This is a genomic window from Rathayibacter sp. AY1C1 (assembly GCF_002932105.1).
Lineage (GTDB): Bacteria > Actinomycetota > Actinomycetes > Actinomycetales > Microbacteriaceae > Rathayibacter.
Genome location: NZ_PSWH01000017.1, coordinates 1 through 56,574 on the forward strand (window position 1 = coordinate 1; position 56,574 = coordinate 56,574).

Genomic DNA, 56,574 nt, shown 5'->3' on the forward strand with positions numbered 1-56,574 from the left:
GGCGCGGTGCGGAGCCGGTGCACCCCGCCCCGGAGGGATCGTTCTCGTCCCGCCGCGACCGCCGCGAAGCGGAGGGGCACCGGCTCCGCACCGCGCCCGCCCGCCGCGGCGCCTCCTTCTTCCGCCCGTCCCCGCGCACGCTGGCGCTCGCCGTCTCCGGCGGGCTCGTCGTCGTGGCCGTCGCGTCGAGCCTGAGCCTCACCGTCGGCACCGGCTCCTCGGCCGAGTCGGCCACCGCGACGCCGTCCGCTGCTCCGACCTCGACCAGCGTCGCCGTGCTCCCCGCGACCACCGCCTCCGCCCGGGTCGTCCTCAGCTCCGTCTCCACCACCTCCGGCACCGTCGCCGGCGGCACGAGCGTGACGCTCGAGGGATCGAACCTGGACTCGGTCGCCACCGTGCGCTTCGGCGAGGCCGAGGGCAGCGTCGCGGTCGACAACCCCGACCAGATCACGGTCACCGCCCCTCCGGCCGACGGAGAGGCAGCGGGCGAGGTCCCGGTCGCCTTCTTCGACGCCGACGGTCAGGCCATCACGTTCGACGCGGTCACCGACTCCGCCGCGGCGGTCACCGTCGACGGGACCCCGGCCGACGCGGTGCAGCCGGCCGTCGACACGTCGGGCGCCGCGGAGGGCACGACGGCCGAGGCCTCGACCGACCTCGCCGCCCCGACCGCGGCCGCCACTCCCAGCTTCGCCGCGACCGGCGTGCTCGCCAGCACGAAGGTCGTCGCCTCGGCGATCACCTTCGCCTACACGCCCGACCCGGCGATCGAGGCCGCGAAGGCCCAGGCCGCGCTGGACGCGAGCCGCCTGGCCTCGCAGCTCGACTACCTCTCCACCTACTGGAACGACTACAACTCGGCCCAGTACGGCGTGATCTCGGGCAACGACTGCGTCAACTTCACCTCGCAGTCGCTGATCGCCCGCGGCTGGGAGATGGACGGCGAGTGGAGCTACTCCTCCTCCGGCGGGTACAGCTCCGCCTGGGCGTCGTCGACCGCGTTCAACGCCTACCTCGCCGCGCACCCCGAGCGCGCGACCGCGATCCCCGACTCCGAGCGGAGCCGGGTGAAGCCGGGCGACATCGTCCAGTTCGACTGGGACGGCTCGGGCGACTGGGACCACACGGGCGTCGTGACCAGCGTCGACGGCGACAGGATCCTCTACTCCTCGCACACCGCCGACAACCACGACCAGAGCATCGACGCGGCCTCCGCCGGCCGGATCATGTTCTGGGGCGTCTGACGCTCGACGCACCCGCTCCACGCACGACGACGGGGCCGCCACCGCTGATGCGGTGACGGCCCCGTCGAGGTTCCGGTCAGATCACTTCTTGAAGACGTCCTTGACGTCCTCGCCGACCTTCTTGGTGTGGGCCTTGGTCTGGTCGGCCTGGCCCTCGGCCTCGAGGCGCTCGTTGTCCGTCAGCTTGCCGACGGCCTCCTTGGCCTTGCCGACCAGGTTCTCGGCTGCGTTGCGGATCTTGTCGTCTGCACCCATGAGGGGCTCCTTCTGTTCGGTGTGACCATCCGCCGGCGGGTGCCGGGGAAGCTGCGGGACCGGAGTCAGGCGACCCGGTCCTCCTTGGAGAAGCCGGCCCGGGCGCTCGAGGCGACCTCGAGCAGGACCGGCAGGCGGGCGCCGAGCAGGGCGTCGAGCGCGTCGACCTCCTGGTGCACGGCGTCGACCACGGTGCGGGGCGAGACGCCGCCGCGGGGGAGGACGCGCACCTTCAGCGCGGTCTCGGAGCCGTGGCGGTAGGCCGCGACCGTGACGTCGAGGAGCTCCGTCCGCCCGGCGAGAGCCGTCTCGAGGACGTCCTCCGCGAAGCCGGTCGCGATCTCGATCCCTCCGGCGGGCGCGCCCTCGGCCTCGTCGCGGAGGACGGTGCCGGTGCGGCCGTGACCGTGGGCGAAGGCCATCACCAGCGCGAGGACGATGCCGAGGAGGCAGATCCCGACGACGGCGTAGAGCGGCCAGAGGACGGCGGCATCGCTCCAGGCGGTGCCCTCCTCGGGGGAGAGGCGCGAGACCAGGGCCGCGCCCTCGCCGTCGGCGAAGGAGAGGACGGAGTCGCGGACCGGCTGCGAGACGGCGATCAGGACGGCTCCGGCGCTGACCAGCGCGAGCACGAGGCCCACGACGAGCAGGACGAGCCGGTTGACGAAGCGGTTGCTCGTGGTCATCAGATCCTCCCGGAGGTCGAGACGCGGACGGTGGAGCGCGGGGCGGGCTTCGCGCCGATGCGGGCGAGCTCCTCGTCGACGGCGCTCTGCACGGCGTCGCGGTCGACCGCGATGCCGGAGGCGGGGGTCACCTCGACCAGTGCGGTGCGCCGCCCGAGCGAGGCGCGGGTGTCCTCGCGGCGGGAGTGGGCGGCCGTGCGGGCTGCGCGGGCCAGGGAGGAGGCGATCACGCCGTCGTCCACGACCACGGCGAGGCGGTCGTCGTCCACGGTGTGGCGGGCCCGGGCCCCGGGCGCCAGTGCGAGCACCAGCAGGACCAGGGCGAGGACGCCCGCGCCGACGGCCACGCCGATGAGGGCGGGGTTCGCCAGCGACGCGACTCCGACGATCGCGCCCAGCAGGGCGGACGGTGCGGCGAGCAGGGGCGCGGCGCCGAGGATCGCGAGCACCGCCTCCGTGCCGACATAGGCCGCGACCAGGGCGATGAGCACCAGGACGACGATCTGCGCGGCGGAGCGGGACTTGTGGGTCTCGCGACGGAGGTAGCGGCTGTAGCGGGTGTCGGGCGCCGACGGTGCGGGGCTCATGCGACTCTCCTCGTGCTTCGGGTGCGGGTGCCCGTGACCCGGATGTCGATCCGGCTGACGGTGCGCCCGGTCAGCGCCTCCATGCGGGAGGCGATGCGGGTGCGATCGCCGTGCAGGCGCTCGAGCAGGGAGCCGCCGGCCGGGGCGGTGCCCGGCTCGACGACGACCGGCGCGGTCACCGCGAGGGCGAGGCCGCCCCGGTCATCGGAGAGGCGGACGCGGATCGCGGAGACCTCCACGCCCAGCTCCTCGTGGACGATCGCCACGGCGGCGCGCTCGATGGAGCGGACGGTGATGGTGACGGTGCCCGCCACCGGCGATGCGGGACGCGTGTCGAGAGCGGTCACGGTGGGCTCCTAGCGGGAGGTGGTGCGGCCGCGGAACACGTCCACGAGGCTGCGCACGTCGAGGGTGCCGTCGGCGATGCGGGCGATCACGACGCCGAGGGCCATGAAGAGGGCGGTGAGGACGAAGCCCCAGAAGCCGAACATCAGGGCCGCGAAGGCGAGGATCGCGCCGACCACGACACCGAGGACGGTGCTGCGGCCGCCGGGGGCGGTGGGCGCGGGGCGCTGGAAGTCGCTCATCGGACGCGGCTCTCGGTGGCCTCGTCGTCCTTGTCGTCGCCGGGGATGTGCACGTCGACGACGGCGACGTTGATCTCGGAGACGGCCATGCCGACCAGCTCGGTGATGGCCTCGGAGACGGCGGCGCGGACGGAGTCGGCGACCTTCTGCATCGGCACGGGGTACTCGACGACGATGGTGACGTCGGCCGCGACCTGGGTCTCGCCGACCTCGACGCTCACGCCCTGGGCGTGGTCGGCGCCGCCGACGGCCTGGCGGATCGCGCCGAAGGCACGGGCGGCGTTGTTGCCGAGGGCGAAGACGCCGGGCACCTGGCGGGCCGCGATGCCGGCGACCTTGGCCACGACGCTGTCGTCGATGACCGTGGTGCCCTGGGCGGTGCCGGAGGTCCGGGAGCCGCCGAGGCTCGTGACCGTGTCGACGGAGGTCTTGTCGACGCGGGTGGTGGAGGGGGTGCGCGTGGTGTCGCTCATGAGGTCTCCTGGACGTCTCATCGGCTGCCGTTGCTGAGCAGACCGGGGTCGAAGGCCCGGCGGGAATCCGGTCGGGCTGTGCTTTCATGAGTGAGACGGAGCCCGGACGGCGTTCGTCACGGTGCTCGGTGGACTTTTTCCTGAGCGTAACCTGAGAGGCGGCCCGAGGCCGCGTGAGCGGAGAGGGAGGAGGCGCCGTGCCCGGACTGGAAGCGGCGAGCGACGCGCTGCTCGCCGAGCGCTCCGCCGAGGGCGACGTGCGCGCCTTCGAGGTGCTCGTCAAGCGGCACCAGTCGATCCTCCGCGCCTACGCCTGGCGCCTCACCGGCTCGCAGGCCGACGCCTCCGACGCCGTGCAGAACGCGCTGATCACGGTCTGGGCGCAGCTCCCGCAGCTCAAGGAGCCGGCGAGCGTGCGCAGCTGGATGATGCGGATCGTCAGCCGCTCCAGCGTCGACCTGCTGCGCCAGCGCCGCCCGACCGACGACGTCGACGCCGTGGAGCATCCCCCGGCCCGAGAGCCCGGCCCGTTCGAGGCCGCCGAGCAGAGCGACGCCATGCGGGCTCTCGCGCACGCCCTGTCCGAGCTGCCGGAGTCGCAGCGGCAGTGCTGGGTGCTGCGCGAGGTCGGCGGGGAGTCGTACAACGAGATCGCCGATCACCTCGGTCTCACAGTGACCGCCGTGCGGGGCAAGCTGGCCCGAGCGCGCGAGTCGCTGGTCGTGGCGATGGAGGACTGGCGATGAGGGAGCAGACGCGATGAACGCGGACCAGGGTCCCGGCGACGGGCCGGAGCGCGCGGGGGAGCACGACGTCGTGCTGCCGCCCGCGCTCGAGCAGGAGGCGGACGCTACGGAGCAGGAGGGCGACGGCATCGGCATCGACGAGCTGAGCGACTACCTCGACCGCGGGCGCACTCCGTACGACCCCGCCATCGAGGAGTCGCCGGAGCACCGGCGCACTCTGCGCGCCCTCGAGCGCGTGCGCGCCCTCTCCGGCGCGCTCATCGACGACGACGCCGCACGCCTGCCCGCGCCGGAGGAGAGCTGGTTCGGCTCGATCCTCACCCAGGTCCGCCGCGAGTCGCGGGCCGGACGCGACATCCCGCTGGCGAGCGTCCAGCCCGACGTGGCGCTCACGATCACCGAGGGAGCGGTCCGCGGACTCGTGCGCGAGGCGGGGGACAGCGTCGCCGGCGTGCTGGTCGGCCGCTGCCGCCTGGTCGGCGACATCGCCGAGCCGGGCGCGGAGGTCGTGGTGGAGCTGACGATCTCGGTCTTCTGGGGGGTGCCGATCGCCGAGGCGGCCCAGCAGGTGCGCGAGCGCGTGCACTCGCGGCTGCTGACCCAGACCGAGCTGCGGGTGTCGAGGATCGACGTCCGCGTGGAGGACGTCTACGTCCCCGGGACGGAGGAGTCGTGAGCGGCCTCGAGGCGGCGGCCCCGGTCGATCCGGTGTCCGCGCTCGCTGCGGAGCTGCGCGCCCTGGACGGTGTCGCGACCCTGATGCCGGCCAGGCCCGAGGTGCGCGACGTGCTCGCGCATGCGGCGACGGCGCTGAGCGCGACCGGGATCGTGGTCGAGCCGCTGGGCACCGCGAGCGGCGGCACGTTCGCCGATCCGGTCCTGGTCCGCGTCGCGGGGGACGAGGTGTCCGTGGCCGTCGACCTCTGCGTGACCGCTGAGGCGTCCGCGCCGGACGTGGCGCGCGCGATCGGAGCCGCGGTGCGCGAGTGGTGCGTCCGGGTGCATCCGGAGCTGCGGCCGCGAGTGACCGTCCGGGTCGCCGCGATCGACTAGCCGGATCGGGGAGCGGGCGCGGCTGTCCGCAGGGCGGGACGCCTCGCCGTGAGGAGCGGAGCCGGGCCGGGCGGTCCCGTGCTTCTTCGGAGTGCACCGTGCCGACCGGAGCGACGGTGCTGCGGGCCGCCCGAGGTCGGTGTCCGCGCCGTCTCCCCCTGAGGAGCTTCCCGCTCAGGCGAGCCTCCCCGAAGAGCTTCCCGCTCAGGCGCGCTCGGCGAGGAACGCGTCCGTCTCGGCCGCCGTCGGCGCGGACACCGCCGCTCCGGCGCGGGTGACCGAGATCGCCGCGGCCGCGCTCGCCCAGCGGGTGAGGGCGACCAGCTGCTCCGGATCGTCGAGCCGTGCTCCCGTGGCGGCGAGCCGGGCCGAGAAGGCGCCGCAGAAGGTGTCGCCGGCGCCGGTGGTGTCCACGGCCTCCACCCGGAAGGCCGGGGTGCGCTCCGGCTCGCGGTCGCGGACCGCCACGACGACGCCGTCGGAGCCGAGGGTGACCAGCACGAGCGGCACCAGCGCGGTGAGGGCAGCGGCGAGCGCGTCGTCGTCGGCGGCGGTGATGCCGCGATCGGCGGCGAGCTCGCGGGCCTCGTGCTCGTTGACGATCAGCACGTCGAGCACCGCGAGGAGCTCCTCCGGCAGCGGGCCGATCGGGGCGGCGTTCAGGATCGACACCGTGCCGCCGGCGCGCGCGGCGCGGGCCGCCTCCGTCACCGTCGCCGTCGGGATCTCGAGCTGGAGGAGCAGGGCGTCGGCCGCCGCCACCAGGGCCGACTCCTCGGCGGTCAACCCGACCAGGGCGGCGTTCGCTCCGGAGTCGACGACGATCGCGTTCTCCCCGCGCTCGTCCACGGTGATCTGCGCGGTGCCGGTGCGGACGTCGCCGCGGCGGGCGCGCAGCTCCAGCGGCTCCTCGCCGAGGACCGCGGCGAGCCGGTCTCCCGCCGAGTCGCGTCCGAGGCTCGTGACGAAGACGGTGCCGGGCGCGGTCCGTGCGGCCGCGACGGCCTGGTTGAGGCCCTTGCCGCCCGGGAACGTGCTCGCGTCGAGGGCGAGCACCGTCTCTCCGGGAGCGGGGATCCGGGCGACCCGGTGGACGTGATCGAGGTTGGCGCTTCCGAGCACGAGGAGGGGCATGCCCTCGACGTTAGAGCACGCGCAAGGGGGTCCGCCGCGGGCTCGGCCGCACCTACGGTGGAGGCATGGAAACTCGAATCCTCGGACGCACCGGCGCCCCCGTCTCCGTCGTCGGCCTCGGAACCTGGCAGCTCGGTGCCGACTGGGGGGTCGTCGCCGAGACCGACGCCCTCGCCGTGCTCGACGCCGCAGTGGAGTCGGGGGTGACCCTCTTCGACACCGCCGACGTCTACGGCGACGGCCGCAGCGAGCGGACGATCGGCGCCTACCGCGCGGCGCACCCCGACGCGCAGGTCTTCGTCGCCACCAAGATGGGCCGTCGCGCGGAGCAGATCCCCGCCAACTACGTGCTCGACAACTTCCGCGTCTGGACCGACCGCTCGCGCGCCAACCTCGGCGTCGACACTCTCGATCTGGTGCAGCTGCACTGCCCGCCCACCTCCGTCTACTCCGAGGACGCCGTCTACGACGCCCTCGACACCCTCGTCGCCGAGGGCGCGATCGCCGCCTACGGCGTCTCGGTCGAGCGCACGGAGGAGGCGCTGACCGCCATCGCCCGACCGAACGTCGCGAGCGTCCAGATCATCCTGAACGCGTTCCGCCTCAAGCCGCTCGACGAGGTGCTGCCCGCCGCCCGCGAGGCCGGCGTCGGCATCCTCGCGCGCGTCCCGCTCGCCTCGGGCCTGCTCAGCGGCCGCTACACGACCGAGACCGTGTTCGCGCCGGAGGACCACCGCAGCTACAACCGCGACGGCTCCGCCTTCGACGTCGGCGAGACCTTCTCGGGCGTCGACTTCGCGACCGGCGTGGAGGCCGCGCAGGAGTTCGCCCGCCTCGCCGACGACCACGGCCTCGCCCCCGCGGCGGCCGCGCTCGCCTGGATCATCCAGCAGGAGGGCGTCACCTCGGTGATCCCCGGCGCCCGCTCGCCCGAGCAGGCCCGCGCCAACGCGGCCGCCGCCTCCGCCGCGCCCCTCGGCCCCGCCTTCATGGAGGCCGTGAACGCCCTCTACGACACCCACTTCCGCCCCACCGTCCACCCGCGCTGGTAGCCCGCCCCCGCTTCACCGCCGCTCAGTCTCCCGAGAAGGCTCGTTCTCCTGGTCGGGAACGAGCCTTCTCGGGCGACTGAGCGCAGCGCTTAGGAGTTCAGCGCCGCGTCCACGATCGTGCGCGCCTCGGCCTGGACCTCGTGCAGGTGGTCGAGGCCGCGGAAGCTCTCGGCGTAGATCTTGTAGACGTCCTCGGTGCCGGAGGGGCGCGCGGCGAACCAGGCGTCCTCGGTGACGACCTTGACGCCTCCGACGGCCGCGCCGTTGCCGGGCGCCTTCGAGAGCTTCGCGGTGATCTCGGACCCGGCGAGGGTCGTCGCCGCGATCGCGTCGCCGTCCAGCTTGCCGAGGGCCGCCTTCTGCGCCTTCGTCGCCACCGCGTCCACGCGCTCGTAGACCGGGTCGCCGAAGCGCTCGGTCAGCTCGCGGTAGAGCGCCGACGGGCTCTTCCCGGTGACCGCCACGATCTCGGAGGCGAGCAGCGCGAGGAGGATGCCGTCCTTGTCGGTGGTCCAGACGGTGCCGTCGAAGCGGAGGAACGAGGCGCCCGCGGACTCCTCGCCGCCGAAGCCGACCGAGCCGTCGACCAGCCCGGGGACGAACCACTTGAAGCCCACCGGGACCTCCCAGAGGCGCCGGCCCAGCGACTCCGCGACCCGGTCGATGATCGAGGAGGAGACCAGCGTCTTGCCGATCGCCGCGTCCTCGCGCCAGCCGGTGCGGTGGCGGTAGAGGTAGTCGATCGCGACGGCCAGGTAGTGGTTGGGGTTCATCAGCCCGCCGTCGGGGGTGACGATGCCGTGCCGGTCCGCGTCGGCGTCGTTGCCGGTGAGGATGTCGAAGTCGCCGGCGCGCGCGACCACCGAGGCCATCGCGCTGGGGGAGGACGGGTCCATCCGGATCTTGCCGTCCCAGTCGAGGGTCATGAAGCCCCAGGCCGGGTCGACCTCCCCGTTCACCACGGTCAGGTCGAGGCCGTGCATCTCGGCGATCAGCTGCCAGTAGTGCACGGAGGCGCCGCCGAGGGGGTCGGCCCCGATCCGCACGCCGGCCTTCCGGATCGCGTCGAGGTCGATGATGTTCGCCAGGTCCGCGACGTAGTGCGTGCGGTAGTCGTAGGTCTCGACCGCGGAGGGCTCGGCCGAGGTCACGCCGCGGTTGCCGTCGGCGATGAGCTCGTTGGCCCGGTCGGCGATCCAGGTCGTCGCGTCGGAGTCGGCGGGGCCGCCGTGCGGCGGGTTGTACTTGAAGCCGCCGTCGCGGGGCGGGTTGTGCGAGGGGGTGACCACGATGCCGTCGGCCCGGTCGGTGTGCGCGGGGTCGTTGTTGTAGCGGAGGATCGCGTGGCTGAGCGCCGGGGTCGGCACGAAGTCGTCGAACTCGTCCACGAGCACGCGGACCTGGTTGCCCACCAGGACCTCGAGGGCGGTGGTGAGGGCCGGGCGGGAGAGCCCGTGCGTGTCGGCGCCGATGAACAGCGGGCCGGTGATGCCCTGCTCCGTCCGGTACTCGACGATCGCCTGGGTGACGGCGGCGATGTGGTCCTCGTTGAAGGCCGTGTCGAACGAGGATCCGCGGTGGCCCGAGGTGCCGAACACCACCTTCTGAGCCGGGTCGGAGACGTCCGGCTTCTTCTCGTAGTACGCCCTCACGAGGGCCTCGACGTCGATGAGATCGGAGGCCTGTGCCGGCTTCCCTGCGCGATCGGTCATGCGGTCCATAGTGGCAGTCCGGCCCCCTCCAGGGGTACCGCGGCTGGCTAGGCTTGCGCCATGCCCGACAGCGCCCCCGAGACCCGTGCCTACAGCTATCTCGGGCCCAGCGGCACGTTCACGGAGGCGGCCCTCGCGCAGGTCCCGGAGGCGCGCGGACAGCTGTGGCGCAGCGTCGCGAACGTGGGGGAGGCGCTGAGCGATCTGGTCACCGGACGCAGCGACGGCGCGGTGATCGCGATCGAGAACTCGGTCGAGGGCGGAGTGACGGCCGCGCAGGACGCGCTGGCGCGGATCCCGGGGCTGCGCATCGTCGGCGAGTACCTGGTGCCGGTGTCGTTCATCCTGGTCGGCCGCCCGGGGACGAGCCTCGAGGAGGTGCGCACCGTCGCCGCGCACCCCGTGGCCTACGGACAGTGCCGGGTGTGGCTCGACCGCGAGATCCCCAGCCACGAGCACCTGCCCGCCTCCAGCAACGTCCAGGCCACCGTCGACCTGCTGGGCGGATCGCCCGCGGACGCGGCCATCGCCCCTCCCGGGATCGTCGCCCACCACGACGTCGTGGTGCTGGCGGAGCGGATCGGCGACAACCCGAACGCCGTCACGCGCTTCGTGCACGTCTCGCGCTCGCACGCGCTGCCCGAGCCGACCGGCGCCGACAAGACCAGCGTGATCGCCGAGCTCCCGGCCGACCAGCCGGGCGCCCTGCTCGACATGCTCGAGCAGTTCGCGACCCGCGGGGTGAACCTGAGCATGATCCAGTCGCGGCCGATCGGCGATGCCCTCGGCCGGTACCGGTTCGTCATCGACCTCGACGGGCACGTCCAGGACGAGCGGGTCGCCGACGCGCTGATGGGGCTGCGGCGCTTCAGCCCGAAGGTGATCTTCCTCGGCTCGTATCCGCGCGCTGACCGCCGCCCGGTCACCTCCGTGCGACGCTACGACGACGAGGTGTTCCTCGAGGCCCGCGACTGGCTGCGCGGGATCCTCTCCCACGAGCCGGAGGTCGACGATGACCGGGGACGACGATGACGGGTCGCGACGATGACTGACGACGACGACCGGGTCGACCCGCGCTACGACCCGGCCTTCCAGCGCGGGTTCTCGGGACCGGTGGAGCGTCTGAGAGGCGACGAGCGGGCGTTCGCCAGGCCCGGCACGGGTGCCGCCCCCGGCGCTCCCGCCGCCACGTCCGGAGCCGCCGCTCGTCCCGCGCCCCCGGAGTCGCGCGTGGTCCGCCCCGGCTCCTCGTCCGCGCCGGGACCGCGCCGCATCATGGCACTGCCCGACATCGCCGGAGCCGCCGAGGGCCGGCGGTCGCACCGCCTCGGCGCCGAGACCGCGCCCGCACCCCTCCCGGAGCCGGCCGCCGACCCCGCTCCCGCAGCTCCCGCTGAGCCCGTGCCCGAGGTGCCCCTGCTGAGGAACCCGTGGCTCCTCGTGCTCCTGCTCGCCGGCCTCGCGGGGACCCTGATCGGCCTCGCGCTCCTCTACACCGGCTACTCCTCGCCGCCTCCGCCCTACTACGGCGACTCCGACGTGCCCTCGCCCGCGTGGATCCGGCGGCAGCTCCTCTACTACTCCTGCATCCCCCTGCTGGGCTGCCTGCCGGCGTCGCTGCTGCTGGCGGTCGGAGTGGCCGCGCTGCGGTGGCGCGGCGTCGTCGTGCGGCCCCGCGCCGAGGAGCCGCGCGAGTCCGCGCAGCTCCTCGAGGCCGAGGCTCAGACTCCGGACGCGCCGAAGAGCAGGCCGAGGAGGTAGGTCACCAGGGCCGCGCCGTAGCCGATCCCGAGCTGGCGCAGCGCCCGGGCCAGCGGCGGGGCGCCCGAGAGCAGCCCGACGACCGCGCCGGTGGCGAGCAGGGCGATGCCCACGAGCACGCAGGCGACGACCACCGCGGCGAGGCCCGTCAGGCCGAGCAGGTAGGGCAGCACCGGGATGATCGCGCCCGAGGCGAAGAAGCAGAAGCTCGACAGCGCCGCGCCCATGCCCGTGCCGATCGACTCGTGCTCGTCGACGTCGGGGTCTCCTGCGGGGCCGCCCAGCGTGATCGGCGAGGTGACGGCGCCGCCGCGCAGGCCCGTGAAGACGGAGGCGGCACGCGCGTCGGCCTGCTCCTGGGTCATTCCGCGAGCACGGTAGACCAGGGCGAGCTCGTTCGCGTCGACGTCCAGGTCGGGGACGATGCGGTTCGCGTCGAGGTCCGGGCTGGAGGCCGAGAGCAGCTCGCGCTGCGAGCGCACCGAGACGAACTCGCCCGCGCCCATCGAGAGGGCGCCGGCGAGCAGGCCCGCGATGCCCGTGAACAGGACGACGCCCGTCCCGACTCCGCTCGCTCCCACTCCGAGCACGAGGGCGAGGTTCGAGACCAGGCCGTCGTTCGCTCCGAAGACCGCCGCGCGGAACGTCCCGGAGAGGCGGTTGCGACCGCGCTCGGCGAGCCCGCGGACGACCTCGCCGTGGATCCGCTCGTCGGCGGCCATCGCCTCGGTGGCGTCGTCGTCGTCGGCGTAGGGGGAGCGGGCCTCGGCGCGCTGGATCAGGGCGAGGACGAACACGGAGCCGAAGCGGCGGGTGAGGAAGCCGAGGAAGCGCGTGCGGAGGTCCGGGCGGGGCGCGGGCTCCGCCGCGGAGCCGAGGAGCTCGCGCCAGTGCTCCTCGTGGCGGCCCTCGGCCACGGCGAGCGCGAGCAGGATCTCCCGCTCCTCGCCGGAGCGGCGGCCGGCGAGGTCGCGGTACACGGAGGCCTCGGCGAGCTCGTCGGCGAGGTAGCGGCGCCAGCGGCGCACCTGGGCGGGACTGGGGGTGGGGGCGGTGGTCGCCATGCGATCTCCTGGCTCAGGTCCGCCGACCCGCGCGAGAGGACCGGTCAGGACGTGCGTCGACTGACCGAAGGTCTCGTTCGCCCCGGCCGGAGCCGGGGTGGAGCGCCGGGCCCGGATCGTCCCGGACCAGCATGTCGACGCGCCTCGTCGTCCGCTCGGCGGACGGTGGGAACTACTCCCCTTCGCGGGGACCACCGTAGCCGAGATCGGAGGAGAACGCCCGGCCGATCCGTGGGCCGTCGGGCGGACGTCCGCCCGGCCCGGGCCGGAGCGTCGTCGCGGACGCTCGCCCCGGGTCAGAGCGAGGCGGTCGCCCGGGCGGCGCGGCGGGCCTGGCGCTCGTGCTCGGCGTCCAGGAGCGTGCGCGTGGCGGGGACCGCCAGGAACTCGACCAGGGTGTCCGTCTCCTCGACGATGCGCTCGGCGCGGTCGAGCGGGTCGGTGCGCAGGAGGCGGCGGGCGGCGGACGCGACGTGCGCCGGCTTCGCCGCCAGGGCGCGCACGCGCTCGTCGACGCGGCCGGCGAGGTCGGCGCGCGGCACGACCTCGGTCACGAGCTGCCACTCCAGCGCCTCGGCCGCGCGGACCGGGCGGCCCGACAGCACGAAGTCCAGGGCGCGGCGGCGGCCGACGACGCGGGGGAGCGCGGCGGTGACTCCGACGTCCGGGACGAGCCCGACGTCGCCGTACGCGCTGAGGAAGAGGGCGGCGGGAGTCGCGATCACGATGTCGGCGGCCAGAGCGAAGGCGATGCCGGCGCCGGCGACCATGCCGTCGATCGCGCAGACGACGACGGCGCGGCTGTCCTCGAGCAGGCGGATCACCTGGGCGGTCGTGGTCGCGACGTCGCGCAGGTAGTGGTCCGGGTTCTCGGACCCCATGATCGCCGAGATGTCGCCGCCCGTGCAGAACGCGCGGCCGGCCGCGGCGATCACGATGACGGAGCAGCCGGCGTCGGCGTCGAGGTCGGCGACGGTGCTCAGCAGCAGTCGCGCGGTGCCGAGATCGATCGCGTTGAGGGCGTCGGGGCGGTTGAGGGTGATCCGGGCGCCGGAGCCGTCGCGCTCGAGGACGACGCCGGGGGTCGCGTCGATGAGGGGGGTGGCGTGCATGGAAGGGCCTTCAGGGGAGCAGGGGTGTCGAACGCGGGGGGACGTTCTCGGGGGATGACTCAGATTCGCAGCCGTCCGCGCGATCGGATGCCTCCTCGCGGCCGATGCTCAGCCGGCCCCGGGGGTACGCGCGGGCGGCGGCCCGTCCCGGCCCTCCTCTACACTGCTGGGGTGATTGATCCCGTACTTCTGCGCGAGAACCCGGACGTCCTGAAGCGCTCGCAGGAGGCGCGCGGCGACTCCGTCGAGCTGGTCGACGAGGCGCTCGAGGCCGACCGCGTGCGCCGTGCGGCGATCACCGAGGCGGAGCGGCTCCGGGCCGAGCAGAACGCCTTCGGCAAGACCGTCGCCAAGGCTCCGAAGGACGAGAAGGCGGCCCTCGTCGCCGAGGCCCAGCGCCTCGCCGCCGCCGCCAAGCAGGCCCAGCAGGAGGCGTCCGAGGCCGACGACGCCTTCACCGTGCTGGTGAAGCGCATCGCCAACCCGATCATCGAGGGCGTCCCCGCGGGCGGCGAGGAGTCGTTCGAGCTCGTCAGGACGGTCGGCGAGCGCCCCGTCTTCGACTTCGCCCCGCGCGACCACCTCGAGCTCGGCGAGCTGCTGGACGGCATCGACATGCAGCGCGGCGCGAAGGTCAGCGGCGCGCGCTTCTACTTCCTCAAGGGCCTGGTCGCCCGCCTCGAGATCGCGCTGATGAACCTGGGCCTCGAGAAGGCGCTCGCCGCCGGCTTCACCCCGCTGATCACGCCGACCCTCGTGCGCCCCGAGATCATGGACGGCACCGGCTTCCTCGGCGAGCACGACGACGAGGTGTACCGCCTCCGCGACGACGACCTCTACCTCACCGGCACCAGCGAGGTCGCCCTCGCCGGCTACCACGCCGACGAGATCCTCGACCTCTCCGGCGGCGCGAAGCGCTACGCGGGCTGGAGCACCTGCTACCGCCGCGAGGCGGGCTCGGGCGGACGGGACACCCGCGGCATCATCCGCGTGCACCAGTTCAGCAAGCTCGAGATGTTCGTCTACACCCTCCCCGAGGACGCCGAGGCGGAGCACGCGCGCCTCCTCTCGTACCAGGAGGACGTCCTGCAGAGCCTCGGCCTGCACTACCGCGTCATCGACACGGCGGCCGGCGACCTCGGCCAGAGCGCGGCGCGCAAGTTCGACGTGGAGGCGTGGGTCCCCACGCAGGAGACCTACCGCGAGCTGACCTCGACCTCGAACTGCACCACGTTCCAGGCCCGCCGCCTCGACACCCGCTACCGCACCGAGTCGGGGAGGACGGCTCCGGTCGCCACCCTCAACGGCACGCTCGCGACCACCCGCTGGATCGTCGCCCTCCTCGAGACCCACCAGCGGGCGGACGGCTCGGTGCTCGTCCCCGAGGCGCTGCGGCCCCACCTCGGCGGCCTCGAGGTGCTCGAGCCCGTCGCATGAGCGCGGCCCGCGCCTCCGGCCGCCGCCTCGTCGCCCTCGACATCGACGGCACCGTCATGCACGAGGACGGCACCATCACCCGCGCAGTGACGGACGCGATCACCCGCGTGGCCGCCCAGGGCGACGAGGTGATGCTCGCCACCGGGCGCTCGCCCTCCTCCACCCTGCCGGTCGTCGAGCGCCTCGGGATCTCGCCCGAGTACGTGATCTGCTGCAACGGAGCGGTCACGCTCCGCCGGGACGAGTCCGGTGCCTACGTCCCCGAGACGGTCGAGACCTTCGACCCGACGGAGGTCCTGAAGACCATCCGCCGCTCCCTCCCCGACGCGCATTACGCCGTCGAGGACGCGGACGGCGCCTTCTTCTACACCGAGGCGTTCCCGGGTGGTGCCGTGATGGGTGCCGAGACGACCCACGTCCCCTTCGAGGAGCTGCTCGGTCGGCTGTGCACCCGCGTCGTCGTGATCTCGCCCGAGACCGGGATCGAGGAGTTCACTTCCCTGGTCGAGGAGATGGGCCTGCACCAGGTCAGCTACGCGATCGGCTGGACCGCCTGGCTCGACATCGCCCCGCACGGCGTCAACAAGTCCACCGCGCTCGAGGTCGTCCGCGAGGAGCTGGGCATCGAGCGGAGCGACGTGGTCGCGCTGGGCGACGGCCGCAACGACATCGAGATGCTCACCTGGGCCGCCGCCGAGGGCGCAGGGCTCGCGATGGGGCAGGCGCCCGACGAGGTGCGGGCCGTGGCTTCCGCCGTGATCCCCTCGGTCCACCAGGACGGCGTGGCGGTCGCGCTCTCGGCGCTGCGCTGACCACGGTCCCGCGCGCTCGGCGGTTACTATCGGGTGTCGCTCCTGCGGGAGCGGCCGGGAGGGCTGTCCGAGCGGCCGATGGAGCCAGTCTTGAAAACTGGTGGGCGGAAACGTCTCGTGGGTTCGAATCCCACGCCCTCCGCCACGCCGTCCGCCGCGGAGTCCCGTTCTTCGCGTCGCTTCCCGCCGGCGCCTTCCGACGCCCGTCCTGGCGCGCGACGACGGAGGGCCGCCCGCTCTCCTTCGGAACGCGCCACCCCTCTGTATAGGATTGCGCGACGCCCGGGACCGACGCCCGGCCCTCACCTCCGCACCACTGACGCCTCGACACCGGGAGACGGATGCGCCGCACGGGCCCTTCGACACAGACTCGCGACACTCCGCGCACGCCGCGCCCCTTCGTGCGGCACGGCCGCCAGAAGCGGCACACCCTCGCGCGGACCCTGGTGAAGGGAGCCGCCCTCGTGGGCGGTGTCGGCGTGGTCGCCTCGGTGTCGGTGGTCGCGATCGCGGCGACGCTGATCGTCCAGTCCGTGCAGCCCTCGGTCGACCTGCACCCGGGCGCGGCCGGCTCCAGCGTCGAGGCAGGAGGCGCCCCGGAGATCGGCGCACTCGAGGGCGGCTTCAACGTCCTGGTCGTCGGCAGCGACTCGCGGAAGGGCCAGGGCGACGCCTACGGCGACCCCGACGAGGAGACGAGCGTCCTCAACGACGTCAACATGCTGATGCACGTCTCGGCCGACCACAGCAACGCGACGGTCGTGAGCTTCCCCCGCGACATGTACGTCGACATCCCGGAGTGCGTGAACGCCGCCACGGGTGAGACGATCCCCGCCCGGTACGACACCAAGATCAACGAGGCGATGGGCAGCGACGTCAGCCTCGGCTGCGTGGCGGGGGTCGTCGAGGACCTCATGGGCGTCCGGGTCGACTACGGCGCGGTCGTGCAGTTCAACGGCGTGATCGAGATGTCGAACGCGGTCGGCGGAGTCGACGTCTGCGTCGCGACCGAGATCGCGGACCCCTACACGAACACCTACCTCGAGCCGGGCGTGCACTCGCTCGAGGGCATGGCGGCGCTGCAGTTCCTCCGCAGCCGCCACGGCATCGGCGACGGCAGCGATCTGACCCGCATCAGCAACCAGCAGGTCTTCCTCTCGGCGCTCGTGCGCCGGATCAAGAGCGCGGACACCCTGCTCAACCCGGTCGCGCTCTACGGGCTCGCGAAGGCGGCGCTCGGCAACATGACGCTCTCGACCGGTCTCGACAACGTGAACACGATGGTCCAGATGGGACTCGCGCTGAAGGACGTCGACCTCGCGGACGTCGTCTTCGCGCAGTACCCGACCGGGGCGACTCCGAGCGGAGTGGAGCCGGACCGCGCCGCGGGCGACGTCCTGGCGAGCGCCCTGCAGACCGATCAGCCGATCGCCATCACCGGCGGCACGGGCGCCGGCGCGACCGTGGAGGGCGAGGCGGCGGCCCCGGCCGATACCGCCGCTCCGTCGGGCCCGGCGACCGCGGATCCGCTGGCGACGGCCGAGGCGGCACCCGGCACTCCTGCAGCGACTCCCGAGGACGGATCCAAGGTTGCCCTGCCAGAATCGGTCACCGGCCAGAGCGCCGACCAGCAGACCTGCTCGGTCGGCTTCTTCGGCTGAGCCGAGGGCGGGCGGCACCACGGGTGCTCTCCACCTCGCGCGCTGACTCCGGGACGACACGCGTCCCGCAGCCGAGAGAGAGTACGACCCGATGAGCGAACGCGCGTCCACCCGGACCACAGCAGCACGGCACGGCCGCCTGCGCCGCCCGAGCGGCGTGCGCTTCGCCGCGCGGATCCTCGCGGCCTGCGTGGGTGTCGGCGTGCTCAGCGCGGTCTGCATCGTGGCGATCGCCGCCTCGCTGATCGCGGGGAGCGCGCGTCCGTCCGTCGACCTAGGGATCGACTCGGGCGGAGGCGACGTGCCCGAGATCGGGGCGATCGAGGGCGGCGTCAACATCCTGCTCGCCGGCAGCGACAGCGCCGACGGATCGGCCGCCGGGGCCTACGGCGAGCGTGCCGAGAACCTCAACGACGTCACGATGCTCATGCACATCTCGGCCGACCACTCGACCGTGGAGGTCGTCAGCTTCCCCCGCGACCTCTACGTCCCGATCCCCTCCTGCACCGACCCGGCCACCGGCGCCGTCTCGGACGCGGTGGACTCGGCGAAGATCAACACCTCGCTCGAGGCCGGCGGGCTGGCGTGCACCGTGCAGACGGTCGAGCAGCTGACCGGGCTCGAGATCCCCTACGCGGCGCTCATCCAGTTCGAGGGCGTCATCGAGATGTCGAACGCGGTCGGCGGAGTGGACGTCTGCGTCGCCACCCCGATCCAGGACGAGTACACGGGGTTGAACCTCGACGCGGGCACGCACACGCTCGTCGGCGCCGAGGCGCTGGCGTTCCTCCGCACCCGGCACGGCGTCGGCGACGGCAGCGACCTCACCCGCATCTCCAGCCAGCAGGTGTACCTCTCATCGCTGGTGCGCAAGGTGAAGAGCGCGTCGACGCTCTCGAACCCGGTGAACCTCTACGGCCTCGCGAAGGCGGCCGTCTCGAACATGCAGCTCTCCACCTCGCTCGAGAACGTGAACACCCTCGTGTCGATCGGCCTCGCGGTGAAGGACGTCGACCTCGCGAACGTGGTCTTCGTGCAGTACCCGACCTTCATCGACGGCAACGGCGTGTACCCGAGCGAGGACGCGGCGTCCGCGCTGAACGCGGCTCTCCTCGCCGACCAGCCGATCGCGTTGAGCGGCACCACCGGCGGCGGCTCGCAGTCGACGGGGGAGGAGCCCGGGGCGACCGGCGCTCCGGCGGCCACGGAGTCGCCGGCCACCGACGCCCCCGCGACGAGCGCACCCGACGGGCCGGTCACCCTTCCGAGCGACGTCTCCGGGCAGACCGCGCAGCAGGAGACCTGCACCATCGGCCGGCCCCTGTCGGACCAGTAGGCGGCTTCTCGCCCTCCCGCGGAGGGGCGGGCGCCCGTGTCGCGAGGCCCTCGCGCGTGCGGTTATGATGGTCGTCGTGCGTCCGCCAGCGGGCGCTCAGGAGTCGTCGCATAGTCCGGTCGAGTGCACCACCCTGCTAAGGTGGAGAACCCTTTATTGGGTTCCGTGGGTTCAAATCCCACCGACTCCGCATCGTCCGAAGGCCCCGCTCAGGCGGGGCCTTCGTCGTTCCCGGCGGTGACTGCGCCTGCCGCAGTACCGGCGTCTCCCTGCGGTGCCGGTGTCTCCGCAGTGCCGGGGTCTCGCGGTGCCGGAGCCTTCCGGCCGGCGCTCCGCCGCTCGCGCGCGGCGTCGGCGGCCGATGCGACCCGGCGCCTCAGCCGGCCGGGATCCGCCGCCGATCCGCCGGGCGGGTGCGCTCCCGGAGCGGCTACCCTGATCGGATGCCCAGCCCGATCCTCGACGCCCTGTCCGCCCCTCCCGCGCGGAGGGACGTCGCCTCGATCCGGAGTGCTCTCGCCGAGGTCGCGATCGGCGACTCGGTGCGCGTCCTCGTCCGCTCCCCGCGCTACGGCCTCTACGGGATCGAGGGGGTCGTCCGGCAGGCCGTCGGCGGCGAGCTCGTCGTCGCGGACGTCTTCCTCGGCACGGGGACCGAGATCCAGAGCATCGCCCTGGCTCCGGACGCCGACGAGGTCGGCGGGGAGCGCTCGGCAGAGGGACTCGAGCACGGGGATCCGGTGCGCGTGGCGTTCTCGACTCCGGCGCTCGGGTCGTTCACGATCACGGGCCCGCTGACGGCCGGCGGCCGCGACGGGTTCCTCCTCGTCGGCAGCTGGATCGTCGCGGACGGCGGCGAGCCCGGCCGCCACGTCGACCGCATCGAGCGCCTGACGGACGTCGGCGTGCACGAGAAGCACGTCCCCGGGCGCCGCTCCGCGGTCGAGGAGTAGCCCCTCAGCTCTGGCAGTGCGGGCACCAGTAGGTGACCCGCAGCTGCAGCTCGTCGTCGCCGAGCTCACCGCGCTCGATCGGAGTGCCGCAGCGCCGGCACGGCTTGCGGTCGCGGCCGTAGACCCAGAGCTGCTGGCCCGGGCGCAGGTTGCCGGTCGTCGTGCGCTCGATCCGCTCGCGGTTCACGGTGATGAGCCGCTTCGCGAGCGCGATGGTGCGCACGAGGTCGCCGCTCCCGCCGACCGGGCGCGTGGGCAGCACGCCGCGCAGGAAGCACAGCTCGGCGCGGTAGACGTTGCCGAGTCCGGCCATGATCCGCTGGTCGAGCAGCGCGAGCCCGATCGGCCGCTCCGGATCGGCGGACAGGCGTCGCAGCGCCTCGTCCGCGTCCCAGTCGGCGCCGAGCAGATCGGGGCCGAGATAGCCGACCACGTCCTCCTCGGCCGAGCGCGGGACGATCTCGAGGAGCCCGAGCTCGAAGCCGACCGCCTGCCAGTCCTCGGTCTCGAGGACGATCCGGGCCTGGAACGCCGGCCGGTGCCACTTCGGCCGCTCGCCCTCGCCGCGGGCGTAGAGGTGCCAGCTCCCCTCCATCTTGAGGTGGGAGTGGATCAGCGCATCGCCGACCCGCATCAGCAGGTGCTTGCCGCGGGGGACGACCTCGTCGATCGTCTCGCCGGTGAGGTCGACCGTCGCGTACTTCGGCACGCGGACGTCGCACCGGGTCAGGACCTCGCCGTCCAGCGCCTCGGCGAGGTTGTGGGCGGATCGGTAGACGGTGTCACCCTCGGGCACGCGGGCTCCCTCCGGCGCTCACGAGCGCATCCTCAGGCCGCGCGGATTCGCGACGAAGCCGGCGGCGACGAGGGCGTCGCCGAAGGGCGTGCCGAGCGCGAAGACGCCGTCGATCTTCTCGACGGTCAGCTTCTCGACCCCGCGGGAGCGGACGAGCTGCGAGAGGGCGCCGGCCGCGTCGGCGAGGGCCGCCTCGTCGGCGGTGAAGGTGAGGGCGGTCTTGCCGCCGCGCTCGAGGTAGACCGCGAGCGCTCCGTCGACGACGGCGACCAGCGCGCCGGCCTTCCGACCGGGGCGGTGCCCCTCGCCCTGCGGCCACGGCAGAGCGGCGCCGAACGGATTGGCGGGGTCGGTCGCCGCCAGCGCGAGCACCGGTCGTGAGCGCTCCTGCGCCTCGTCCTGCGGGGCGAACGTGCGGAGCCGGTCGACGCTGCCGGCGGTGCCGAACTGCGCTGCTCCAAGCTTCTCGATGAAGTAGCCCCTCCGGGCGCGGCCCTGCTGCTCGAAGCCGCTCAGCACCTTGTAGGCGAGGGCGAAGCCGCCCAGGACGCCCTCGGCCTGCACGGAGCCGCGGGTGACGATCCCGTACCGCTCGAGCAGCGTCTCGCCGAGCGCGTGCCCGCGGATCGTCGCGTCCGACTCCGCGAGCGGCACGATCGACCAGCGGCCGCCGGCGGTCGGCGGCCCCACGCGGGTGGCCATCGTGGGGCGGGCGGTCATCCGGCCCCGGGGCGCGCGGGCGCGGGCGGGGGCGCGCGGCTGGCGGTGGGCGCCGCCGCTCGAGCCGACGAGGGTGCGCAGCGGCGCCAGGGTGTCGTTCGTGACGAGCCCGGCCCAGACCAGCTCCCACAGGGCCTCGACGAGGCCCGCGTCGTCGGTGGAGCCGACCGCGTCGGAGAGCTGGCGGAAGAAGTAGCCGCCGCCCGAGCCGAGCACGCCGACGATCTCCTGCTGGAGCTCGGTCAGGGTCACGGACTCGGCGGCGGGGACGGGGAGGGTCAGCCCTGCCGTGTCGGCGAGATGGAGGCTCACCCAGCCGTCGTTGCCGGGCAGGGTGCCCGCGCCGGCCCAGAGGACCTCGCCGGTCGCGGTGAGCTCGTCGAGCATCGCGGGGGAGTAGTCGCGCACCCGGGCGGGCAGGATCAGCGACTCCCAGGCGGACGCGGGGATGGGCGCGCCGGCCAGCTGGTCGATCACGGAGACCACGCCGTCGATGCCGCGGAGCGAGCCGCCGACGTGCTGCCAGGCGGGGAGGAAGCGGGCGTACGCTGCCGCGTCGACCGGCTCCACCTCTTTGCGGAGCGCTGCGAGAGAGCGGCTGCGCAGGCGGCGCAGCACCTCGGCGTCGCACCACTCGGTCCCGGTGCCGGTGGGGCGGAACTCGCCCTCCGAGACGCGACGCTCGCCCGCGAGGCGGCGCAGGGTGTCGGTGACGACCGCGACGCCGAGGCCCAGGCGGGTGGCGACGGCGGCGGCGGTGAAGGGGCCGTGGGTGCGCGCGTAGCGGGCGACGAGGTCGCCGAGCGGATCGCGGACGGGGTCGATGAAGGCGACGGGGACGCCGATCGGCAGGGGCACGCCGAGAGCGTCGCGGAGCCGGGAGGCGTCCTCCATCGCGGCGTACCGCTGCTCGCCGCCGAGCCCGACGGGCAGGACACGCTTCGCTTTCACGAGCGCGGCGACGTCGGCCTCGAGCACCGCGCGCTCGATCGCGGGCGCCTTCGCGACGTCCGCCGAGGCGACCGACTCGTCGACCAGGCGCTCCCCGAGCTCGTCGAGCGTCAGCGGGCCGAGCAGCCGGAGCAGGTCGGCGGCGCCCTCGAGCCCGCGGAGGCGGCGCTCGGGCTCGACGCGCTGCAGCTCGCGCTCGATCTGCGCGAGGACGGCCGGGTCGAGCAGCTCGCGCAGCTCCGCCCGGCCGAGCAGCTCGCCGAGGAGCGTCGCGTCGACCGAGAGCGCCGCGGCACGGCGCTCGGCGAGCGGGCTGTCGCCCTCGTACATGAAGGCCGCGACGTAGCCGAAGAGCATGGACCGCGCGAACGGACTGGCGGTCGGCGTCTCGACCTCGAGGATCCGCAGCTCGCGCCCGTCCAGCCGCGCGGCGAGCCGGAGCAGCGCGGGCAGGTCATAGACGTCCTGGAGGCACTCGCGGACGGTCTCGAGGATGATCGGGAAGGTCGGGTAGGTGCGGGCGACGTCGAGCAGCTGCGCCGCCCGCTGCCGCTGCTGCCAGAGCGGGGAGCGCTTGCCCGGGTTGTACCTCGGGAGCAGGAGCGCCCGCGCCGCGCACTCGCGGAACCGGGCGGCGAAGAGGGCGGAGCCGCCGACCTCGCTCGTGACCAGCTGCTCCAGCTCCTCGCGCTCGAACAGGAACAGCTCGGAGCCCGGCGGCTCCGACTCCGTGTCGGGGATCCGCACGACGATGCCGTCGTCCCCGGCCATCGCCGCTCCGTCGACCCCGTGCCGCTCGCGGACGCGAGCGCCGATGGCGAGCGCCCACGGCGAGTGCACCTGCATCCCGTACGGGGAGTGCAGCACCAGCCGCCAGTCGCCCAGCTCGTCGCGGAAGCGCTCGAGCACGAGGGTGCGGTCGTCCGGGATCTGCCCGGTGGCCAGGCGCTGCTCGTCGAGGAAGGAGAGGAGGTTGCTGGTCGCGTACTCGTCGAGCCCGGCCGCCGTGCAGCGCTCGCGGGCCGTCTCGGGGGCGGCGGCGCCCACCTCACGGGTGAACGCCCCGATCGCCTCGCCGAGCTCGGCGGGGCGCCCCTGCGAGTCGCCCTTCCAGAACGGGAGGCGCCCGGGCTCACCGAACGCCGGCGTCACGATCACGCGGTCGTAGGTGATCTCCTGGATGCGCCAGCTGGTGGCTCCGAGCGCGAAGACGTCGCCGACGCGGGACTCGTAGACCATCTCCTCGTCGAGCTCTCCGACGCGGTTGCCGGTCGAGCCCGGCTCGCCGACCATGAACACGCCGAAGAGCCCGCGGTCGGGGATGGTGCCGCCGCTGGTGACGGCGAGGCGCTGGGCGCCGGGCCGGCCGGTGAGCGTGTTCGCGTCGCGGTCCCAGACGAGGCGCGGCCGCAGCTCCGCGAACTGGTCGGAGGGGTAGCGGCCCGAGAGGAGGTCGAGGGTCGCCTCGTAGGCGGAGCGTGGCAGGGACACGAAGGGGGCGCTGCGGCGGACGGTGTCGAACCAGTCGTCCACGTCGAGGCTCTCGAGGGCGGTCGCGGCGACGGTCTGCTGCGCGAGGATGTCGAGCGGGTTCGCGGGGACGGCGATCGCCTCGATCAGGCCCGAGCGCATCCGCTCCGTCGTCACGGCGGAGTGGAGCAGGTCGGCCCGGTGCTTGGGGTAGAAGGACCCGCGCGAGACCTCGCCGACCTGGTGGCCGGCTCGACCCACGCGCTGCAGGGCGCTCGCGACCGAGGGCGGCGTCTCGACCTGGACGACGAGGTCGACCGCGCCCATGTCGATCCCCAGCTCGAGGCTCGAGGTCGCGACCACGCAGCGCAGGCGGCCGGACTTCAGGTCGTCCTCGATGATCGCGCGCTGCTCCTTGCTCACCGAGCCGTGGTGGGCGCGGGCGAGCAGCGGCTCCTCGTCGGGCGCGGACTGCCCGCTGCCGCTCGTGCCCCCGGCCGCTCCCATCGCCTCGGCCGGGGAGCGGCGGACGGAGGAGGAGGCCGCCTCGGCGAGCAGGGCCCCGACGGCGACGGGCTCGCCCGCCTCGCGCGCGCGCTCCGCGGCGAGCTCGCGGCGCTCGGCGTTGATCTCGTTGAGCCGGGCGGTCAGCCGCTCGGCGAGGCGGCGGGAGTTCGCGAAGACGATGGAGGAGGTGTGCGCGAGGACCCGGTCGACGATCGACTCCTCGACGTGCGGCCAGATCGACCCGCTCTGCGGACCGGTGGCCCCCATCGTCGATCCGTCCTGCGGAGCCGCGGTCCCCAGCTCGGACATGTCCTCGACCGGGACGACGACGCTGAGGTCCCACTGCTTCTCGGACGCCGGAGCCACGATCGCGACCGGGGAGCGGCCGGCGAGGAACCGGGCCACCTCCTCGCGCGGGCGCACCGTCGCCGAGAGGCCGATGCGCTGCACCGGCTTCGGGAGCAGGGCGTCGAGCCGCTCGAGGGAGACGGCGAGGTGCGCCCCGCGCTTGGTCGACGCGACCGCGTGGACCTCGTCGACGATGACCGTCTCGACGCCGCGGAGCGACTCGCGCGCCGCCGAGGTGAGCATGAGGTAGAGCGACTCGGGGGTCGTGATCAGGATGTCCGGCGGCGTCTTCTGCAGCACGCGCCGCTCGGCGGCGGGCGTGTCTCCCGACCGCACCCCGACGGTGACCGTGGCCGGCACGCTGCCGATGCCCTCGGCGCTCAGCCGCAGCGCCGTCTGGGTGACGCCGACGAGCGGCGAGCGGAGGTTGCGCTCGACGTCGACGCCGAGAGCCTTCAGCGGCGAGACGTAGAGCACGCGCGTGCGGTGCTGCGGATCCTCCGGCGGCGGGCCCTGCACGAGCCGGTCGATCGCCCAGAGGAAGGCCGAGAGCGTCTTGCCGGAGCCGGTGGGAGCGACCACGAGGGCGTGCGCTCCACTCGAGATGGCCGACCAGGCGCCCTCCTGGGCGGCGGTCGGCGCCGGGAACGCGCCCTCGAACCACGCACGCGTGGCGGGGGAGAAGCGCTCGAGGACGTCCGGCATGCATTCATCCTCCCTGCCACCTCCGACATTGCCGGGGCCGCGGCCCGGGGGCGAGCCCTTGACGCGGGGGAGTCCGCCCGTCAGGCGAAGCCGAGACGCACGAACGTGCCGATGTCGGCGAGCTCGGCCTGCCCGACTCCGTGGGCGACGCCCTCGTAGACCCGGGCGTCGAGCGCCGTGTGCTCCGGGAACCAGGCCGCCGCGTCCCGCACGAGCTCCTCCGGGATCACCGTGTCGAGCGTCCCGCGGCCCCAGAACACCGGCGGACGCTCGCGGGCGAGCCGCTCGTCCGCGTCGTCGCCCTCGGCGAGCGGGACCACGAACCCGGACAGGGCGACCGCGAAGGCGAAGCGGCCCGGCGCGCGCCGCAGCAGCTGCACCGCCAGCGCGGCGCCCTGGGAGAAGCCCAGCAGCCCCACCGGACCCGGGTGCTCCAAAGCGTCGAGCCACTCGATCACACCCGCCGCCGCCGCCTCGACGGCCTCGGGATCGGCCCGCGGCTCGTCAGGCACCAGCGGCACCCGGAGAGGCCACCACGCGTTCGCCCCGCCGCCCAGGGCGAGAGGCGCCCGGAGGGACGCGAGGACCGGCTCCAGCGGCAGGTAGGCGCCGAGCGAGAACAGGTCCCCCTCGTGCGAGCCGTAGCCGTGCAGCAGCACCAGGAGGGGCCTGCCGACGCGGTCGCGCTCGGAGGAGGACCACAGCACCGCGTTCGCGTCGATTCCCATCGCACCATCATCCCCCTGAGTGCGGGATCGCCGCCGCCGGTCGGAACACCAGCCGCGAAGGGTGAGAATGGCTGCATGAGCGTGCGCACCCCTGACCCGAACTCCGGGTGGCTGTCCGACGACGAACTCGCCGAGATCCGCCGGCGGCTCCCGCTGCTGTACGTGGAGGCCGTGCCCGTCCGGGTCGACGGGCTCGGGCAGGTCACCGAGGTCGGTGTGCTCCTGCGCGCGACCCCCTCCGGCCAGATCACCCGCACGATCGTCTCGGGCCGCGTGATGTACGGCGAGACGCTGCGCGACGCGCTGTTCCGCCACCTCGAGAAGGATCTCGGCCCCATGGCCTTCCCCCTCCTCCCCGCGAGCCCGCTCCCCTTCCACGTCGCCGAGTACTTCCCGATGCCCGGCATGGGACCGTTCACCGACGACCGCCAGCACGCGGTCTCCCTCGCCTACGTCGTTCCCGTCACCGGCACCTGCGACCCCCGCCAGGACGCCCTCGAGCTCACCTGGATGACCCCCGACGAGGCCTGCTCCGACGCGATCTCCGCCGAGATGGAGGGCGGGCGGGGCGCGCTGATCCGCGCCGCGCTCGCTTCCGTCGGCCGCCTGTCCTAGCGGCGCGGATCGGCCGCGGCGCTCCCTTCTGCGCGCCGATAGCGGCGCGCCGCGGTCGGCTCGCAAGGACGGTGGGCCGGCTGGAGCGTCGGGCGTCCGCCTGGACCGATCCGCCGGCACGCGACCCGGCCGTTCGGCTCGTGGATCCGGCGTCCACGGGACCTCTGTGACCGGGCGAGGAGAGGCGGCGCCCCTGCCCGACGACGGCGCAGCAGGGGATCGCCTGATCAGGACGCGGTGAGGATTTCCGGAGCTCCCTGCGCGGGACTCCGCTCGAAGAGGTGAAGCCTGAACGACGAAGGGCCGGGGCCCGCGACCAGAAGTCGCGGGCCCCGGCCCTTCGTGATGTCGGCGCCCTGATCAGGACGAGCGCTGAGGTGCGATCACCGAACGCTCAGCCCCCGGACCAGCCGCTCCCCGCGAGGCGAACGGTCGATCCGCGTGCGAGCGGATCGGCCTAGCCGGTCGCGACACGCTCTGCGTATCGCGACCGTGCTTGAAGCCGACCGCGGTGCGCCGTTCCGCGGCTGCCCTCGAGGCGAACGGTCGATCCGCGTGCGAGCGGATCGGCCTAGCCGGTCGCGACACGCTCTGCGTACCGCAACCGTGCTTGAAGCCGACCGCGGTGCGCCGTTCCGCGGCTGCCCGCGAGGCGAACGGTCGATCCGCGTGCGAGCGGATCGGCCTAGCCGGTCGCGACACGCTCTGCGCGTCGCGACCGTCCTTGAAGCCGACCGCGGTGCGCCGCTCCGCGGCTGCCCGCGAGGCGAACGGTCGATCCGCGTGTGAGCGGATCGGCCTAGCCGGTCGCGACACGCTCTGCGCGTCGCGACCGTCCTTGAAGCCGACCGCGGTGCGCCGCTCCGCGGCGCACAATCGGACTCAGCCCTGCGCGCGGCGCCCGCCGCGGCGGGCGCCGCCGCCGGCGGACTCGCGGGCGGGAGCGGCCGAGGCCGCTCCGCCGGTCGCGGTGCTGTAGAACGAGCGCGATCCGCCCGAGGTCGAGGGGGCACCGGCGGCCGAGCGGCTGCGGCCTCCGCGGGCGCCGCCGCGGGCGGGTCCCTCGGCGGCGGTGCGGTCGCGGCGGGGGCGGTCGCCTCCGCCGGTCGCGGCACCCGTCGAGCGTCCGCCGCGGGGTGCGGCGGTGCCCTCGGTGCGGGCCGCGCGCTTGCGCTGCGCGTTGGCGCCCTGCGAGCGTCCGCCCTGCGACTGGCCGCGGACGGGCTCGACGACGGCGCTGGGGGTGACGTACGGAGCGACGTCGCCGACGAGCTTCGCGACGGCGGCCGAGTCAGCCGTCACCTGCTGGGGCGCGACCTGGATCGCGGCCTTGCGGAGGAGGGTCTTCACGTCGCTGCGCTGCGTGGGCAGGACGACGGTGACGACGTCTCCCTCGCTGCCGGCGCGGGCGGTGCGGCCCGAGCGGTGCAGGTACGCCTTGTGCTCCATCGGCGGGTCGACGTGGATGACGAGCTCGACGTCGTCGACGTGCACACCGCGGGCGGCGACGTCGGTGGCGACGAGGACCTTGACGGTGCCGGCGCCGAACGCGGCGAGGTTCCGGTCGCGGGCGACCTGCGAGAGGTTGCCGTGCAGGTCGACCGCGGGGATGCCCTGGCCGGTGAGCTGCTTGGCGAGCTTCTTCGCGTGGTGCTTGGTGCGCATGAAGAGGATGCGGCGGCCGGTGCCGGACGCGAGCGTCTTCACGAGAGCGTTCTTGGCGTCGAGGCCGTCGACCTCGAACACGTGGTGGGTCATCAGCGCGACCGGCGAGTTGGCCTCGTCGACCGAGTGGAGCACCTCGTTCTGGAGGTACTTCTTGACCAGCTTGTCCACGCCGTTGTCGAGCGTCGCGGAGAACAGCAGGCGCTGCCCGCCGCGGGGGGTCTTGTCGAGGATGCGCGTGACGACCGGCAGGAAGCCGAGGTCGGCCATGTGGTCGGCCTCGTCGAGGACGGTGATCTCGACGGCGTCGAGGTTCACGAAGCCCTGCTTCATCAGGTCCTCGAGGCGGCCCGGGCAGGCCACGACGATGTCGACGCCCTGCTTGAGCGCGGCGACCTGGCGCTGCTGCGAGACGCCTCCGAAGATCGTGGTGGTGACGATGCCGTACGCGTCGGCGAGGGGCTGCATCGCGGCGGTGATCTGCGTGGCGAGCTCGCGGGTCGGCGCGAGGACGAGTCCGAGCGGGCGGCCGGGGCGGCGGCGTCCGCCGGCGAGCGAGCCGCCGAGTCGGGCGATCATCGGGATGGAGAAGGCGAGGGTCTTGCCGGAGCCGGTCTTGCCGCGGCCGAGGACGTCGCGTCCGCCGAGGGTGTCGGGCAGCGTGTCGACCTGGATCGGGAAGGGCTCGGTGATGCCGCTCGCGGTGAGCGCGGCCACGAGGGGGGCCGGCACGCCGAGGGCGCTGAAGGAGAGGGGGGTGTTCGACATGGAGTGGTGCCTTTCGGGGGCATCATGCCGATCGAGGACGCGCGGGCGGTGGCCGGGGCGCGGGTGATCGGCGTTCGGGCGAAGGTGACGGTGGTCACATCCGTTCGCCGTACGATTCGGTGCGCGCGGCCGGGGGCCTCATGCACGTGCGCCAGATGGTCGGGACGGATCCTCGACGGTCAGAGTCCTAGGGGACAAGGGGCGTTCTACGACGCGGGGGAGCGCAGTCGCTGCGCTCGCACCATCCCACTCTAGTGGATGCCGATCCATCCGCGCATCGCGGCCTGCACGCGGGAGCCGTCGCGGTCGCTCAGCTTGGTCCCGACGAAGTCGCCCGCCCAGTCCGAGGTCTGCACGCGGAAGGCCGGCTCCGGGTCGCGCAGGGTCTTCAGGATGACGGCGGCGACGTCGGACGGGTCCTGCGCGTGGGTCGAGGAGAAGGACGACGCGGCGCGGTCGAGGTAGGCGCCGAGCGCCGGCGAGTAGGGGCCGGCCTGCGCGAGCATCGCCGCCGCGTCGATGCCGACGTTCTCGACGAAGCTGCTGCGGACCGCTCCCGGCTCGATCAGCGACACGTGGACGCCGACGGAGGCGGCGACCGGGGCGAGCGCCTCGAAGAACCCCTCGACCGCGAACTTCGCCGCGCAGTAGTCCTCGTTGAACGGCTGCCCGATCGCGCCGCCGACGCTCGAGACGGTGACGATGCGGCCGCGGGACGAGCGCAGCATCGGCATCGCGGCGCGGGTGACCGCGACGGTGCCGAAGAAGTTGACCTCCATCACGCGGCGCAGCTCCTCCGGATCCTCCAGCTCGAGGGTGCCGAGGTGGCCGGCTCCGGCGTTGTTCACGAGGGCGTCGAGACCGCCGAGCTCCTCCTCCACGGCGCGGAGGCAGCCGGCGACGGAGTCCGCGTCGGTCACGTCGAGCGCCCGCAGGTCGAGCTCGACGCGGGCCTCGGCGGCGGCGGCGCGCAGGCCCTCCGCCCGCTCCGGATCCCGCACTGTGGCGACCACCCGCCAGCCCGCGCGCGCGGCCTCGATCGCGGTGGCGCGGCCGATTCCGGTGGAGGTTCCGGTGACGAGGAGGACGGGACGGGGCATGCGGCTTTCCTGCTTTCCGGCGCACGACGGCGCCGCCCGGAGGCTATCGGCCGCCCCTCCGAGAACGTCCAGGGTCGGTGTCAGCCCCGGTAGCGCTCGCCGACCGGCACCTCGACCGGCAGCCGGTTGCCCGCCTGGGCGAGCGGGCAGGCCCAGGCCGGGTCGTAGGCGCAGGAGGGGTTGTAGGCGAAGTTGAAGTCGAGCACCAGCGTCCCCGGGGCGGAGCCCGGGCCGAGGTCGGCGCCCTTCACGGTGTCCAGGAGGTAGCGGCCACCGCCGTAGGTGCCGCCGGGTGTCCCCGCGAGGGCGTCCTTGACCGGCAGGAACAGGCCTCCGCCGTAGGACGCCAGGCGCCAGACGTCGAGGCTGCCGGTGTCCGGCACCTCGACCGTGCCGATCAGCTCGAAGGGGACGGTGCCGTCGGTGCCGGTCTCCACGTCCATCCGTCGCGCCTCCTCGGCCGGAGCCACCTCGAGCTCGAAGCGCCAGGCCGCGTCGTAGGGCGCGATCGGCAGCGAGCGGAAGTGCGCGCGGTCGGCCGGGAGGAGGGGGGTGGAGGGGTGCTGCGCGAAGAGCGCGTTGCGCCCGCGGATCCAGGACGCGTGCGCGGCGAGCAGGTCCACGTTCGAGAGCCGGCGCACCTCCGCGTAGAGGGCCTGGACGTGGCGGCGCCAGTCCGACACCTCGACCGCGGTCGTGAGGCGGCGGCGGGGCGAGACGCCGTCGTCGTCCTGCTCCTCCTCGTCGGCGGAGGGCCACTGGAGGCGCAGGAGCTCCGAGCGCGACAGCTCGGTCTCCTCCTCGGCGACGCCGTCGGGGCTCATGCGGCGGACTCCCCGCGCGGGCGGGTGTCGGCACCGAGATCGTGGCGCCAGGACGGGGCGAGGGAGCGGATGCGGATGCCGCGCCACTGCCAGAACGCCCACATCGACGGCCAGAGCGCGGCCGAGGCGAGGCCCGCCGAGAACTCGAGGCGGTCGCGGAAGAGCGTGCGCCCGTCAGGGAGCGGGGCCACGGCCATGCGGTGGTCCCACGCGGTGATGAGGCGGAGGGAGCCCGTGAGGGGCCCGCCGCTGTCGCGCAGGATCCGCACGTCGGGCATCGAGGGGACGCGGCGGTAGGAGAGGTCGATCTCCTGCGCGCCCATCGGCACGATCCCGAGGGCATCCATCGCGACCTCGTGGGAGCCGAGCCCCCAGGTCGGGCGGAAGCCGCCCTCGTCCAGCGACGCGGCGGTCAGGAGCGGGGACATCACCTCCCGGAACACGGCCGGACTCTGCAGGGCGCGCCAGGCGGAGTCGGCGTCGGTGTCGAGCACGTGCTTGAGCATCACCTTCACGAGGGACATCCTCCTCCGCCCGCCCCTGCGCGGGAACCGGGTGCGCGCGGAGCCCCGGACGTGTATGCGCCTCCGGGGCTCGCTACCGTGTCAGGGTGACCGCTCCCGCCGCCTCCGTCGACCAGTCGACCTACCAGATCCGCTTCGAGTGGGGGGCCCGCGCCCTCCGCGTGCTCGCCCCCGCCCACGTCACGGTGCTCGTCGACGCTCTGCCCGGAGGCGAGAGCCCCGACCTCGGGGGAGTGGAGGGCCGCGTCGTCCGCGCGGGCCTGGCCGACCGCTCGGCCGTCGCCCGCTGGATCCTGGAGCGCCAGCACGAGAACGGCGGGCGCACCAGCGTCAACGTGATCGCACTCGGCGACGTCGACGACAGCGGAGCGGCGCGGTTCGCGATGGAGGACCAGCTGGCGGCCGGCGCCGTCGTCGACGCGCTCATCGGGCTGGGCATCGACCACGTCTCGCCCGAGGCCGCGGTGGCCTGCGCGTCCTACGAGGGCCTGCGCCGGGCGTGCGCGCATCTGCTCACCGCGTCCGAGTCCGGCCGCCTGCTCGCCGCCGAGGGGCGGGCGGACGAGGTCCGCGCCGCCGCCCGGGTCGACACCGTCGACGAGGTGGCGGTCCTCCGCTGACCCGCCGCTCCGGCGGGCGCGGCCTCCGAGAGGTGCAGGGCGTCCGCGGAGCGCACAAGCCCCTGCGGATCCGAGCCGCCGCCTCGACCACTCGCCCGCCCCCGGCGTAGCGTTCGGCGGAGGCGGTCCCTCCGCCCCCCCGCCCCGACCGAAAGCTGGCCCGCATGAAAGCCGTCCTCAACGACGTCGTCCTCGCCGACGCCCCCGACTCCGACCTGATCTCGATCGAGGGCAACTGGTACTTCCCGCCGTCGAGCATCGCCGAGGGCGTGCTCGTCGAGAGCCCCACGCCCTACACCTGCCCGTGGAAGGGCGAGTGCCAGTACTTCTCGGTGCAGACCGGCGACGGCCTGCAGAAGGACAAGGCCTGGTCGTACCCGCACCCCTACCCGACGGCGTTCGACCGCGTCGGCAAGGACTTCTCGGGCTACGTCGCCTTCGACCGCTCGGTCCGCGTCTCCGACTGACCCGTCCCGCCGCGGTGCCGCTCCCGGTGCCGCGGCGGTGCGTCAGCCAAGCGGGGCGGCGGCGCGCGCCCGGTACGCCCGGACCTTCGACCGGTTCCCGCAGCGCTGCATCGAGCACCAGCGCCGCGAGCCGGCGCGGGACGTGTCGAGGTAGAGCATCCGGCACTCCGGATCCGCGCAGCGCCTCAGCCGTCCGGCCACGGCCGGGCCCAGCAGCCCCACGGCCTCCCGGGCGATGGACGCGAGCGCCTGCCTGCCCGCCGCGTGGAGCCGTCCTGCCTGCCGCGACCCTCCGCCCAGCACCGGTGGGATGTCGGGCATCGCCGCGACCAGGTTGACCACGTCGACGTCGCGCGGGTCGAGCGCGGTGCCCGCCTCGGCCGCGACGGCCAGCCGGGCGATCGCGCCTCGGAGCATCAGCGCGTCGTCGAGGCGCGCGTCCCGGCTCTCGGGGACGACCGCCTCGAAGCGCTCGGCGAGCCAGGCGGCCAGGGCGGCATCGGAGTCGAGGTGCTCGGCCGCTCCCGGAGGCAGTGCTCCGGTCGTGGCGAAGTCGAGTGCGAGGCTTCCGGAGTCGAACCACCAGCGCCGGCCGTCGGCCTCGGGGAGCCACTGCCCGGTGACCGGCGTGCGGCCGCCGTGAGAGGCCTCGTCCGGGGTCACGGCGCCGGGACCGGTCGGCGCCGCCACTGGATCGCGTTCGCGGCCTCGAACCGGCGCGCGCAGCGGCCGCAGGCCAGGGGCCGGGTGGGCCGGCGATGGCGGTAGAAGAGGTGTCCGCCCGGGCAGGTGCCGACCCACGGCGCGAGCTCGTCCGCGGTCGGGTTGCTGTGGGTGCGCGATCCCGTGTAGCCGAGCCGCGCCGCGATCCGCCGCCACTGCGGTCCGTGCCCGGCGTCGGGCCCCGCGAGCGCGTGAGCGACCTCGTGCAGGAGTGTCTGCCGGACCTCCTCGTCGCTCCAGCGGGCTGCGAGGTGGCGCGAGACCGTGATCCGGTGGCGCGTCCAGTGGCAGGCGCCGCCGCGGGTGCGCGCGTGGTCGAGCGCGAAGGACCAGGAGGGGTCGAGGTGCTCCTCGATCAGCGCGTCGGCCCAGCGGGCCACGTCCTCGAGGTCGGCCACCGGTGGCGCTGCCTAGGACTCGTCGCCGTCGGCGCGGCGGCGGCCGCGGGCGGTGCCGTCGGTGCGGGCCTCGCGGTCGGTTCCGTCCTGGAACTCGGAGGCGGCGGCGTAGCCCAGGCGCGCGACCTCGAGCTCCTCCTCGGGGACCCCGACGCGCTCGCCGAGGGCGGTCGCGGCGTCGAAGTCGCGCATCGCCCGGCCGTACTCGCCCAGCTCGAAGAAGGTGAGGCCGCGGTGCTTGAGCGCGAAGGAGTGCTCGAGGTGCCACTCGTGCGTGCGGGCCTCCTCGACGCAGAGCGCGAGCTCCGAGAGGGCCTCGTCGGTGCGGCCCCGCAGCTGCATGAGGCGGGCGCGGCGGACGCGGGCGGTGAGCAGCTCGGCGCGGTCGCCGGAGAAGCGGGTGCGGCGGACGGCCTCGTTCGCGAGGTCCCACGCCTCGTCGACGCGCCCGAGCAGGCGCAGCAGCTCCGCCTTCTCGGTGAGCGCGGCGAGGCTGCGCAGCGCGCCGATCTCCTCCAGGCGCTCCTGGGCGGCGTCGACGTCGATCTCCTCGTGGAGGGTCGCGGGGTCGTGGCGGATGATGATGCTCAGGGCGATGCTTCCTCGTGGAGTGCGGATCCGGATCGTCGCGCGCGGCGGACGAGAGGACGGTCGGGGTCGCTGACCCCGGCGTCGAGTGTACCGGCGGGTCCCCGGACGGCGCCCCGACGCGCGGCCCGGGTCAGCCCCGTCGCACCTGGAAGATGCTCCGCGCCGGCAGCGGCGACGGGGTGGCGGTCTCGTCCGTGACGACGAGGGCGCCGGCGATGAAGTTCTCGAGCTCCCGCCCCTGCACCAGCTTGGAGGGCGCGGGGTCGGAGGCGAGGCGCCGCGGCAGGCCGTCGAGCGGCAGCGGATCGGCCGAGGCGAGCATCACCACGTTCCCGAAGCGCTTGGCCTTGAGCATCTGGGTGTCGGTCATGATCGCGGTGTGCGCGAAGACGGAGGCGAGCGTCGCGGCCTGGGCGCGGGCGAAGGCGAGCGCGCCGCCGTCGGCCACGTTCACCGCGACCAGGCCGCCGGGGGCGAGCAGCGGCGCGATCGCCCCGTAGAACTCGGCGCTGGTCACGTGCGCGGGAGTGCGCGCGCCCGAGAAGATGTCGACGACGACCACGTCGACCGTGCCGCGCAGCCCGGGCGGCAGCTTGCCGAGCACCTCGCGGGCGTCGCCCTGGCGGATGCGGATCTGCGCCCCGCGGGGGAGCGGGAGCGCCTCGCGCACCAGCTCGACCAGAGCGCCCTCGATCTCGACGACCTGCTGGCGCGAGCCCGGCCGGGTCGCGGCGACGTAGCGGGGGAGGGTCAGCGCTCCGGCGCCCAGGTGGAGCGCCGTGACGCTCTCGCCCTCGGGGGCGACGAGGTCGATCGCGTGGCCGATCCGGCGGACGTACTCGAACGAGAGGTGCGTCGGATCCGCGAGGTCGACGTGCGACTGCGGAGTGCCGTCGACGACCAGGGTCGCCGCCTCGGGCGAGTGGCGGTCGGGCTCGATCCGCGCGGTGTACCCGCTGGCGAGCACGGCGCGGGGGTGCTCGGAGTCGTCTCCGCGTCGGCGGCCGGTGCGTTCCTGCATCCGACCAGTCTGCCGCGGCGGCGGGACGGCGGGGCTCCGCGCCCGGCCCGGTCGGATCGATCCGGGAGGCCGTGGCCTCGTATACCGGACCCCGCGGGGCGGCGCAAGCATCCGCACTTGCGCGGCATGGCGCGATGCGGCTATATTCGTACTTTGCGCTCCCGAGTACCCATGCCCTCATATCGCGGTCGGCAGGTCACCGGAACCCGGCATCAGATGGTGGATGCCGTTGCCACACTCTAGCCCCGCCCCCAAGACCGAGTCGCCTCGGTCCGCACGGCGTGCGGGCAGGGGTGGCGGCCCGTCCGGCGGGAGCCCACTCCACACATCCCACAGATTGAGACCCGCGAGGGTCTACGGAGGTTCCTTCCTTGGCTGCTGCGTCCACCGCGACCACCACCTCACCCAAGAACGGACGCGGAGCTTCGCGTCTCTCGTTCGCCAAGATCAGCGACACCCTGACCGTTCCGGATCTGCTCGCGCTGCAGACCGAGAGCTTCGACTGGCTCGTCGGCTCGGAGGCGTGGAAGACCCGCGTCGCCGAGGCGAAGGCCGCCGGCCGGGAGGACCTCCCCGCCAACTCCGGCCTCGACGAGATCTTCGAGGAGATCTCCCCGATCGAGGACCTCAGCGAGACGATGCAGCTGAGCTTCACGAACCCGTACCTCGAGCCCGAGAAGTACACGATCGAGGAGTGCAAGGAGCGCGGCAAGACCTACGCCGCTCCGCTGTACGTCGAGGCCGAGTTCATGAACCACCTCACGGGTGAGATCAAGACCCAGACGGTCTTCATGGGCGACTTCCCGCTGATGACCGAGAAGGGCACGTTCATCATCAACGGCACCGAGCGTGTCGTCGTGTCCCAGCTCGTGCGCAGCCCCGGCGTCTACTTCGAGCGCCAGCAGGAGAAGACGTCCGACAAGGACATCTACTCCGCCCGCGTCATCCCGAGCCGCGGCGCCTGGCTCGAGTTCGAGATCGACAAGCGCGACCAGGTCGGCGTGCGCATCGACCGCAAGCGCAAGCAGTCGGTCACCGTGTTCCTCAAGGCCCTCGGCCTCACGAGCGAGGAGATCCTCGAGCAGTTCGCCGGCTACGAGTCGATCGAGCTGACCCTCGAGAAGGACAACATCCTCACCAAGGAGGACGCCCTCCGCGACATCTACCGCAAGCTCCGTCCGGGCGAGCAGGTCGCCGCCGAGGCCGCCCGCGCGCTGCTGGACAACTTCTACTTCAACTCCAAGCGCTACGACCTCGCGAAGGTCGGCCGCTACAAGATCAACCGCAAGCTCGGCATCGACAAGGCGCTGTCCGACTCGGTGCTCACGGTCGAGGACATCATCGCGACCATCAAGTACCTGGTCGCCCTGCACGACGGCCGCACCGCCCTCCCCGGCGTGCGCGACGGCGAGTCGGTCGAGCTGCGTCTCGACGTCGACGACATCGACCACTTCGGCAACCGCCGAATCCGCGCGGTCGGCGAGCTGATCCAGAACCAGGTCCGCACCGGACTGTCCCGCATGGAGCGCGTCGTCCGCGAGCGCATGACCACGCAGGACATCGAGGCGATCACCCCGCAGACCCTGATCAACGTGCGCCCCGTCGTCGCCGCGATCAAGGAGTTCTTCGGGACCAGCCAGCTGTCGCAGTTCATGGACCAGAACAACCCGCTCGCGGGTCTGACCCACAAGCGCCGCCTGTCGGCGCTCGGCCCCGGCGGACTCTCCCGCGAGCGCGCCGGCGTCGAGGTCCGCGACGTCCACCCCTCGCACTACGGCCGCATGTGCCCGATCGAGACCCCGGAAGGCCCGAACATCGGCCTGATCGGATCGCTCGCGTCCTTCGCGCGCATCAACTCGTTCGGCTTCATCGAGACCCCGTACCGCAAGGTCGTCGACGGCACCGTCACCTCGCAGATCGACTACCTCACCGCGTCCGAGGAGGACGAGTACCTGGTCGCCCAGGCGAACGCCCCCCTCACGAAGGACTTCCGCTTCGCGGAGGGCAAGGTCCTGGTCCGCCCCAAGGGCGGAGAGGTCGAGCTCGTCGACGCCGAGCGCGTCCACTACATGGACGTCTCGCCGCGCCAGATGGTCTCGGTCGCGACCTCGCTGATCCCGTTCCTCGAGCACGACGACGCGAACCGCGCGCTCATGGGCGCGAACATGCAGCGTCAGGCCGTCCCGCTGCTGCGCAGCGAGTCGCCCGTCGTCGGAACCGGCATGGAGGGCTTCGCGGCCATCGACGCCGGCGACGTCATCACCGCCGACAAGGCCGGTGTCGTCCAGGAGGTCTCCGCCGACTCCGTCACCGTCCAGCTGGACGAGGGCGGCACGCAGACCTACTTCCTCCGCAAGTTCGACCGCTCCAACCAGGGCACCTCGTACAACAACCGCGTGGTCGTCTCGGCCGGCGAGCGCATCGAGGTCGGCGAGGTCGTCGCCGACGGCCCCGCCACCGAGAACGGCGAGCTCGCGCTGGGCAAGAACCTGCTCGTCGCGTTCATGCCGTGGGAGGGCCACAACTTCGAGGACGCGATCATCCTCAGCCAGAACCTGGTGAAGGACGACGTCCTCTCCTCGATCCACATCGAGGAGTACGAGGTCGACGCCCGCGACACCAAGCTCGGCAAGGAGGAGATCACCCGCGACCTCCCCAACGTCAGCCCGGAGCTCCTGGCCGACCTGGACGAGCGCGGCATCATCCGCATCGGCGCCGAGGTCCGCCCCGGCGACATCCTCGTCGGCAAGGTCACGCCCAAGGGCGAGACCGAGCTCTCGGCCGAGGAGCGCCTGCTCCGCGCGATCTTCAACGAGAAGAGCCGCGAGGTCCGCGACACGTCGCTGAAGGTGCCCCACGGCGAGCAGGGCACGATCATCGGCGTCAAGGTGTTCGACGCGCAGGACGGCGACGACGAGCTCGGCTCGGGCGTCAACCAGCGCGTGGTCGTCTACATCGCCCAGAAGCGCAAGATCACCGAGGGCGACAAGCTCGCCGGCCGCCACGGCAACAAGGGCGTCATCTCGAAGATCCTGCCGGTCGAGGACATGCCGTTCCTCGCCGACGGCACCCCGGTCGACATCGTCCTCAACCCGCTCGGCGTCCCCGGCCGCATGAACTTCGGCCAGGTCCTCGAGATCCACCTCGGGTGGATCGCGAAGCAGGGCTGGAAGGTCGAGGGCCAGCCGGAGTGGGCCGCGCGCCTGCCCGAGCACGCCCGCGAGGCGGCGCCCGGCACCAAGGTCGCGACCCCCGTCTTCGACGGTGCGGCGGAGGAGGAGCTCGCAGGGCTCCTCGACTCCACCACCCCGACCCGCGACGGAGAGCGCCTGATCGGCTCGTCCGGCAAGACGCAGCTGTTCGACGGCCGCTCCGGGGAGCCCTTCCCGGACCCGGTCTCGGTCGGCTACATGTACATCCTGAAGCTGCACCACCTCGTCGACGACAAGATCCACGCGCGCTCGACGGGCCCGTACTCGATGATCACCCAGCAGCCGCTCGGTGGTAAGGCGCAGTTCGGCGGACAGCGCTTCGGCGAGATGGAGGTGTGGGCCCTCGAGGCCTACGGCGCCGCCTACGCCCTCCAGGAGCTCCTCACCATCAAGTCGGACGACATCCTCGGCCGAGTGAAGGTGTACGAGGCCATCGTCAAGGGCGAGAACATCCAGGAGCCCGGCATCCCGGAGTCCTTCAAGGTCCTCATCAAGGAGATGCAGTCCCTGTGCCTGAACGTCGAGGTCCTCTCGGCCGACGGCACCGCGGTCAGCCTGCGCGACACCGATGACGAGGTCTACCGCGCCGCGGAAGAGCTCGGCATCAACATCTCCTCCCGGTTCGAGTCGTCCTCCGTCGACGACATCTGATCCGCGCCAGCATCTGACGACCTCCCGTCTCTGACGAGACACCCTGTTTTCCGACAAGGAGAAAACATTGCTCGACGTAACCACTTTCGATGAGCTGCGCATCGGCCTCGCAACGGCCGATGACATCCGTCGCTGGTCGCACGGTGAAGTGAAGAAGCCCGAGACCATCAACTACCGCACCCTGAAGCCCGAGAAGGACGGCCTGTTCGGCGAGCAGATCTTCGGTCCCTCTCGCGACTGGGAGTGCTCCTGCGGCAAGTACAAGCGAGTCCGCTTCAAGGGCATCGTCTGCGAGCGCTGCGGCGTCGAGGTCACCAAGTCCTCGGTCCGCCGCGAGCGGATGGGCCACATCGAGCTCGCCGCCCCCGTCACCCACATCTGGTACTTCAAGGGCGTCCCCTCGCGCCTCGGATACCTGCTGGACATGGCGCCGAAGGACCTCGAGAAGGTCATCTACTTCGCGGCGTACATGATCATCGACGTGGACGACGACGGCCGTCACGCCGACATGCCCGGCCTCGAGAACGAGCTCCGGCTCGAGATCAAGACCCTCTCGGACCAGCGCGACTCCCGCATCGCGGACCGTCTGGCGCGCCTGGAGACCGACCTCGCCGCCCTGGAGGCGGAGGGCGCCAAGAGCGACCAGAAGCGCCGCACCAAGGACGGCGCCGAGAAGGAGATGGGCCAGATCCGCAAGTCCTTCGACGAGGACATCGCGCGGCTCGAGAGCGTGTGGGAGCAGTTCCGCACCCTCAAGGTCGGCGACCTCAAGCCCGAGGACGCGGTCTTCAACGAGCTCGTCGACCGGTACGGCGTCTACTTCGAGGCCTACATGGGCGCCGAGGCGATCAAGAAGCGCCTCGAGCAGTTCGACCTCCAGGCCGAGGCCGAGACGCTGCACCTGCAGATCGCCGAGGGCAAGGGTCAGAAGAAGATCCGCGCCATCAAGCGCCTGCGCGTCGTCAACTCGTTCCTCGCCACCGGCAACTCGCCGGCCGCGATGGTCCTCGACGTCGTCCCGGTCATCCCGCCGGAGCTGCGCCCGATGGTGCAGCTCGACGGAGGCCGGTTCGCGACCAGCGACCTGAACGACCTCTACCGTCGCGTGATCAACCGCAACAACCGACTCCGCCGCCTGCTCGACCTCGGTGCCCCCGAGATCATCGTGAACAACGAGAAGCGCATGCTCCAGGAGGCGGTCGACGCCCTCTTCGACAACGGCCGCCGCGGCCGCCCCGTCACCGGAACCGGCAACCGCGCCCTGAAGTCCCTGAGCGACATGCTCAAGGGAAAGCAGGGTCGCTTCCGCCAGAACCTGCTGGGCAAGCGCGTCGACTACTCGGGCCGCTCGGTCATCATCGTCGGCCCGCAGCTCAAGCTGCACCAGTGCGGTCTGCCCAAGCAGATGGCGCTGGAGCTGTTCAAGCCGTTCGTGATCAAGCGCCTGATCGACCTGTCGCACGCGCAGAACATCAAGGCCGCCAAGCGCATGGTGGAGCGCTCGCGCCCGCAGGTGTGGGACGTGCTCGAGGAGATCATCCGCGAGCGCCCCGTCCTGCTGAACCGTGCGCCCACGCTGCACCGTCTCGGCATCCAGGCGTTCGAGCCCCAGCTGGTCGAGGGCAAGGCGATCCAGCTGCACCCGCTCGTCTGCGCCGCGTTCAACGCGGACTTCGACGGCGACCAGATGGCCGTCCACCTGCCGCTGTCCGTCGAGGCCCAGGCCGAGGCGCGCATCCTGATGCTCGCGTCGAACAACATCCTCAAGCCCTCGGACGGCCGTCCGGTCACCCTGCCCACGCAGGACATGATCATCGGCCTCCACCACCTGACGACGATCCGCGAGGGCGCCGCCGGCGAGGGCCGCGCGTTCTCCTCCGTCTCGGAGGCGATCCTCGCGAAGGACCAGGGCTCGCTGCACCTGAACTCGAAGGTCAGGATCCGCATGTCGGACGTGTACTTCGCGCAGGGTCAGGCACCCGAGGGCGTCGAGATCGACGAGAACGGCAAGGTCACCGCGCCGGTCCTCCTCGAGACCACGCTCGGCCGCGCCCTCTTCAACGAGGCGCTGCCGGTCGACTACCCCTACTTCGAGCAGGTCGCCGACAAGACGACCATCTCCGGGATCGTCAACGACCTCGCGGAGCGCTACCCGAAGGTGGAGGTCGCCGCCTCCCTCGACCGGATCAAGGACGCCGGCTTCTACTGGGCCACCCGCTCGGGTGTCACCGTGGCGCTGTCCGACATCCTCACGCCTCCGTCGAAGCCCGAGATCATCGCGGGCTACGAGAAGAAGGCCGCGAAGGTCGAGTCCGAGTACGACAAGGGTCTGACCACTCAGGCCGAGCGCCGCCAGGAGCTCGTGAAGATCTGGACCGAGGCGACCGACGAGGTCGCCAAGGCCATGCGCGCGAACTTCCCGACGGACAACACCATCAACCGCATGGTCACCTCCGGTGCCCGCGGCAACTGGCTGCAGGTGCGCAACATCGCCGGCATGCGAGGCCTGGTGAACAACCCGAAGGGCGAGATCATCGCCCGACCGATCATCTCCTCGTACCGCGAGGGCCTGTCGGTCGCCGAGTACTTCATCGCCACGCACGGTGCCCGCAAGGGCCTGGCCGACACCGCGCTCCGCACCGCGGACTCGGGCTACCTGACGCGTCGACTCGTCGACGTCTCGCAGGACGTCATCATCCGCGAGGAGGACTGCGGCACCTCGAAGGGCCTCGACCTGCCGATCATGCTCCAGGACGCCACCGGCGCCTGGATCAAGGACTCCAACGTCGAGAACTCCGTCTACGCCCGTTCGCTCGCCACCCCGGCGTCGAACGAGGCCGGCGAGCTCGTCGCCGAGGCCGGCGAGGACGTGGGCGACGTGCTCATCGAGAAGCTGGTCGGAGCGGGCGTGCGCCACATCAAGGTGCGCTCCGTCCTGACCTGCGAGTCCGCCGTCGGCGTCTGCGCGGCCTGCTACGGCCGCTCGCTCGCCACCGGCAAGCTCGTCGACATCGGAGAGGCCGTCGGCATCATCGCGGCCCAGTCGATCGGCGAGCCCGGCACGCAGCTCACGATGCGCACCTTCCACACCGGTGGATCGGCCTCGGCCGACGACATCACGCAGGGTCTTCCCCGCGTGCAGGAGCTCTTCGAGGCCCGCACCCCCAAGGGCGCGTCGCCGATCGCGGAGGCCGCCGGCCGGATCACCATCGAGGACACCGACCGTGCCCGCCGCGTCATCCTCCAGCCGGACAACGGCGACGAGGCGGTCATCTACCCGGTGCTCAAGCGCTCGCAGCTCCTCATCGAGGACGGCCAGCACGTCGAGCTCGGGCAGCAGCTGCACGTCGGAACGGTCGACCCCAAGGAGGTCCTGCGCGTGCTGGGCGTCCGCGAGGTCCAGAAGCACCTGGTGGGCGGCGTCCAGGGCGTCTACCGCTCGCAGGGTGTGCCGATCCACGACAAGCACATCGAGGTCATCGTGCGTCAGATGCTCCGCAAGGTCACCGTGGTCGACCACGGCGACACGGAGCTGCTGCCGGGCGAGCTCGTCGACCGCTCGCGCTACAGCGAGGTCAACCGTGCGGCTCTGACCGAGGGCAAGCGGACAGCGTCCGCCCGCCAGGAGGTCATGGGCATCACCAAGGCCTCGCTCGCGACCGAGTCGTGGCTGTCGGCCGCGTCCTTCCAGGAGACCACCCGCGTCCTCACGCAGGCGGCCATGGAGGGCAAGCGCGACCCGCTGATGGGCCTGAAGGAGAACGTGATCATCGGAAAGCTGATCCCGGCGGGAACCGGTCTGCCCAAGTACCGGAACGTGTCGGTCGAGGCGACCGAGGAGGCGAAGGCCGAGCGGTACCCCAACCGCATCTTCGCCGACGACGCCGCGTTCAGCGACGCCGACCTCTCGTTCGTCGACTTCGACTCGTTCTCGAGCGACGGCTACGAGCCGGGCAACTACAGCTGATCCAGGTGAGCTGAACGATCGAAGGCCCCGTCGGGACACCGGCGGGGCCTTCGTCGTGCCCGGCCCGCGGTCACCCGCACGGGGGGCCGCCCGTTCGCGACGAGCGTCCTCCCCCGCAGGAGCGGGGTGATTGACTCGATGCGTGCTCGTCGGGTCGAGCCTGTACCCGTTCCCCGTCCTGGTCGCGGCACGTGAGGAAACGCGCGGATGAGACTCGTGATCGTCGTGCTGGCCGCACTGCTCGTGGTGGTCGGCGTCGTCGTGGTGCCCGCGGGGCGGGCGGAGGCGGGCGAGGCGGTCGCACCCTCGTCCTGCGGCGTCGCCGAGCTGGCTCCCGTGCTCACGGGCGACGACGTCCGGCCGCGCTCCGCCGCCGCCCTGGTCCCCATCGTGATGCTGCACGGCTGGCTGGGCACGGCGACGCACGACGCCGACCGCACAGGGGCCTTCTCCCATCTCGTCGACATGGTGTCGTCGGAGTCGGCGACCGCTCCGCTCGACGCTCCCGAGCCGTCCCTCCTCGGCCGGCTGCAGCAGATCGACGGCGCCGCGGTCTACACCTTCGACTACCGCCGGCTCGCCGCGCGCTGGGTCACCGACCCGGGGATCAGCGACGCGCTCGCCTCCTCGATCGCCTGCCTCGTCTCCGCGACCGGGCACCGCGCCGTCGTCGTCGCGCACTCGATGGGAGGGCTCGCCGCCCGCCAGGCGCTGAGCGGCTCGGTCGACGGGACCGCCGTCGCCTCGATGGTCTCGTCCGTCCTCACCTTCGGCACCCCGAACACGGGATCCGACGTCGCGGAGCGCCTCGGACGAATGGTCGACGACTCCGGCCAGGTCAGCCCCGCGGTGATCGCAGGACTGGACCCGCAGAGCCGGCTGAGCGTCTCGGCGATGCTCGCCTCCTGCGGGGACGCCGTCTCCGAGGACGCCGAGCACGCGGGGGAGTGCACGGGAGTGCCGATGATCGACGCCCTCGCCTCGGCGGCGGGCAAGGGCCTGCGGACGGGATCGACCGAGCTCGGCTCCCTGCCGCCCTGGCCCGCCGGCGTGCACGTGACGGCGCTGGTGGGTGACATCCAGGTGACCGCCGCGGTGGCGCTCGGCCTCGCCACCGCGCCGGTCGACCTCGGCGACATCATGGTCGCGACCGGATCGGCGACGGCCGGAGTCGACGACTACGTGGTCTCGACCTGCCGCTACACCTACCTCGCCGCGGCGGACGTGCCGTCCCTCGTCGCCGAGCTCTCGCCGTTCGCGCGGCTCGGCGATGCTCTGCGCTTCGCGAAGCTCGTGGTCGACGTCGACGCGAGCCCGTGCCACCACGCGCGGCTGACCCGGAACGTCGACCTCGTCGAGCACGCCACCGGCGTCGTGTCGGACGTCGTCACGGGCGAGCTGTCCGCTCCGCACGCCTCTCGAGCGCAGACCGCGGCGAGGGCGCTCCCGGCGGCGGAGGAGTCCCGGAGGCGGTCCTCGTGACCGGTCGGCGGACACCGCCGAGGAGACACCATGTCGCGTCAGTTGACGGACGTCTGTCGGGAAGCATACGGTCGGACCGGCCCATGGGGAGGCCGCCTGGGGGACAGGCAGCGCGGCCCGCGCGGCACCCGAGCCGCATGCGCGGGCCGCGCCCGTCCCGATCTCCTCTCACGTTCCGCGCTCCCTCCGGGTACGCTCGGCTGGACAGTAGATGTCGGAGGCTCCTCCGTGCATCCCGGCGCCGGAGGCCTGATGAGCGACGACCCCCTCGATGCGGAGGAGCCGGCGCGTCCTCCCCGCCTGACCCGCGAGCAGGTCCGCACCCGCCTGCTGGACGCCGCTCTCGCGGTCGTCCGCGCCGAGGGCCTGCGCGTCGGAGTCGCCCACCTGCCCCTCGAGGACGTCATCCGCTCGGCGGGTGTTCCGCGCAGCACCGTGTACCGGATCTGGCCCACTCGCCAGTCGTTCTACGACGAGCTGATCGCCGCGATCCCGGAGCGGGTCCTCGCCACCCGCCTCGACCAGCCGTCCCTGCGGGCCGGGAACTCCCACCTCCACCGCAGCCTCGACCCCGAGCCGACCCCGGCGCAGCGCCGCGAGGCCCTGATCGCCTCCGTCCGGGTCGCCGTCGACGCGAACGTCGACAACATCTTCTCGTCGCAGCACTGGCGCAACTTCATCGCTCTCGCCGGCGCGGTGGGCTCGCACGAGGAGCCGGCGCGGACCGCCATCGGATCCGCTCTGCGGTCCCGCCAGCTGCACTTCATCGACAACATGGCGAAGTACTACGAGCACACCCTCGCCGAGGCGGGGCTCCGGCTGCGCCCGGACCGCGGCGCCGCCGCTCTCGCCTCCGCCGTCTCGGCCCTGATCGAGGGTCTGTGCATCGCGCGGATCGCGGCACCGGAGCTGGTGACCGGCCCGCTCGACCCGGCCGATCCCGAGGGGCCGTCACTGGCGGTGGTGTCGGTGCTGCTGCTGATCGACGGGTTCACCGAACCGGACGAGTGATCCGGGTCGCGGGGTCCGCTCAGTCCTCCGCGACCGGCTCCAGCATCCCGTCGACGATCGAGCGGATCGTCCAGGCCGCCAGGGTCCACTCGACCGGCTCGCCGTCGAGGCCGGGGGCGGTCACCGGAGCGTCGAGGTCGTCGTCGAGGAGCCGGCCGCGGTGGGCGAGCCCGTCGATCACGATCGCGGTGAGGTGGGCGAGCTGGAGCGTCGTGAATCCCGGGCGCATCGTCCCGCCGAAGACCTGCAGCGTCTCCTCGTAGAAGTCGCGCATCCGGCGCGTGAGCATGCCCTCGATCCGCTTCGCCGTGGCGCGCACGGCGTCGCGTGCAGGCCCCTCCTCCATCGAGAAGGTGCAGGCGAGCAGCGCGTTGTACGACGACCAGTCGGCGGAGCGGCGGAGCGATTCGGCATTGGCCCGCGCGCCGATGCGGATGGTCTCCCAGGCGACCCGGCGGCGGCCGGCGGCCGTGGAGAGCAGATCGGTGGAGCGCTCGTAGACTTCGCGCATCTCCTGCTGGGCCTCGGGATCGGCGCCCTCCGCGTACCGGTCCCGCACGAAGACCTCGCCGACCAGGTCGGCCACGAACTCCTCGCGCGTGCTCCAGATCCGGTAGACGGAGCTGCGCGGCACGCCGGCCAGGCGGATGTACTCCTCCATGGGCAGGTGCGCGAAGCTCACCGTGAGGCCGTGGTTCGAGACGACGTCGCGCGCCGTGGCGATCATGCGGCTGCGGACCTGCTCCGCGGGGATCCTCCGGGCCCGCCGGGAGCCCTCTGCGCTGTCGTCCATGGAGAGGGACACTAGCCGGAGACGGTGCCGCGGGTGGTCCTCCACGCGCTCCGTGAGCCGATCCGGAGTGCTCTGGGGCGTCCTCCCACTGAGACGGAATGTCCCATCACGTGCACGACGACGTCGCGGACCGCTACGGTGCAGCCGGGGCGGACCCGAACCTGCCCCTGCTAGGGGACCCCCGTGACCGGATTCGATCGGTTCACGCTGGCCGTCGTCGACGGACCAGCGATCGAGCGTGCCGCGCTGCAGGCGCTGCTCGCGCAGCTGCTGCCGCAGTTCTCGCACGACGAGGAGGGCGTCGACCGCATCGCGGTCCTCGACCTGGACGGCGTGCCCGGCGAGGAGGTGGCCGACACCCTCGAGCGTGCGGCGGCCCGGACCGTCGGCCTCGTCGTGCTCTCCTCCTCCGACTCCCTGGAGCCGGTGCGGGCCGTGCTGCGACGGGATAGGGCGGCGTACGTCTGGAAGGGCGACGACCCCAGCGAGCTCGCGGCGGCGGTCGTCTCGGTCGCCTCTGGCCGCACCTGGATCTCGGACACCGCCCGCCACCGGCTCGTGCACGGGCGCGAGGAGCGCCGCCCGGTGCTGAGCCCGCAGGAGAGCCGTGTGATGCGCGCCTACGGAGCGGGTGCCGCGGTCCGCACCGTCGCGGTCGACCTCAGCGTCGCCGAGCACACCGTCCGCACCTACATCAAGCGGATCCGCGCCAAGTACCTCGAGACCGGCGTCACTCTCGACTCACGGGTCGACTTCTACCGCCACCTCGGCGACCACGACGTCGCCATCCGCCGCGGCGGAGACCGGGTGCGGGCCGGCACGCAGCAGGCGGCCGGCGACGTGGTCGGCGAGCGCCGAGCCTGAGGCGAGCAGGATCGCGTTCCCGCCGGTGCGCCCCTCGACGAAGGCCGTCGATCCGACCGCTGCGGTGACCGGGAGCAGCTCCCGGACGACCCCGCGCAGGCGGTCCAGCCTCCGGTGGTCGGCGTCGTCGGCGACGTTGACCGCGAGGAGCCCGTCGGCGCCGACGCGGGCGGCGAGCGGAGCGAGGACGGACGCGCGGTAGAACGGCTCCGGGATCTCGTCCCCGTCGTAGACGTCGAGCACGACGAGGTCGGCGCTCCAGGGCGGCAGGGGCCCTGCGGCGTCGGCCGTGAGGAGTCGGACGCGCGCGCCGCGGGGGAGCGGCGCGTGCTCGAGCACGAACTCCACGAGTCCTGCCGCGCTCTCCACCGCGAGCTGCTCGGAGCCCGGCCGGGTCGCGGCGACGTACCGGGCCAGGGCCAGGGCTCCGGCTCCGAGGTGCAGCACGCGCAGCGGCTCGCCGGGAGGGGCGGCGGCGTCGACCACCGCGCCGAGGCGCGCGAGGTACTCGAGGTGCAGAGCCCGGGGATCGCCCGGATCGATCAGCGACTGCTCCGCGCCGTCGACCGTGAGCAGCAGCGCCTCCGGCCGCACGGGATCCGGCCCCAGCACAGCTGTGCGGCCTCCCGGCAGCAGGAGGGACGAAGGCATCCCGTCACGCTAGCGCTCCTCGCGCGATCCGCCCCGCCGCCGCTACGGTGACAGGCATGGCCGCCCTGATCCTGCTCGACGTCGACGGCGTCCTGAACCCCTCCGTCAGCAGCGATCGCGCCTCGGGCTCGCACCGCCTGGAGCTCGAGCCCGAGCGGGCGGCGCTCGTCGCCCGCCTGGCCGCGGTCGGCACGATCGTGTGGGCCACGACCTGGCCGCCGCGCTTGACGCGGGTCCTCGCCCAGGACCTCGGGCTGCCGGCGGGTACGGAGGCGATCGTCTTCGACGGCGGCCTCCCGCGCGACCCGCGGTTCCCGGGCCGGACGGGCAAGCTCCAGCCCGTCGCGGTGTGGCTGGAGGCGGCCGCCGAGCGCGGCGCGATCGACGCCGTGGTGTGGATCGACGACAACCTCCACGAGGACGCCTACGACTGGGCCCGCGAGCAGAGCACCCCCTTCCACCTGGTGCGTCCGGAGTCGGCGACGGGCCTCACGAGCGACGAGGTCGCCGGTGCCGAGCACTTCCTGGCCGGACTCCCGGCGTCACACGGCGACATCCGGGAATAGGGCCGCCCCCTCCACTGGTTATCGTCACTCCGGGCGGTTCCGCCGAGCAGCGGTCCGCCCCGGGACGACCCGTCCCCTCGTCGATCCCCGCGCCGCATCCGGCGCAGCGGGACCGCCACGACTCCGTGATGCACCGAAGGACAACACCGTGACCCTCTCCGCCCGCACCTCCCTGCGCGTCCTGCTCGGCACGACCGCCGCCGCCGCCGCCCTGGTCCTCGCCGGCTGCGCGCCCGCCTCGACCGACGACGTGGTCTCCGGCTCGAGCGGCGAGGGCACCGCATCCGCGAGCTCCGGCCTGACCCTGGCCGAGGTCGAGGACTCGGGGAAGCTCACCATCGGCACCGAGGGCACCTACCCGCCCTTCTCCTTCCACGCCGACGGCGGGACCGGAGCCCTCACCGGCTACGACGTCGACGTGATCACCGCCGTGGCCGAGAAACTGGGCGTCGAGCCCGACTTCCAGGAGACGCAGTGGGACGCGATGTTCGCGGGCCTGGACGGAGCGCGCTTCGACGTGATCGCGAACCAGGTCTCGATCAACGACGAGCGCGAGGCGAAGTACGACTTCTCGGAGCCGTACTCGGTCAGCCCCGGCGTCGTGATCGTCCCCTCGAGCGACACCTCGATCACCGACCTCGCCGGCCTCTCCGGCAAGACCACCGCGCAGTCGCTCTCGAGCAACTGGTACACGGTCGCGCAGGAGAACGGCGCCGAGGTCGAGGGCGTCGAGGGCTGGGCGCAGGCCATCGCCCTCGTCGAGCAGGGCCGCGTCGACGCGACCGTGAACGACCGCCTCACCTGGCTCGACTGGTCCACGACCTACCCCGACCAGGCCGCGGGCCTCAAGGTCGCCGTCACCACCGACGACACCTCCGAGAGCGCCTTCACCTTCCCGAAGGGCTCGGACGACCTCGTCGAGGCCGTCGACTCCGCCCTCGACGAGCTGCGCGAGGACGGCACCCTCGCCTCCATCTCCGAGCGCTACTTCGGAGCCGACGTCTCCCAGTAGCCCCACCTCGAGACGGCTCCTCCCCTTCCGGGAGGGGCCGTCTCGTGCGTGAGCGGTCCCGTCGCGGGGGAGCGGCGGAGCGGCTCAGGCCGCGGGTCCGCCCGCAAGGGCGCCCGCCCCGGCGCGAAGCGTGCCAGCATTCCCCAGGAGGCGGACACGATCCGCCCCCGACGCCACCACCCGATCGAGCCGACCGCGGATCCTCCCGCGAAGGCGGGAGAACACAATGGACCTCGTCCTCCGGTCGTTCTGGCCGATCCTCTCCGGGGGCATCGTCGGGACGATCCCGCTCGCGCTGGCGAGCTTCGCCATCGGGCTCGTGCTCGCGCTGGCGGTCGCCCTGATGCGGCTCTCGCGGGTGCGGATCCTCTCCTGGATCGCGCGCGCCTACATCTCCGTCATCCGGGGCACGCCGCTCCTGGTGCAGCTGTTCGTGATCTTCTACGGGCTGCCGAGCCTCGGACTGAAGATCGACCCCTGGCCCAGCGCCACCATCGCGTTCGCCCTCAACGTGGGCGGCTACGCGGCGGAGGTGATCCGCGCGGCGATCCTCAGCGTCCCGAAGGGGCAGTGGGAGGCGGCGCACACGATCGGCATGAGCCGCTCGCTCTCGCTGCGGCGCATCATCCTCCCGCAGGCCGCGCGCGTCTCCGTCCCGCCGCTGTCGAACACCTTCATCTCGCTGGTGAAGGACACCTCGCTGGCCTCCCTCATCCTGGTGACCGAGCTCTTCCGGCAGGCGCAGAAGATCGCCACCGCGTCGAGCGAGTTCATGCTCCTCTACCTCGAGGCCGCTCTGATCTACTGGCTCATCTGCCTGGTGCTCTCCAGCGGCCAGGGCCTGCTCGAGAAGCGATTGGACCGCTATGTCGCCCGCTGACACTCCGACCGACGCGCGGCCCGTGCTCACGGCCCGCGGCCTCCGCAAGTCGTTCGGCGGGGTGGAGGTGCTGCGCGGCATCGACCTGGAGATCCGCCGCGGCGAGGTCGTCGCCCTGATCGGGCCCTCGGGCTCGGGCAAGACCACCGTCCTGCGCTCGCTGAACAGCCTCGAGGTGCCGGACGGCGGGGTGGTCGAGCTCGCCGACGGCAGCGTCCTCGACTTCGACCGCGGCGTCGGACGGAAGGCGCTGACCGGGCTGCGCGACCACTCCGCGATGGTCTTCCAGCACTTCAACCTCTTCCCGCACCTGACCGTCCTCCAGAACGTGACGGAGGGGCCGCTGCGAGTGCAGCGCCGTCCCGCGTCCGAGGTGGTCCCGGAGGCGGAGCGCCTGCTCGAGCGCGTCGGCCTCGGCGGCCGGGGGAGCGCCTACCCCTTCGAGCTCTCCGGCGGTCAGCAGCAGCGCGTCGGCATCGTCCGGGCGCTCGCGCTGCGGCCCGATCTGCTCCTCTTCGACGAGCCCACCTCGGCGCTGGACCCGGAGCTGGTCGGCGACGTGCTCTCGCTGATGCGGGAGCTGGCGGGGGAGGGCTGGACCATGCTCGTCGTGACGCACGAGCTCGAGTTCGCCCGGCAGGTGGCCTCGGAGGTCGTCTTCATGGCCGACGGCGTGGTCGTCGAGCGGGGCGCCCCTGCGCAGATCCTCCGGGAGCCGCGCGAGCCGCGCACGCGGCAGTTCCTGCACCGCCTCCTCCACCCGCTCGAGTAGACGGTCGGCGCTGTCCCCCGTCGACGGGGAGCCGCGCGGCGCACCGGGCGCGGCGGAAGGCGTGCCTATGCTGTCCGGGTGACCTGGAGCAGCGACGCCGAGACCACGCGGATCCCCTCCGCGACCGAGACGTCCGGCGGAACCGGACCCCAGCCGACCCGGGAGTACGTCTGGCCCGAACCCGTGACGGGCCGGCAGCCGACCGTCGAGCCCGTCGCCCCGGCCGTCGCGGCGTCCGCCCCCAGCGCCCCCAGCGCCCTCGGGCCGGTCGAGGCCGAGCCCGAGCCGGTCCGGCGCTCCGGAAACCGCCTCGCGGGCCTCGCGCTCGCCCTCCTGACGACCGCGGTCTTCGCCGTCCTGTACCTCGTCGCCCTGACGGCGATCCGCCTCCTCGTCGACCGCGTCGGCGGCGACCCGGTCGCCCTCGCGCTCGACGCTGCGCCGACCGCGCTCTTCCTCGCCCCGGTGGCCGCGTTCCTGGTCGGCCTGGCGCTGATCGTGCTGGTCGTGAACCGCGCGGGCTGGTGGGCCTACGTCCTCGGCGGCTTCCTCGTCGCCCTCCTCACGGCCGCGGCCGCGCTGGTCGGCGGCTGGAGCGCCGTCGGACCGCTCGCCCTGCCGATCGACCGCTCCCTCGCGCTCGACTACGTCCGCGATCCCGCCGTCCTCGCGGCGGTCCTCGCCGCCGGCGTCCTCGGCCGGGAGGCGAGCGTCTGGGGCGGCGCCGCGATCGCCGGCCGCGCCCGGGGCGTCAAGCGCCGCATCGCCGAGCGCGAAGCGGCCGCGCAGTCGTGACTCCGGAGGGGCAGGGGCAGGGCCGCGTAGCCGGCCTGGGCTACGGCCTCGCGCTGGCCGGCTTCGCCGCGTTCCTCTACCTCGCCCTGGTCGTCTGCGCGTTCGGGGTCCTCAGCCTCCTGCTGGACCAGGACGTCGTGCCCGAGCGCGACGCCGGCCCGCTGCTGGGGCCGGTGTCGGTGGCGGTCTGCGTCGTCGCCGTGCTGGTCGCGATGGTGACCCTCGCCGCCCGTCCCGCCGTCCACCGCGTCCTCGGCCCGTCGCTGCTGACCGGGGTCGTCGTCTACCTGCTCTTCCTCGTCACGGGCGGAGCGCTCTACGGGCTCGGCCGCCAGGAGCCGGGGGAGATCCTCGGTTGGATCCTCGACCACGCCCCCACTGTCTTCGCGATCGCGACCGGCGTGCTCGCGGCCGCCGTCCAGCTCGTGTTCCTCCTGCTCCTGGCCCGTCGCGACGCCGGCGGCCGCAGCCCCCACTGGGGCTGGGAGGGCGACGAGCGGGAGTGACGACGGAGTCCCGGCGCGGCTCAGCGCGGCGCTGCGGCATCTCCCAGGGCGAACGCCGCTCGGTTGACCGGCCCCGTCACTCCCCGTAATATTCTTCGGGTGTGCGCTTTGCCGTGCGCTCGTGTCGTGCCTCCGGGTCGATGCGGTCGCCGCACTTCGCTCCACCGGGTCCGCGAGGATCCGCGGGTTCGTCCGATCGGGCGGCCCCCACGGCATACCCCTCACCCTCCCGGTCCCGCTCGCGGGGCCGCGGGGTGCGTCGGGTCCAGATGAACTCGGCCGTTCCCGGAGACGGGAGGGCCGAATGTCGACCATCGATCCGCTGTCACCGTGCAGCATTCAAGGAGCAAAACCAGTGCCAACGATTCAGCAGTTGGTCCGCAAGGGACGCACGCCGAAGGTCACCAAGACCAAGGCGCCCGCCCTGAAGGCCAACCCCCAGCAGCGCGGCGTCTGCACGCGCGTCTACACGACCACGCCCAAGAAGCCGAACTCGGCCCTCCGCAAGGTGGCCCGCGTGAAGCTCTCCAACGGCACCGAGGTCACCGCCTACATCCCCGGCGAGGGCCACAACCTGCAGGAGCACTCGATGGTGCTCGTGCGCGGCGGTCGCGTCAAGGACCTCCCCGGTGTCCGCTACAAGATCGTTCGCGGCGCCCTGGACACCCAGGCCGTCAAGAACCGCAAGCAGGCTCGCAGCCGGTACGGCGCGAAGATGGAGAAGAAGTAATGCCTCGTAAGGGCCCCGCTCCCAAGCGCCCCGTCGTCGCAGACCCCGTCTACGGCGCCCCCATCGTCAGCCAGCTCGTCAACAAGATCCTCCTGGACGGCAAGAAGGGCCTCGCCGAGCGCATCGTCTACGGTGCCCTCGAGGGCGTCGCCGGCAAGAACGGCCAGGACGCGGTCGTCACCCTCAAGAAGGCGCTCGACAACGTCCGCCCGACCCTCGAGGTCCGCAGCCGCCGCGTCGGCGGCTCGACCTACCAGGTCCCGGTCGAGGTCAAGCCCCACCGCGCCAACACCCTCGCGCTCCGCTGGCTCACCAGCTACGCGAAGGCCCGTCGCGAGAAGACGATGACCGAGCGTCTCATGAACGAGATCCTCGACGCGTCGAACGGTCTGGGCGCCGCTGTCAAGCGTCGCGAGGACACCCACAAGATGGCCGAGTCGAACAAGGCCTTCGCGCACTACCGCTGGTAGCGCACCCCGCGGCCGCCTCCGGGCGACCGCGACCACCGGGCCCGCGGCGTCACCGCTGCGGGCCCGGTCCCGGCGGCGGATCGCCCGATCCCCGCGACCGGGCGACCGCCACCACCAGAATCCCAGCCATTCGGCCATGAACCCGGTGCGCTGGCTCCATCACCTATCGGAGGAACTCCGTGGCACAAGATGTGCTCACCGACCTGAACAAGGTCCGCAACATCGGCATCATGGCCCACATCGATGCCGGCAAGACCACCACCACCGAGCGCATCCTGTTCTACACGGGTATCACGCACAAGATCGGCGAGGTCCACGACGGCGCCGCGACGATGGACTGGATGGCGCAGGAGCAGGAGCGCGGCATCACGATCACGTCTGCCGCGACGACCTGCTTCTGGAACAAGAACCAGATCAACATCATCGACACCCCCGGTCACGTCGACTTCACGGTCGAGGTCGAGCGCTCGCTCCGCGTCCTCGACGGCGCCGTCGCCGTCTTCGACGGCAAGGAGGGCGTCGAGCCCCAGTCCGAGACCGTCTGGCGTCAGGCCGACAAGTACGACGTCCCGCGCATCTGCTTCGTCAACAAGATGGACAAGCTCGGCGCCGACTTCTACTACACGGTCGACACGATCATCAAGCGCCTCGGCGCGAAGCCGCTGGTCATCCAGCTGCCCATCGGCGCGGAGTCCTCCTTCGAGGGCGTCGTCGACCTGGTCGAGATGCGCGCGCTCACGTGGCGCGGCGACTCGAAGGGCGACGTCGCGCTCGGCGCGAAGTACGAGATCGAGGAGATCCCGGCCGACCTCGCCGACAAGGCGGCGGAGTACCGCGAGAAGCTCCTCGAGACCGTCGCGGAGACCTCCGACGAGCTGCTCGAGAAGTACTTCGGCGGCGAGGAGCTCACCGTCGCGGAGATCAAGGCCGCCATCCGCAAGATGACCGTCAACTCCGAGATCTACCCGGTGCTCTGCGGCTCGGCGTTCAAGAACCGCGGCGTCCAGCCGATGCTCGACGCTGTCGTGGACTACCTCCCCTCCCCGCTCGACGTCCCCGCCATCGAGGCCCACGACGTCCGCGACGAGGAGAAGGTCATCATGCGCCACGCGGACTCGACCGAGCCCTTCTCGGCGCTCGCGTTCAAGGTCGCCGTGCACCCGTTCTTCGGCCGCCTGACCTACGTCCGCGTCTACTCGGGCAAGCTCGACTCCGGCGCCCAGGTCATCAACTCGACCAAGGGCAAGAAGGAGCGCATCGGCAAGATCTTCCAGATGCACTCCAACAAGGAGAACCCGGTCGACTCGGTCACCGCCGGCCACATCTACGCCGTCATCGGCCTCAAGGACACCACCACCGGTGACACCCTGAGCGACCCGGCCGCGCAGGTCGTGCTCGAGTCGATGACCTTCCCGGAGCCCGTCATCGAGGTCGCCATCGAGCCCAAGACGAAGGCGGACCAGGAGAAGCTCGGCACCGCGATCCAGAAGCTCGCGGAGGAGGACCCCACCTTCCGCACCGAGCAGAACCAGGAGACCGGTCAGACGGTCATCAAGGGAATGGGCGAGCTGCACCTCGACATCCTGGTCGACCGCATGAAGCGCGAGTTCAACGTCGAGGCCAACGTGGGCAAGCCCCAGGTCGCGTACCGCGAGACGATCCGCCGCACGGTCGAGAAGTACGACTACACCCACAAGAAGCAGACGGGTGGCTCCGGCCAGTTCGCGAAGGTCCAGATCACCATCGAGCCGATGGAGGTCGAGGCCGACAAGACCTACGAGTTCGTCAACGGCGTCACCGGTGGCCGCGTCCCGCGCGAGTACATCCCCTCCGTCGACGCGGGCATCCGCGACGCCATGCAGGTCGGCGTGCTCGCCGGCTACCCCATGGTCGGCGTGAAGGCGACCCTGGTCGACGGAGCGGCGCACGACGTCGACTCCTCCGAGATGGCGTTCAAGATCGCCGGCTCGATCGCGTTCAAGGAGGCCTCGCGCAAGGCGCAGCCGGTCCTCCTCGAGCCGCTCATGGCCGTCGAGGTCCGTACTCCCGAGGAGTACATGGGCGACGTCATCGGCGACATCAACTCGCGTCGCGGGATGATCCAGTCGATGGAGGACGCCACCGGCATCAAGGTCATCCGGGCCAACGTCCCGCTGTCCGAGATGTTCGGCTACATCGGAGACCTGCGCTCGAAGACCTCGGGCCGCGCCGTCTACTCGATGACGTTCGAGACCTACGCCGAGGTCCCCAAGGCCGTGGCCGAGGAGATCGTCCAGAAGAACAAGGGCGAGTAGTTCCGCCCCTGGGCCGTCGCCGTTCCCCGGAACGGCGGCGGCCTGGTAGTGTCGTGCGGGTTTGCTGCCGAGTGCAGCGCGCCCCCTGTCGCAGCGGGACGGCCGCACGACCACTGCCGGTAACATACGTACACAAAACCCCCGCAAGTCCTCCTGTCCTCGTGCCGCCCCGTGCGGCCGCCCGGATGCGGATGCTTGCACCTAAGTCCTGAGGAGGACCCACAGTGGCTAAGGCCAAGTTCGAGCGGACCAAGCCGCACGTCAACATCGGAACCATCGGTCACGTCGACCACGGAAAGACCACGCTCACCGCGGCGATCTCGAAGGTTCTGGCGGACAAGTTCCCGTCCGCGACCAATGTCCAGCGTGACTTCGCGTCGATCGACTCCGCTCCCGAGGAGCGCCAGCGCGGCATCACGATCAACATCTCGCACGTCGAGTACGAGACGCCGAAGCGCCACTACGCGCACGTCGACGCCCCGGGTCACGCCGACTACATCAAGAACATGATCACCGGCGCGGCCCAGATGGACGGCGCGATCCTCGTGGTCGCCGCCACCGACGGCCCGATGGCTCAGACCCGTGAGCACGTCCTCCTCGCCAAGCAGGTCGGCGTCCCCTACCTCCTCGTCGCGCTGAACAAGGCTGACATGGTGGACGACGAGGAGATCCTGGAGCTCGTCGAGCTCGAGGTCCGCGAGCTCCTCTC

52 protein-coding genes and 2 tRNA genes (1 of these 54 only partly in view) are annotated in these 56,574 nt (G+C 72.6%); 32 read left to right on the forward strand and 22 right to left on the reverse strand.

Going from position 1 to position 56,574, the window contains the following annotated elements; translation table 11 throughout:
* A partial coding sequence (locus C5C71_RS09635) for an amidase domain-containing protein (RefSeq protein ID WP_104337604.1) occupies positions 1-1,247 on the forward strand: 1,247 nt, incomplete at its 5' end.
* A gap of 81 nt (positions 1,248-1,328) precedes the next feature.
* On the opposite strand, the gene C5C71_RS09640 is transcribed toward C5C71_RS09635, so the two are convergent.
* The 6 genes from C5C71_RS09640 to C5C71_RS09665 form a co-directional block, all read right to left on the reverse strand.
* Complete coding sequence (locus C5C71_RS09640; RefSeq protein ID WP_104226788.1) at positions 1,329-1,502, reverse strand: CsbD family protein; 174 nt, start codon at positions 1,500-1,502, stop codon at positions 1,329-1,331.
* A gap of 65 nt (positions 1,503-1,567) precedes the next feature.
* Positions 1,568-2,188, reverse strand: a complete 621-nt coding sequence (locus C5C71_RS09645) for a hypothetical protein (RefSeq protein ID WP_104224951.1) — start codon at positions 2,186-2,188, stop codon at positions 1,568-1,570.
* Positions 2,188-2,775, reverse strand: coding sequence for a DUF6286 domain-containing protein (locus C5C71_RS09650; RefSeq protein WP_104226787.1), 588 nt, complete (start codon positions 2,773-2,775; stop codon positions 2,188-2,190). The genes C5C71_RS09645 and C5C71_RS09650 overlap by 1 nt, the downstream gene beginning before the upstream one ends.
* Positions 2,772-3,122 (reverse strand): hypothetical protein, encoded by a 351-nt coding sequence (locus C5C71_RS09655; RefSeq protein WP_104224953.1) that lies wholly within the window; start codon positions 3,120-3,122, stop codon positions 2,772-2,774. The genes C5C71_RS09650 and C5C71_RS09655 overlap by 4 nt, the downstream gene beginning before the upstream one ends.
* A 9-nt stretch (positions 3,123-3,131) precedes the next feature.
* Positions 3,132-3,362: a DUF2273 domain-containing protein gene (locus tag C5C71_RS09660; RefSeq protein ID WP_104224954.1), complete on the reverse strand. Its 231-nt coding sequence runs from the start codon at positions 3,360-3,362 to the stop codon at positions 3,132-3,134.
* The gene (locus C5C71_RS09665) at positions 3,359-3,835 is read right to left on the reverse strand and encodes an Asp23/Gls24 family envelope stress response protein (protein WP_104226785.1); all 477 of its coding nucleotides are present in this window, start codon (positions 3,833-3,835) and stop codon (positions 3,359-3,361) included. Before C5C71_RS09665 ends, C5C71_RS09660 begins: the two co-directional genes overlap by 4 nt.
* Positions 3,836-4,032: 197 nt before the next feature.
* Here C5C71_RS09665 and C5C71_RS09670 point away from each other — a divergent pair, with 197 nt between their 5' ends.
* Genes C5C71_RS09670 through C5C71_RS09680 form a run of 3 tightly spaced genes read left to right on the forward strand, consistent with a single transcriptional unit; the run spans position 4,033 to position 5,634 of the window.
* Positions 4,033-4,581 (forward strand): RNA polymerase sigma factor, encoded by a 549-nt coding sequence (locus C5C71_RS09670; protein ID WP_104224956.1) that lies wholly within the window; start codon positions 4,033-4,035, stop codon positions 4,579-4,581.
* A gap of 13 nt (positions 4,582-4,594) precedes the next feature.
* Entirely contained in the window at positions 4,595-5,257 is a 663-nt protein-coding gene (locus tag C5C71_RS09675) for an Asp23/Gls24 family envelope stress response protein (protein WP_104233947.1), read from the forward strand.
* Positions 5,254-5,634 carry a hypothetical protein gene (locus tag C5C71_RS09680; protein WP_104224958.1) on the forward strand — a complete coding sequence of 127 codons (381 nt, stop codon included), beginning with the start codon at positions 5,254-5,256 and terminating at the stop codon, positions 5,632-5,634. The genes C5C71_RS09675 and C5C71_RS09680 overlap by 4 nt, the downstream gene beginning before the upstream one ends.
* A gap of 204 nt (positions 5,635-5,838) precedes the next feature.
* On the opposite strand, the gene C5C71_RS09685 is transcribed toward C5C71_RS09680, so the two are convergent.
* A complete protein-coding gene (locus tag C5C71_RS09685; RefSeq protein WP_104247576.1) occupies positions 5,839-6,768 on the reverse strand; it encodes a ribokinase in 930 nt (309 codons plus the stop codon).
* Between the two features lie 65 nt (positions 6,769-6,833).
* Between C5C71_RS09685 and C5C71_RS09690 the strand changes: the two genes are divergently transcribed.
* A complete protein-coding gene (locus tag C5C71_RS09690) occupies positions 6,834-7,820 on the forward strand; it encodes an aldo/keto reductase (RefSeq protein ID WP_104337605.1) in 987 nt (328 codons plus the stop codon).
* Positions 7,821-7,909: 89 nt separating this feature from the next.
* Here C5C71_RS09690 and pgm read toward each other — a convergent pair whose 3' ends face one another.
* Positions 7,910-9,532: a phosphoglucomutase (alpha-D-glucose-1,6-bisphosphate-dependent) gene (pgm, locus tag C5C71_RS09695; protein WP_104226793.1), complete on the reverse strand. Its 1,623-nt coding sequence runs from the start codon at positions 9,530-9,532 to the stop codon at positions 7,910-7,912.
* 60 nt (positions 9,533-9,592) lie between these two features.
* Between pgm and pheA the strand changes: the two genes are divergently transcribed.
* Positions 9,593-10,564 carry a prephenate dehydratase gene (pheA, locus tag C5C71_RS09700; protein WP_104226780.1) on the forward strand — a complete coding sequence of 324 codons (972 nt, stop codon included), beginning with the start codon at positions 9,593-9,595 and terminating at the stop codon, positions 10,562-10,564.
* Positions 10,565-10,576: 12 nt separating this feature from the next.
* Complete coding sequence (locus C5C71_RS09705) at positions 10,577-11,293, forward strand: hypothetical protein (protein ID WP_104337606.1); 717 nt, start codon at positions 10,577-10,579, stop codon at positions 11,291-11,293.
* Here C5C71_RS09705 and C5C71_RS09710 read toward each other — a convergent pair.
* Positions 11,254-12,357 (reverse strand): VIT1/CCC1 family protein, encoded by a 1,104-nt coding sequence (locus C5C71_RS09710; protein WP_104224963.1) that lies wholly within the window; start codon positions 12,355-12,357, stop codon positions 11,254-11,256. The genes C5C71_RS09705 and C5C71_RS09710 overlap by 40 nt on opposite strands.
* A 296-nt stretch (positions 12,358-12,653) precedes the next feature.
* The gene (locus C5C71_RS09715; RefSeq protein WP_104247581.1) at positions 12,654-13,469 is read right to left on the reverse strand and encodes an enoyl-CoA hydratase/isomerase family protein; all 816 of its coding nucleotides are present in this window, start codon (positions 13,467-13,469) and stop codon (positions 12,654-12,656) included.
* A gap of 171 nt (positions 13,470-13,640) precedes the next feature.
* Between C5C71_RS09715 and serS the strand changes: the two genes are divergently transcribed.
* The 7 genes from serS (at position 13,641) to C5C71_RS09750 (ending at position 19,668) form a co-directional block, all read left to right on the forward strand.
* Positions 13,641-14,906, forward strand: coding sequence for a serine--tRNA ligase (gene serS / locus C5C71_RS09720; protein ID WP_104233941.1), 1,266 nt, complete (start codon positions 13,641-13,643; stop codon positions 14,904-14,906).
* Complete coding sequence (locus C5C71_RS09725; RefSeq protein WP_104337607.1) at positions 14,903-15,718, forward strand: HAD family hydrolase; 816 nt, start codon at positions 14,903-14,905, stop codon at positions 15,716-15,718. The genes serS and C5C71_RS09725 overlap by 4 nt, the downstream gene beginning before the upstream one ends.
* Before the next feature lie 57 nt (positions 15,719-15,775).
* Positions 15,776-15,863: transfer RNA gene (locus tag C5C71_RS09730), tRNA-Ser, on the forward strand.
* Between the two features lie 301 nt (positions 15,864-16,164).
* Entirely contained in the window at positions 16,165-17,379 is a 1,215-nt protein-coding gene (locus tag C5C71_RS09735) for an LCP family protein (RefSeq protein WP_258059448.1), read from the forward strand.
* A gap of 91 nt (positions 17,380-17,470) precedes the next feature.
* Entirely contained in the window at positions 17,471-18,715 is a 1,245-nt protein-coding gene (locus C5C71_RS09740; RefSeq protein WP_104337608.1) for an LCP family protein, read from the forward strand.
* Between the two features lie 99 nt (positions 18,716-18,814).
* Positions 18,815-18,905: transfer RNA gene (locus C5C71_RS09745), tRNA-Ser, on the forward strand.
* A gap of 253 nt (positions 18,906-19,158) precedes the next feature.
* Positions 19,159-19,668 (forward strand): hypothetical protein, encoded by a 510-nt coding sequence (locus C5C71_RS09750; RefSeq protein ID WP_104337609.1) that lies wholly within the window; start codon positions 19,159-19,161, stop codon positions 19,666-19,668.
* Positions 19,669-19,672: 4 nt separating this feature from the next.
* On the opposite strand, the gene C5C71_RS09755 is transcribed toward C5C71_RS09750, so the two are convergent.
* The 3 genes from C5C71_RS09755 to C5C71_RS09765 all read right to left on the reverse strand — a co-directional run bounded on the left by C5C71_RS09755 (position 19,673) and on the right by C5C71_RS09765 (position 25,893).
* A complete protein-coding gene (locus C5C71_RS09755) occupies positions 19,673-20,464 on the reverse strand; it encodes a DNA-formamidopyrimidine glycosylase family protein (RefSeq protein WP_104226773.1) in 792 nt (263 codons plus the stop codon).
* 18 nt (positions 20,465-20,482) lie between these two features.
* Entirely contained in the window at positions 20,483-25,165 is a 4,683-nt protein-coding gene (locus C5C71_RS09760; RefSeq protein ID WP_104337610.1) for an ATP-dependent helicase, read from the reverse strand.
* Positions 25,166-25,245: 80 nt separating this feature from the next.
* On the reverse strand, positions 25,246-25,893 hold the full coding sequence (locus C5C71_RS09765; protein WP_104250889.1) for an alpha/beta hydrolase: 648 nt from the start codon (positions 25,891-25,893) through the stop codon (positions 25,246-25,248).
* A gap of 75 nt (positions 25,894-25,968) precedes the next feature.
* Here C5C71_RS09765 and C5C71_RS09770 point away from each other — a divergent pair, with 75 nt between their 5' ends.
* The gene (locus C5C71_RS09770) at positions 25,969-26,508 is read left to right on the forward strand and encodes an NUDIX hydrolase family protein (protein ID WP_104225113.1); all 540 of its coding nucleotides are present in this window, start codon (positions 25,969-25,971) and stop codon (positions 26,506-26,508) included.
* Positions 26,509-27,390: 882 nt separating this feature from the next.
* Here the strand turns inward: C5C71_RS09770 and C5C71_RS09775 are convergent.
* The 4 genes from C5C71_RS09775 to C5C71_RS09790 all read right to left on the reverse strand — a co-directional run bounded on the left by C5C71_RS09775 (position 27,391) and on the right by C5C71_RS09790 (position 31,389).
* Positions 27,391-28,941 carry a DEAD/DEAH box helicase gene (locus C5C71_RS09775; protein ID WP_104225114.1) on the reverse strand — a complete coding sequence of 517 codons (1,551 nt, stop codon included), beginning with the start codon at positions 28,939-28,941 and terminating at the stop codon, positions 27,391-27,393.
* A gap of 251 nt (positions 28,942-29,192) precedes the next feature.
* A complete protein-coding gene (locus C5C71_RS09780; protein ID WP_104233932.1) occupies positions 29,193-30,041 on the reverse strand; it encodes an SDR family oxidoreductase in 849 nt (282 codons plus the stop codon).
* A gap of 80 nt (positions 30,042-30,121) precedes the next feature.
* Positions 30,122-30,865: a DUF1684 domain-containing protein gene (locus C5C71_RS09785; protein WP_104226769.1), complete on the reverse strand. Its 744-nt coding sequence runs from the start codon at positions 30,863-30,865 to the stop codon at positions 30,122-30,124.
* Complete coding sequence (locus C5C71_RS09790; protein ID WP_244248113.1) at positions 30,862-31,389, reverse strand: hypothetical protein; 528 nt, start codon at positions 31,387-31,389, stop codon at positions 30,862-30,864. Before C5C71_RS09790 ends, C5C71_RS09785 begins: the two co-directional genes overlap by 4 nt.
* Before the next feature lie 86 nt (positions 31,390-31,475).
* On the opposite strand from C5C71_RS09790, the gene C5C71_RS09795 reads away from it, so the two are divergent.
* Entirely contained in the window at positions 31,476-32,009 is a 534-nt protein-coding gene (locus C5C71_RS09795; protein WP_104233930.1) for a 2-phosphosulfolactate phosphatase, read from the forward strand.
* 164 nt (positions 32,010-32,173) lie between these two features.
* Entirely contained in the window at positions 32,174-32,476 is a 303-nt protein-coding gene (locus C5C71_RS09800; protein WP_104224584.1) for a DUF427 domain-containing protein, read from the forward strand.
* A gap of 42 nt (positions 32,477-32,518) precedes the next feature.
* Here the strand turns inward: C5C71_RS09800 and C5C71_RS09805 are convergent, their stop codons facing one another.
* The 4 genes from C5C71_RS09805 to C5C71_RS09820 all read right to left on the reverse strand — a co-directional run bounded on the left by C5C71_RS09805 (position 32,519) and on the right by C5C71_RS09820 (position 35,209).
* Positions 32,519-33,166 (reverse strand): CGNR zinc finger domain-containing protein, encoded by a 648-nt coding sequence (locus C5C71_RS09805; RefSeq protein WP_258068700.1) that lies wholly within the window; start codon positions 33,164-33,166, stop codon positions 32,519-32,521.
* Positions 33,136-33,597 carry a SprT-like domain-containing protein gene (locus C5C71_RS09810; RefSeq protein ID WP_104337611.1) on the reverse strand — a complete coding sequence of 154 codons (462 nt, stop codon included), beginning with the start codon at positions 33,595-33,597 and terminating at the stop codon, positions 33,136-33,138. The genes C5C71_RS09805 and C5C71_RS09810 overlap by 31 nt, the downstream gene beginning before the upstream one ends.
* A 12-nt stretch (positions 33,598-33,609) precedes the next feature.
* On the reverse strand, positions 33,610-33,939 hold the full coding sequence (locus C5C71_RS17590; protein ID WP_181027192.1) for a hypothetical protein: 330 nt from the start codon (positions 33,937-33,939) through the stop codon (positions 33,610-33,612).
* A gap of 379 nt (positions 33,940-34,318) precedes the next feature.
* Positions 34,319-35,209, reverse strand: a complete 891-nt coding sequence (locus tag C5C71_RS09820; protein ID WP_104226766.1) for a spermidine synthase — start codon at positions 35,207-35,209, stop codon at positions 34,319-34,321.
* A 371-nt stretch (positions 35,210-35,580) separates the two neighbouring features.
* Between C5C71_RS09820 and rpoB the strand changes: the two genes are divergently transcribed.
* The 4 genes from rpoB to C5C71_RS09840 all read left to right on the forward strand — a co-directional run bounded on the left by rpoB (position 35,581) and on the right by C5C71_RS09840 (position 45,532).
* A complete protein-coding gene (gene rpoB / locus C5C71_RS09825) occupies positions 35,581-39,072 on the forward strand; it encodes a DNA-directed RNA polymerase subunit beta (RefSeq protein ID WP_104260909.1) in 3,492 nt (1,163 codons plus the stop codon).
* A 67-nt stretch (positions 39,073-39,139) separates the two neighbouring features.
* A complete protein-coding gene (locus tag C5C71_RS09830) occupies positions 39,140-43,039 on the forward strand; it encodes a DNA-directed RNA polymerase subunit beta' (protein ID WP_104224580.1) in 3,900 nt (1,299 codons plus the stop codon).
* Between the two features lie 207 nt (positions 43,040-43,246).
* Positions 43,247-44,521: a triacylglycerol lipase gene (locus tag C5C71_RS09835; RefSeq protein ID WP_104226763.1), complete on the forward strand. Its 1,275-nt coding sequence runs from the start codon at positions 43,247-43,249 to the stop codon at positions 44,519-44,521.
* Positions 44,522-44,773: 252 nt separating this feature from the next.
* Positions 44,774-45,532 carry a TetR/AcrR family transcriptional regulator gene (locus C5C71_RS09840; protein WP_104308450.1) on the forward strand — a complete coding sequence of 253 codons (759 nt, stop codon included), beginning with the start codon at positions 44,774-44,776 and terminating at the stop codon, positions 45,530-45,532.
* A 19-nt stretch (positions 45,533-45,551) separates the two neighbouring features.
* On the opposite strand, the gene C5C71_RS09845 is transcribed toward C5C71_RS09840, so the two are convergent.
* Positions 45,552-46,325, reverse strand: a complete 774-nt coding sequence (locus tag C5C71_RS09845) for a hypothetical protein (RefSeq protein ID WP_146076607.1) — start codon at positions 46,323-46,325, stop codon at positions 45,552-45,554.
* Positions 46,326-46,508: 183 nt separating this feature from the next.
* Between C5C71_RS09845 and C5C71_RS09850 the strand changes: the two genes are divergently transcribed.
* The 11 genes from C5C71_RS09850 to tuf all read left to right on the forward strand — a co-directional run.
* Positions 46,509-47,189 carry a LuxR C-terminal-related transcriptional regulator gene (locus tag C5C71_RS09850; protein ID WP_104337612.1) on the forward strand — a complete coding sequence of 227 codons (681 nt, stop codon included), beginning with the start codon at positions 46,509-46,511 and terminating at the stop codon, positions 47,187-47,189.
* Positions 47,190-47,896: 707 nt separating this feature from the next.
* Complete coding sequence (locus C5C71_RS09855) at positions 47,897-48,406, forward strand: HAD domain-containing protein (RefSeq protein WP_104337613.1); 510 nt, start codon at positions 47,897-47,899, stop codon at positions 48,404-48,406.
* A gap of 148 nt (positions 48,407-48,554) precedes the next feature.
* Positions 48,555-49,418, forward strand: coding sequence for an amino acid ABC transporter substrate-binding protein (locus C5C71_RS09860; RefSeq protein ID WP_374953121.1), 864 nt, complete (start codon positions 48,555-48,557; stop codon positions 49,416-49,418).
* Between the two features lie 226 nt (positions 49,419-49,644).
* Positions 49,645-50,298: an amino acid ABC transporter permease gene (locus C5C71_RS09865; protein WP_104224574.1), complete on the forward strand. Its 654-nt coding sequence runs from the start codon at positions 49,645-49,647 to the stop codon at positions 50,296-50,298.
* The gene (locus tag C5C71_RS09870; protein WP_104226760.1) at positions 50,285-51,070 is read left to right on the forward strand and encodes an amino acid ABC transporter ATP-binding protein; all 786 of its coding nucleotides are present in this window, start codon (positions 50,285-50,287) and stop codon (positions 51,068-51,070) included. The genes C5C71_RS09865 and C5C71_RS09870 overlap by 14 nt, the downstream gene beginning before the upstream one ends.
* A 78-nt stretch (positions 51,071-51,148) precedes the next feature.
* Complete coding sequence (locus C5C71_RS17285) at positions 51,149-51,865, forward strand: hypothetical protein (protein WP_146084452.1); 717 nt, start codon at positions 51,149-51,151, stop codon at positions 51,863-51,865.
* Positions 51,862-52,371 (forward strand): DUF6121 family protein, encoded by a 510-nt coding sequence (locus tag C5C71_RS09880; protein ID WP_104337614.1) that lies wholly within the window; start codon positions 51,862-51,864, stop codon positions 52,369-52,371. The genes C5C71_RS17285 and C5C71_RS09880 overlap by 4 nt, the downstream gene beginning before the upstream one ends.
* Before the next feature lie 355 nt (positions 52,372-52,726).
* Positions 52,727-53,101, forward strand: a complete 375-nt coding sequence (gene rpsL / locus C5C71_RS09885) for a 30S ribosomal protein S12 (protein ID WP_011186743.1) — start codon at positions 52,727-52,729, stop codon at positions 53,099-53,101.
* Positions 53,101-53,571 carry a 30S ribosomal protein S7 gene (gene rpsG / locus C5C71_RS09890; protein WP_068251443.1) on the forward strand — a complete coding sequence of 157 codons (471 nt, stop codon included), beginning with the start codon at positions 53,101-53,103 and terminating at the stop codon, positions 53,569-53,571. The genes rpsL and rpsG overlap by 1 nt, the downstream gene beginning before the upstream one ends.
* 179 nt (positions 53,572-53,750) lie before the next feature.
* Entirely contained in the window at positions 53,751-55,865 is a 2,115-nt protein-coding gene (fusA, locus tag C5C71_RS09895; RefSeq protein WP_104247597.1) for an elongation factor G, read from the forward strand.
* A gap of 224 nt (positions 55,866-56,089) precedes the next feature.
* Positions 56,090-56,574, forward strand: partial view of an elongation factor Tu gene (gene tuf, locus C5C71_RS09900; RefSeq protein ID WP_104224570.1) — the start only. The gene runs 709 nt beyond the window's last position; the window shows 485 of its 1,194 coding nt (coding positions 1-485); the start codon lies at positions 56,090-56,092; its stop codon lies off the right edge, out of view.

What these genes read in the sequence shown, in the direction of transcription:
- C5C71_RS09740 (WP_104337608.1), top strand. Translation starts at nt 17,471, where the DNA reads ATGAGCGAACGCGCGTCCACCCGGACCACAGCAGCACGGCACGGCCGC.
- C5C71_RS09760 (WP_104337610.1), bottom strand. Translation starts at nt 25,165, where the DNA reads ATGCCGGACGTCCTCGAGCGCTTCTCCCCCGCCACGCGTGCGTGGTTC.
- C5C71_RS09640 (WP_104226788.1), bottom strand. Translation starts at nt 1,502, where the DNA reads ATGGGTGCAGACGACAAGATCCGCAACGCAGCCGAGAACCTGGTCGGC.
- C5C71_RS09660 (WP_104224954.1), bottom strand. Translation starts at nt 3,362, where the DNA reads ATGAGCGACTTCCAGCGCCCCGCGCCCACCGCCCCCGGCGGCCGCAGC.
- C5C71_RS09820 (WP_104226766.1), bottom strand. Translation starts at nt 35,209, where the DNA reads ATGCAGGAACGCACCGGCCGCCGACGCGGAGACGACTCCGAGCACCCC.
- rpsG (WP_068251443.1), top strand. Translation starts at nt 53,101, where the DNA reads ATGCCTCGTAAGGGCCCCGCTCCCAAGCGCCCCGTCGTCGCAGACCCC.
- C5C71_RS09855 (WP_104337613.1), top strand. Translation starts at nt 47,897, where the DNA reads ATGGCCGCCCTGATCCTGCTCGACGTCGACGGCGTCCTGAACCCCTCC.
- C5C71_RS09715 (WP_104247581.1), bottom strand. Translation starts at nt 13,469, where the DNA reads ATGCACGCCACCCCCCTCATCGACGCGACCCCCGGCGTCGTCCTCGAG.
- C5C71_RS09725 (WP_104337607.1), top strand. Translation starts at nt 14,903, where the DNA reads ATGAGCGCGGCCCGCGCCTCCGGCCGCCGCCTCGTCGCCCTCGACATC.
- pgm (WP_104226793.1), bottom strand. Translation starts at nt 9,532, where the DNA reads ATGACCGATCGCGCAGGGAAGCCGGCACAGGCCTCCGATCTCATCGAC.
- C5C71_RS09775 (WP_104225114.1), bottom strand. Translation starts at nt 28,941, where the DNA reads ATGTCGAACACCCCCCTCTCCTTCAGCGCCCTCGGCGTGCCGGCCCCC.
- C5C71_RS09865 (WP_104224574.1), top strand. Translation starts at nt 49,645, where the DNA reads ATGGACCTCGTCCTCCGGTCGTTCTGGCCGATCCTCTCCGGGGGCATC.
- C5C71_RS09845 (WP_146076607.1), bottom strand. Translation starts at nt 46,325, where the DNA reads ATGGACGACAGCGCAGAGGGCTCCCGGCGGGCCCGGAGGATCCCCGCG.
- pheA (WP_104226780.1), top strand. Translation starts at nt 9,593, where the DNA reads ATGCCCGACAGCGCCCCCGAGACCCGTGCCTACAGCTATCTCGGGCCC.
- C5C71_RS09690 (WP_104337605.1), top strand. Translation starts at nt 6,834, where the DNA reads ATGGAAACTCGAATCCTCGGACGCACCGGCGCCCCCGTCTCCGTCGTC.
- C5C71_RS09685 (WP_104247576.1), bottom strand. Translation starts at nt 6,768, where the DNA reads ATGCCCCTCCTCGTGCTCGGAAGCGCCAACCTCGATCACGTCCACCGG.
- C5C71_RS09840 (WP_104308450.1), top strand. Translation starts at nt 44,774, where the DNA reads ATGAGCGACGACCCCCTCGATGCGGAGGAGCCGGCGCGTCCTCCCCGC.
- C5C71_RS17590 (WP_181027192.1), bottom strand. Translation starts at nt 33,939, where the DNA reads ATGCAGCTGCGGGGCCGCACCGACGAGGCCCTCTCGGAGCTCGCGCTC.
- C5C71_RS09790 (WP_244248113.1), bottom strand. Translation starts at nt 31,389, where the DNA reads ATGTCCCTCGTGAAGGTGATGCTCAAGCACGTGCTCGACACCGACGCC.
- C5C71_RS09870 (WP_104226760.1), top strand. Translation starts at nt 50,285, where the DNA reads ATGTCGCCCGCTGACACTCCGACCGACGCGCGGCCCGTGCTCACGGCC.
- C5C71_RS09675 (WP_104233947.1), top strand. Translation starts at nt 4,595, where the DNA reads ATGAACGCGGACCAGGGTCCCGGCGACGGGCCGGAGCGCGCGGGGGAG.
- C5C71_RS09705 (WP_104337606.1), top strand. Translation starts at nt 10,577, where the DNA reads ATGACTGACGACGACGACCGGGTCGACCCGCGCTACGACCCGGCCTTC.
- C5C71_RS09750 (WP_104337609.1), top strand. Translation starts at nt 19,159, where the DNA reads ATGCCCAGCCCGATCCTCGACGCCCTGTCCGCCCCTCCCGCGCGGAGG.
- C5C71_RS09785 (WP_104226769.1), bottom strand. Translation starts at nt 30,865, where the DNA reads ATGAGCCCCGACGGCGTCGCCGAGGAGGAGACCGAGCTGTCGCGCTCG.
- C5C71_RS09770 (WP_104225113.1), top strand. Translation starts at nt 25,969, where the DNA reads ATGAGCGTGCGCACCCCTGACCCGAACTCCGGGTGGCTGTCCGACGAC.
- C5C71_RS09765 (WP_104250889.1), bottom strand. Translation starts at nt 25,893, where the DNA reads ATGGGAATCGACGCGAACGCGGTGCTGTGGTCCTCCTCCGAGCGCGAC.
- C5C71_RS09835 (WP_104226763.1), top strand. Translation starts at nt 43,247, where the DNA reads ATGAGACTCGTGATCGTCGTGCTGGCCGCACTGCTCGTGGTGGTCGGC.
- C5C71_RS09710 (WP_104224963.1), bottom strand. Translation starts at nt 12,357, where the DNA reads ATGGCGACCACCGCCCCCACCCCCAGTCCCGCCCAGGTGCGCCGCTGG.
- C5C71_RS09650 (WP_104226787.1), bottom strand. Translation starts at nt 2,775, where the DNA reads ATGAGCCCCGCACCGTCGGCGCCCGACACCCGCTACAGCCGCTACCTC.
- C5C71_RS09800 (WP_104224584.1), top strand. Translation starts at nt 32,174, where the DNA reads ATGAAAGCCGTCCTCAACGACGTCGTCCTCGCCGACGCCCCCGACTCC.
- C5C71_RS09780 (WP_104233932.1), bottom strand. Translation starts at nt 30,041, where the DNA reads ATGCCCCGTCCCGTCCTCCTCGTCACCGGAACCTCCACCGGAATCGGC.
- C5C71_RS09665 (WP_104226785.1), bottom strand. Translation starts at nt 3,835, where the DNA reads ATGAGCGACACCACGCGCACCCCCTCCACCACCCGCGTCGACAAGACC.
- C5C71_RS09645 (WP_104224951.1), bottom strand. Translation starts at nt 2,188, where the DNA reads ATGACCACGAGCAACCGCTTCGTCAACCGGCTCGTCCTGCTCGTCGTG.